This window comes from Nitratireductor aestuarii, assembly GCF_014641695.1.
In the GTDB taxonomy this organism is placed as follows: domain Bacteria; phylum Pseudomonadota; class Alphaproteobacteria; order Rhizobiales; family Rhizobiaceae; genus Chelativorans; species Chelativorans aestuarii.
Genome location: NZ_BMIF01000004.1, coordinates 57,448 through 113,812 on the forward strand (window position 1 = coordinate 57,448; position 56,365 = coordinate 113,812).

Here is a 56,365-nt window from a genome sequence, read left to right on the forward strand (position 1 = left end):
GAAGTCGGCCACTGACGTAATGCGCTGTGCATGACTGATCAGGATCAGCTTTCTCAGCAGAAACCACCAGCCGACGAAGACCAATGTCGGACCGATATATATCGCAGTGAATTCAAGGCCGCTGCGGGCAGCGGTCCCCACCGCACCGTAGAAGGTCCAGCTTGTGCAGTAGACTGCGATGGAAAGCGTGTAAACGACCGGCGAATGGAGGAAGCTTCCCTTGCTTCGGTGCGCGATGGCATCGGATGCGTAAGCAATCAGGAAGAGGAGGCCAATATATCCCACCGCTGTCAGGATGACGAAATCCAGGGAGAGCATCACGTCTCCTCTGTATCGACCGGACTGTTCTCAAGATCCGGTGTCTTTTCCACCGGATGGGTTATTTCCGGCAGTCGGCAGGACAGCCACATGGCGCCCAGGATCAGGAATATCCACACAGCGAAGAGATAAAGAAGGTCGAGCGGCAGGCCGGACACGCTGCTGCGCGTGAGAAACAGGTTCGCCACAATCGGGGCTAGCAGGATGATCCCGAAGATGGGCAGCAGTGCTGCAAGGTCTTCACGTTTGACCCTATCGTCCGACCCGGCCTGATTTCTACGCATGGCTGACGGCGAGCATCTTGCGAACTTCAGCGACCACGTCGCTGTTGGCGTAGGGCTTGGTGATGAAGCTGTTCGCCTTCAGGTCCATGGCGAGTTGCCGGTCGTGCTGCTGACCGCGAGCCGTCAGCACAACCACGGGCGTATCCTTGAATACGGAATGGGAGCGGATGCTTTTCAGCACCTCAAGCCCACCTTTCTTCGGCAGCATGATATCGAGCAGAACCATGCGGGGCTTGAGCTGCCAAATCGCCCGGAGTGCCGCCTCGCCATCTCGGGCAACCTCAACACTCCACCCACCCCTCGTGAGAATGAACTGCAGCGATTCCAGAATCGCAGGTTCATCCTCGACGATTAGAACATCCGTCATTCCGAGCGCCTCCCAACGCTGGCAGGTTTCTACTCCAGACTTCGGAGCCTCCTCAGAACCCCACCAGGTACCATCACACCCCAGATTGCTTCCGACCGCAAGACTGCAAAAGCAATGAACCGGCAAAGCGTGCAGTCGCCCTCTCCTGTGTCGCGGTAACGGCCTGCGATAAACGCCTGGGAACAACCTTTGCGATAATTGCTGTGACGCTTTACACGTAAATGGAATCGGACTATCGGTAAAGATAGCTGTATCATGCGCCGTATCGCCATGACTGTGCGGGCTACCGTTTAAGCCCCTCCGCTCCGAGTAAACTCCGTTACGGTATTCGTTTCCGTTTCTCGCAGCGTTTCTTCTCCGCGTCTGCTTCCGGTGCTTCCACACCCGCACCAGAGCTCCTCCGTCCGCGTCTCAGCTAATTCCACTCGTTCTGCGTCAGGTCCTCCAAGTCACACTGAAGCGCATCCGTCTGCCAACGCACGACCGGAATCGCTGGTCCTCGCTCAAGGAGTAGCCATGCTTTTCAACGACAGTTCATCCTGCTGGGCACTTGCATACCGAATTCAACGACAGCGTTCGGCTCAATCGATCCGGCCCAAGACGGTTTCCGCGGCGGAGAGCAGCAGCGCGCTACGTCTTCCGATGATTTCCGCCACCCTCGTCCCTACCCAGCTCCTGGCGGCATTTTTGGTCGGACTCCTACCGCTTGCAGCGCCAGCGGCCCAATTCACCGCCTCCAACGAGACGGAACTTCTCCAGGCAATCGACGATGCCAATGCCAGTGGCGATCCCAGCTCAACCATCACGCTGACCGACAGTTTCACGATCGCCGGAAGCGGTCTTTCCCAGATCGAAAAAGACCTCGTCATCGACATGGCCGGGCACAAGCTGACGTCGAATTTCAACACGACCTTCGACGTTGCGCAGGGTGCAACGCTGGTGCTTGATGGATCGCTGGAGGTAGTCGGGACGACGGGCTTCAACGGGAACATGATCAAGAAGGGCGAAGGCACGCTGCGCATCAAGGGCGGTCCGAGCGACATCTTCTGGCGTGTGAAAAACGAGGAAGGCCTGCTCGTCTTCGATGAGGGCTCGGTCTTCACCTTCGGTGACTACTTCGGCGACGTCACCAACACGATATCCCTATCGGACATGGCCGCCGGAGTTCGCATTACCGGCCCCGGGACGGTGGTCAGCAACCGCTTCACAACAGTGCTGCAGTCGGACACCGGCGCCAGCCTTGACGTGGAGAATGGCGCAACCTTCAACAGCCAGGGTCTGCGGCTTGGGGCAGTGCCGAACACAACCGGCACACTCAACATCGACAATGCCCACGTCAATATCGATGACACCTACGTTCAGGCTGGGACGGGTGAAATCAATGTGCGCAACGGCGGTCAGATGCATACCGTTACGACGGCCACCGGCGTTGTCATCAACAACCAGGGCATGGGCATACAGGATCGCGGCGGCACAGGTCATTTCGTCGTCACCGGCAACACGTCGCGCTGGGTGAATGACGGCTTCTTCATGATGGCCCGAGGTACGCTGAAGATCCTCGACGGCGGCACTCTGGAAACCGCAGCGCTGCGCGCCGGCTATTTCGACAATGAACTGGTGGCTGACGCCATAGCTGATGTTCTCGTGTCGGGCGAAGGTTCGACATTGAAGGTCACCGGACACGGCACGGATATGTTTGTCGTTGGCGGTGGCGTTGGCAACGTGGAAAGAAGCGCGTCGCTCACCATTGCGGACCGGGGCCTTGTCAACGCTGACAACGGACATGGAACCATCCGTGTCGCGACCCTGCCGAACAGCACAGGCGCCATCAACATCGGCGGCATGAAGGGTCAGGATGCCGAAGTCGCTGGCTTCCTCCACGCTGGAAGGGTCGAGTTCGGGCCTGGCAAAGGGGAGCTGAACTTCAATCACACGAACAACACCTACAATTTCGACATTCCCCTTATCGGCAATGGCGAAATCACCCACGCCGGACCCGGCCGCACGACGTTCACGTCCAACCAGACGCAGTTTACCGGAAACACCACCGTCACATCCGGAACACTTACCGTAAACGGCGTGCTGGGCGGGACCATCGATCTCAAAGGCGGCAGGCTGAACGGCAATGGTACGGTCGGTTCGCTGCAGCAGGAACAGGGCAGCATCATTGCTCCCGGCACCTCCATCGGGCACCTGACGATCGATGGCGACTACAGGGGCGATGGCGGCCTCATCCAGATCGAAACCGTGCTCGGCGGCGACAACTCCCAGACAGACAGGATGACGATCACCGGGGATAGTTCCGGCACGGCCAATGTCGCCGTCACCAATCTGAACGGAACCGGTGCGCCGACGGTCCAAGGCATCAAGATCATCGAAGTTGACGGCGCTTCCAACGCGGCTTTCTCCCTGCTGGGAGACTACCAGATCGACAACCAGTCTGCGGTCGTGGCTGGCGCTTACGCCTGTCGCCTCTACAAGAACGGCATCAACACTCCCATGGACGGGGACTGGTATCTCCGCTCAACGTCCACCCGTCCGCCCGGCGGGGATGACGATGATGACGACGACGATGATGATGATGGCGACGACGACGATGACGGCGGCGGTGGTGGCGGCGGCGGTGGGGGTGGTGGAAATGGAGGTGGCGGCAATGGCGGCGGGGGAAATGGGGGCGGCGGCAACGGTGGCGGTGGCGGGCCGAACCCGACGCCACTCTACCAGGCAGGCGTTCCGCTCTATCAGAACTATCTCGGCATCCTGCAGCAGCTGAATGGTCTGACGACGCTCCAGCAAAGAACCGGAAACCGTCACCCGAATTACGACTTCGAAGCCTACCCCGCGATTGATCCGGCAAGGATCGGCGAGCGGCCCACGGTCTGGAACAGGATCAACGCTGCCCACGCTCATGCAAGCCCGGCGAATTCGACAGCAAAGGGCACGGAATACTCGCTCAGCTCATGGCGTTACGACACGGGCATCGAAGGTCTGCTGGTCGAGAACGGCGGAAGGCTGATCGGCGGGGTCTCGGTCCACCATCTGCGATCAAGCGCAAACGTATCCTCACGCTACGGCAGCGGAACCGTGGACGTGACCGGAACCGGCCTTGGCGCGACAATGACATGGTATAGCGACAAGGGCTTCTATCTCGACGGCAGTGCGCAGGCTACCTGGTACAAGACGGATCTGCGCTCGACCACCGCATCACGCTCTCTCGCGCAGGACAACCGGGGCTTCGGCTACGCGCTCAGTGCGGAAACAGGTGTGCGGATCAACCTGAATGACCACTTCGCAGTGATCCCGCAGGCGCAGCTGTCCTATTCGTCGGTTACCTTTGATCCGTTCACCGACAGTTTCGGCGCCCGTGTTTCGCCGCGCGGGAGCGACAGCCTCACTGCCCGGTTCGGACTGGAAGCCAACTACGAGAACTTCTGGGAAGACGACAACGGCAGAGCCGGTGCGAACCTCTACTCGGTCATGAACCTCCACTACGCGCTACTGAACCGGAACGTGGTGAATGTGGCGGGCGTCAACTTCCACAGCGACGAAGCCAAGGCCCGCGCAAGCTTCGGAGTGGGAGGAAGCCTCAACTGGGGTGACGGCAAGTTCACCGCACATGCGGAACTCACCCACCAGTTCGCCCTTTCCGGCAACACCGGGAGAGACCACGTGACCAGAGGCCAACTCGGGTTCAAGATCCGCTTCTAGTCGTCCTCCAGTTGAAACTCATGGCGGGGCAAGTGCCCCGCCAATTCTTTAGCCGTGAACCTTCTTTGATCTCGTGCGTTCAGGGCCCATGAAAAATTGGCCATCTCTTCTCTTGTTCATCGTTGTGGTCCTCGGTATCGGCTGGGCTGTAGGTTATGTCACTGCCCCCAGCGAATGGTACGCGAACCTCAACAAACCGTTCTTCAATCCTCCCGGCTGGCTGTTTGCTCCGGTGTGGAGCATTCTTTACGTGCTCATCGCCATCGCCGGCTGGCGCGTGTGGAATGCCGGCGAGAGCACGCTGAAGCTGCTCTGGATCATCCAGATGGTGCTGAACTTCCTGTGGTCGCCCGCCTTCTTCGGCATCCAGATGCCTGCCCTGGCGCTCGTGATCATCCTCGTTCTGCTCGTCACCATCTATGCCTTCATCGCGAAGGCGTGGAACCGGGACCGTACGTCCGCCCTGCTCTTCCTGCCGTATGCCGCGTGGGTGACCTTCGCCACGCTGCTCAACGGCTCGATCGTCGTGCTGAACTGAATTCAGGCACATGAATTGCGTATCCGCAGCGGTAGACCTGATGTGCAATAGCCTCTATGAAATCGCCATAGAGGACTGTTGCAAGATTATGGGGGAGATCTACCCGGATGCGTTTTGAAGGCACGGCGTCGTATGTAGCAGACAAGGACCTGATGGTGGCCGTGAATGCGGCGATCGCCCTGGAGCGCCCGCTCCTGGTGAAGGGCGAGCCCGGCACCGGGAAGACCGAACTCGCGCGCCAGATCGCAACAGCCCTTGGGCTCGACATCATCGAGTGGAACATCAAGTCCACCACCAAGGCGCAGCAGGGTCTCTACGAATACGATGCCGTCTCCCGCCTGCGTGACAGCCAGCTGGGCGACAGCCGCTTCAACGACATTCACAACTACATCAAGCGCGGCAAGCTCTGGGACGCTTTCGCCGCCGGCAAGAAAGTCGTGCTGCTGATCGATGAGATCGACAAGGCGGACATCGAGTTCCCGAACGACCTGCTGCAGGAACTCGATCGCAACGAGTTCTTCGTCTACGAAACCGGCGAGACGATCCGAGCCGAAGTTCGGCCGATCGTCATCATCACCTCGAACAACGAGAAGGAGCTGCCGGATGCGTTCCTGCGCCGCTGCTTCTTCCACTACATCCGCTTCCCGGATCTGGACACGCTGAAGCAGATCGTCGACGTCCACTTCCCCGGCATCAAGCCCGACCTCCTGCGCGCTGCACTCACGACCTTCTTCGAAGTGCGCGAGACACCCGGCCTCAAGAAGAAGCCATCCACATCCGAGGTGCTCGACTGGATCCGTCTGCTGGTAGCCGAGGATGTCGATCCCGCCGATCTGCGCGGCGACGCCAAGAACGCGCTGCCGAAGCTTCATGGCGCGCTTCTGAAGAACGAGCAGGACGTGCATCTTTTCGAGCGGCTTGCCTTCATGGCTCGCCGTTAAAGATCTTGCGCGAGCAGTAAGACTGGCCGAGGTGAAAGGCGCAGCAGGTGTTCATTTCCTTCTTCCTTGAGCTCAAGGCGGCAAAGGTTCCGGTATCGCTCCGCGAATATCTGAGCCTTCTGGAAGCGCTGAAGGCCGACATCATCACCTATGATGTCGAGGGCTTCTACTATCTTTCCCGCGCGACGCTGGTGAAGGACGAGCGACACCTCGACCGTTTCGACCAGGTGTTTTCGCATGTCTTCAAGGGGCTGGAAGGGCTCGAAGGGGCTGACATTCTGAGCCCCGAGAACCTGCCGGAAGAGTGGCTGCGCAAGCTCGCCGAAAAGCACCTCACCGAGGAAGAAAAGAAGCTGATCCAGTCGCTCGGCGGTTTCGATAAGCTCATGGAAACGCTCAAGAAGCGGCTGGAGGAGCAGAAGGAGCGCCATCAGGGCGGCTCCAAGTGGATCGGCACCGCCGGCACCTCACCCTTCGGGGCCTATGGCTACAATCCGGAAGGCGTGCGGATCGGCCAGGACGGAAGCCGCAACCGTCGCGCCGTAAAGGTCTGGGACAAACGCGAATTCCGCAATTTCGACGACACGGTGGAGCTCGGCACGCGTAACATCAAGGTGGCGCTGAAACGGTTGCGCCGCTGGGTTCGCGATGGCGCGCAGGAAGAATTCGACCTGCCCGGCACGATCCAGTCCACCGCGGAACATGGCTATCTCGACGTGCGCACGCGGCCGGAGCGTCGCAATGCGGTGAAGCTGCTCATGTTCTTCGACGTGGGTGGCTCGATGGACGACCATATCCGCACAATCGAGGAACTGTTCTCGGCTGCACGGTCCGAGTTCAAGCACATGGAATATTTCTACTTCCACAATTGTCTTTACGAAGGCGTTTGGAAGGACAACCGACGACGCCGTGCGGAAGTCACGTCGACAATGGACCTGCTGCACAAGTATGGCTCCGACTACAAGGTGATCTTCGTCGGCGATGCATCGATGAGCCCCTACGAGATCCGCGAAGCAGGCGGTTCGGTCGAGCACTGGAACGCCGAGCCGGGGTGGGTCTGGCTGCGGCGGGCGCAGCAGCAGTGGCCTCACAGCATCTGGCTCAATCCGGTGCAGGAGGACGCCTGGAAATATACCGCTTCGATCGGAATGATCCGCCAGCTCTTCGACGGCCGCATGTACCCGCTGACGCTGCGCGGGCTGGAAGCCGCCACCCGGGAACTTTCGCGAAAGAGCTGAGACTCCGCAAAACACCAAATCCGCAATCGCGTTTACTTGACAAAGTCTCCGCAAGACTGAGCAATACAGGACATTGACTCAGAGATCTCGGGAGGGGAACTTGGACTCTGTCAGCGGAAAGGTGGCAATCGTCACCGGCTCAAGCAGCGGTATCGGTCTGGGAATTGCACGGGAACTGGCTAAGGCCGGGGCCATTGTCATTCTCGCAGCGCGGCGGGCCGACCGGCTTGCTGAAATCGCCGAAGAAATCGCGGCGGCGGGCGGACGGGCCCATGCGATTCCAACTGACGTGACCCAGGAGGAGGATGTGCTGGCCCTTTTCAGCGAGACGGAGCGGCTGGCGGGTACTCCTGACATTCTCGTCAACAATGCCGGCATTGCCGATGACAAGGCGATCGATGAGCTGTCGCTGGAACGCTGGCGCGAGGTGATGGACGCCAACCTGACATCCGCCTTCCTCTGCTCCCGCGAGGCGTTCCGGGTGATGAAGCAGAAAGGCGGCGGCCGGATCATCAACATCGGGTCGCTTTCCGCGAAGGTCCCGCGGGCCCACTCCATCGCCTACAACGCAAGCAAGTTTGCGATCGAAGGGCTTGCCCGCTCGCTTGCGCTGGACGGCCGGGATTTCAACGTCACCGCTACGACGCTGCATCCGGGATCAACGGTCAGTTCACTCGTGCCAGGCGTGACCGAGCATCTCAAAGAGAACGTGATCGATCCAGCCTATCTCGGACGCTATGTCGTGCTGATGGCGAGCCTGCCGCCGGAGATCGCCGTGCTCGACACGACGATCCTGCCGGTGAAGGTGCCCTTCCTCGGACGGGGGTAACCTTACCCCTCCTGCCCCATCTTGCCGGGATTCATGATGCCCAGGGGATCAAGCGCCTGCTTGATGCGCTTCATGACATCGACCGCATCGCCATGCTCCTTGCGCATGAACTTGAGCTTGCCGATGCCAATACCATGCTCGCCACTTGCCGTGCCGCCCACAGCCAGCGCGCGCTCCAGCATGCGGTCGGCCAGCCGCTCGGCTTCCGCATAATCTTCCGGCTTCTCGGGATCGATGAGATAAGCGGTGTGGAAGTTGCCGTCGCCCACATGGCCGATCACCTGACCTGTGAGGAAGGAAGCAGCGATATCCTCGCTCGCAGCGACGATGCTTTCGGCAAGGCGAGAAATCGGGACGCAGATATCGCCGCCATAAACTTCGCAACCCGGCTTCAGGGCTCTCGCAGCCCACAATGCGTCGTGGCGGGCCTGCCAGAGCTTCGTGCGCTCGTCCGCGTCGGTCGACCACTTGAAGCCAGTGCCGTTGTGGTTAGCGGAAATCTCCTCGGCGATCTGCGACTGCTCGGCCACCCAGGCCGGCGTGCCGTGGAACTCGAAGAAGAGCGTCGGTGCGACCTGAAGGTCGAGCTTTGAATAGGCATTCACGCCGCCGATGGCGACCTTATCGAGAAACTCCACTCGGGCGACAGGAATGCCGTACTGGACGCATTCGATCACCGTCTCCACCGCGCTCTGCACGTCCGGGAAGGCGCAGATGGCAGAGGAAACCATTTCCGGGATCGGATGCAGGCGCACGGTCAGCTCGGTGATGAAGCCGAGCGTGCCTTCGGAACCCACGTAAAGATGCGTCAGGTCGTAGCCAGTCGCCGACTTCTTGGCGCGCGACCCGGTATGGATCACCGTGCCATCGGGCGTGACGACGCGCAGCGCCAGGATGTTTTCGCGCATGGTGCCGTAGCGCACAGCGGTGGTGCCACTGCCGCGCGTGGAAGCCATGCCGCCGATCGTTGCATCCGCACCCGGATCAATCGGGAACATCAGGCCCGTCGCACGCAGCGCAGTGTTCAACTGCTTGCGCGTGACGCCCGGTTCCACCACCGCGAGCATATCCTCCGGCCGGATCTCGATGATCCGGTTCATGTCGCGGGTGCTGACGGTAACGCCGCCCTTCACCGGAATGATGTGGCCATCGAGCGACGAAACCGCGCCCACGGGGATGATCGGAACGAGGTTTTCGGCGCAGACGCGCACGATGCTGGCCACCTCTTCCTCGTTCTGCGGGAAGGCTACCGCATCCGGCAGCACGGCGGGAAACCGCGACAGGTCGCGACTATGGTGTTCGCGCACGGACTGGGACGTAACCAGCCTGTCGGCAAGGATTGTTTTCAGGCCTTCAAGCGCCTGCTCAGTTGTTCTTGTTGTTGTTGTGCTCATGTTAATTGCCCCTCAGCCGGTCAGGTGAAGCTATGGTATCGCGAGGCCGCAAGTTCCTTGCAGGTAATGAATTCCAGCAACACCGGAACCCCTCTTTGCGTCTGCTCGATACCACGTCTTATGGCTGGCACAATGTCTTCGGGCCGGGTTATCCTCTCCCCATAACCGCCCAGGGCTGCGGCAAACTGTGCATAGTTGCCGGAGATATCGGTCGCCCTGTACTTCTTCGTTGCCGCCTCCATGATGGGCAGTTCCATGGCCATGCTGAAGTTGTTTAGCAAAACGGAGAGGATCGGGATCCGCTCGCGCACGGCCGTCTCGAAATCCATGCCGGTAAAGCCGATCGCAGCGTCGCCCCACACGTTGATGCAGAGCTTTTCAGGATGGGCGAGCTTTGCGCCCATCGCGAGGCCCAGCCCGTAGCCCAGCTGCGTGGTCTTGCCCCAGCCAATGTATGTAAGCGGCTCTTTCGAGACCCAGAAGGGTGAGAGCTGGTCGCGCGGACTGCCCGCATCATGGGTGATGATCGTGTTCGCCACGTCCACCGTCTTCTGAAGGTCCCACAGGACACGGTAAGGCGAAAGCGGAGCTTCGTTCGAGGTGAGCTTCGGCATCCACTCCTTCAGCCATGCCGCCCGCACGCGGGCGATTTCGTCAGCCACATAGGTCCAGGACCTCGGGGAGGTTCCGCGCCTCTCCAGTTCCGCCAGCATCGCTTCAAGGATGAGGGCTGCATCGCCCACCAGAGCGACCTCCGCCTCGATGTCCTTGTTGATGTGATCGGCGGCGAGCGTGCCGTGGATCACGCGCTTGCCGCGCGGCATGGCGACGCCGAAGGACGTCTCGGTGAACGAACAGCCGATGCCGAAGATCACGTCTGACTGATCGAGGAACTGCCGGACGGCAAGCGGCACCGCCGCTCCACCGGCGCCGAGTGCCAGCGGGTGATCCTCGGGAAAGGCGCTCTTGCCTTCAAGGCTGGTGCAGACCGGGATAGCCAGCCGCTCCGCCAGCGCCCGCAGCTGGGGCCAGGCCTTGGCGTAGTGGATGCCCTGCCCCGCATAAAGAACGGGCTTTCTCGCCTCCAGAAGCAGGTCCACGGCAGCAACAACCGCTTTTGGATCCGGACCGCTGCGGGTGGTCACCACAGGCCGGTAGTTCAGCGGCCCAGGCACCTCTTCGTTCCAGATGTCGTTCGGAATTTCGACCAGCACCGGCGCCTTCACGCCATTGCGCAGACGCGAGAACGCGCGACGAAGGATGTTTGGTATGTCGGCTGGAACGTTGATCGGCTCGGCGGACTTGGTGACGTCCCGCATGGAAATCGACGCATTGTAGTTGGGCTCTATATGCGCGAGCCGCCGCGGATAACCGCCAGGCATCACCAGGACGGGGACGGACTCTCCATAGGCCTGCGCAATGCCGCCGTAGGAGTTTTCCGTGCCGGGCCCGAGCTGCATGACGAACACGCCGATCTTCTCGCCGGAACTCAGGCGCGAGATGGCATCGGCCATGTGGATGCCGGTGCGCTCCTGCCGCACGATGATCGGCCTCACGTCAGCTTCGGCGGCATGTTCGAGCAGATGATTGACCGGATAGCCAATCACCATCTCCACTCCCTCGCGCTTCAATATTTCAATGATGGCTTCCCCGACCTTCACCCGTTTCTCCTCCCATGGCGAATGTGGCATTGCAGTATGATCGCTTTAATGGGTGATTGTCCATCCGTGTATGCACGATCACTGTTTCACATCATTTCGAATGAACTACGCAACGAACCTTGCGGACAGGATTAACTCGCATCAAAACTAGGGAGTTGACCAATCTTTCCGGAGAGACTTGTGTATATCAGTATCCTGTGCTGATATTTGCGGGTGAAGACTTTCACAATAGGTTCGCGGGATGTGTGGAGGAATGCACTCGCGACGGGGAGGAAGAATGTATACACGAATTGTTTCTGCAATGGCACTTGCCCTTGCATCTGCGCATTCCGTGCATGCCGCTGAAGTCGAGCTTACACTTTCCCACTGGGTGCCCGGCACGCATCCACTTCAGGTGCTCGGCATGGAACCATGGGCCGAGTCCATCAAGGAAGCTTCTAACGGCCGCATCGAGATCACCATCTATCCGGCCATGCAGCTGGGTGCTGCCGCCGACCACTATGACATGGCGCGCGACGGCGTCGTCGACATCGGCTTCATCAATCCCGGCTACCAGCCTGGACGATTCCCGATCCTGGCGGCTGCGGAACTTCCCTTCCTGTTCGCCAATGCCAAGGCTGGTGTTGCGGCGCTGACGGAATGGTACAAGCCCTATTCCGAAAAGGAGATGGCCGACACCTATTTCTGCATGGCGCTGAGCCATGACCCGGGCACGTTCCACAGCACCTCGCAGATCCTGGTGCCGGAAGACGTGAAGGGCAAGAACGTGCGTCCGGCAAATGCCACGGAAGCGCGTTTCGTGAACCTGCTTGGCGGTGCTTCCGTCCAGGTCTCGGCAGCGGAAAGCCGCGAAGTGCTCGCCAAGGGTGCTGCGGAAATGACCCAGTCGCCGTGGGAATCCCTCTACATCTTCGGCGTGGATTCCATCGTCACCCACCACCTCGACATGCCGCTCTACGCCTCCATCAACGCGTTCATCTTCAACAAGGGCAAGCTCGACGGCATGTCCCCGGAGGATCGCAAGGTGATCGAAGATCACTGCACGCCGGAATGGGCGGAGAAGATGTCTTCGGGCTGGGCCGACGCGGAAGCAAAGGGCCGCGAGAAGATCGCCGCCGATCCGAAACACACGATGCACAAACCCGATGAAGCACAGGTGCAATTGTGGAAGGACGCGGCCGCACCGCTGACCGATGAGTGGAAAGCCACCATCAGCAAGACCGGGGCAGATCCGGAGCCGATGCTTGAAGGGCTGATTACTGCCCTGAAAGAGCGCAACTCCTACGCGGGCGAATAAGCCTACGGGCACTGCTTGCCCTTCACAGGAGCCCATCACCGCCTGTCACGGCATATGCCGTGGCAGGCACATCAGGATGTGTCTTCCGAGACAAGGGCAAGTATTCGCCACCCACAGTCTCGATTTCCCGACGAAGATTGCACTTCCGCGCTGGTGACACGGAGAAGAGCATGAAGAATATCCTGGAACGGTTCTGCACCAGCGTCGAGCTGGTTGCAGGCATTCTGCTGGGACTCTGCACACTGCTCATCGTAGCCTCAACTGCCGGACGATACCTTTTTTCCTGGGCCGTGCCGGACGCTTTCGACATTTCGCGCCTGCTGATCGGTGCCTGCATCATGTGGGGCTTTGCCTCCGTATGCTACCGGGGCGGGCAGATCGCAGTCGATATAGTCTGGGAGATGCTTCCGCGCGCCGGCAAGATTGCGCTCGATCTGTTCGCCTGGGCTAGCCTGTTCTTCTTCACGATACTGCTCACGGCCATGACCTATACGCGCGTCGTCAGCGCCTTCAGAAGCAACGAAAGCACATTTGACCTGCGCATCCCTGTCTGGCCCATGCTGGGGCTGCTCTGGCTCGGCTGCGCGGCGAGCGTGATCACGCTCATCTTCGCCTTCGCCCGCGTGCGCGCCGGGCGTGATATCCATCTACCTTCGGAGCCACACGAATGAGCACAGGTGACCTGACCGCGATCATCGGGTTTATCGCGATGTTCGTGCTGATGGCGCTGCGCGTGCCCATCGGCATTGCCATGGGACTGGTCGGCGTCTTCGGGTTTGCCTCCGTGCGCGGTCTGATGCCGGCGCTCAACCTGCTGACGACCTCGCCGCTGCGCGTCGTCACCGATTTCAATCTGACGCTCGTTCCCTTCTTCGTGCTGATGGGCGTGTTCGCCACCAATTCGGGCATGTCGCGCGAACTTTTCCGGACCGGCAACGCATGGCTCGGCTCGCTTCGCGGTGGATTGGCGCTCGCCACGATCTCCGCCTGCGCAGGCTTTGCCGCGATCTGCGGAAGCTCCGTCGCAACAGCCGCAACGATGACCCGCATCGCCCTGCCAGAAATGCGCGCTGCGGGTTACCATGACGGCACATCCACGGGCATCGTAGCGGCGGGCGGTACACTCGGCATCCTGATCCCGCCTTCGGTGGTCATGGTGATCTACGCCTATCTGACCGAAACCGACGTGGGACAACTCTTCATCGCCGGCATCATACCCGGGCTGATGGCGACGCTGATGTACATGGCAGCCGTGGTGCTCGCCCATGGGAAGGGCCTGCCTTCCGGCACCCGCTTCGACCTTCGCGAAGCCATCCATTCGCTCAAGGATGTCTGGGCCGTCATCCTGCTCTTCATCGCCGTCATCGGCGTGATCTACATGGGTATCGCGACGCCAACCGAAGCCGCCGCCGTCGGTGCGTTCACCACCATGATCATCGGAATCGCCCGCGGACGCCTCAACACGCGGAAGATCCTCGACAGCCTGGTAGAAGCGCTGCGGACCTCGGTGGTGCTCTATACGGTGCTGATCGGCGCGATGCTGTTTGGCTATTTCCTTGCCATCACGCAATCGCCCCAAAAGCTTACAAACCTGCTCGTGGCGCTCGATTTCGGACCCTATGGCACGCTGGCGCTCATCCTCATCGTCTTCCTGATCGCCGGGGCACTCATGGACGAGATGGCGATGATCGTCCTGCTCCTGCCGATCGTCTTCCCGGTCATCATGAAGCTCGGGTTCGACCCGGTATGGTTCGGTGTCATTCTTGTGACCTGCTGCCAGCTCGGCATGATCATGCCGCCAGTGGGTATCAATGTCTTCGTGATCAATTCCATAGCCAAGGACGTGAAGCTCACGACCATCTACCGTGGTGTCGGGCCGTTCATCATTACGGACATTCTCCGGCTGATCCTGCTCGTGATGTTCCCGGCCATCGTCCTCTGGCTGCCCATGACGATGCGGTGAGACCATGAACCCACCAGCTTTAAGACCGCTCTGCCAGATCCGCGCCGATCTCGGCACTCCCATGGAGCGAGGAAGCGGCAAGGGCGCGCGCTGGCGCACCATCCCGATCATCGGCGGGACAGTCGAGGGCGAGCGGCTTTCCGGGACTGTGATGAATCTCGGCGCCGACTGGCAGACGGTGCACGAGGACGGCTACGCCGAACTCGATACGCGCTACGCGATCGAAACGCATGACGGCGCGATCGTGGACGTGCGCAACTTCGGCATCCGGCACGGACCGGAAGAGGTGCTGGCGCGCATAGCGGCGGGCGAAACGGTCGATCCTGCGCTCTACTACATGCGCACCCACCCGCGACTGCACAGCGGCGACCCGCGCTATCAGTGGCTCAACCGCACCATCTTCATCGGCACCGGTCAGCGCCTGGCCAACAGCGTGCTGATCGAGATTTTCGAAGTGCTGTGAGGGCGGCGGCATTTCCGCCGCCTCACCAATTTACCTACGCCAGGTGGATCGTCTTGGTCTCGATGTAGTTCTCGAGGCCCTCGGGTCCGCCTTCCCGGCCCATGCCCGACTGCTTGTAGCCGCCGAAGGGATGCTTCGGGTCAACGATCATTGCGTTAACCGTCACGCTGCCGGTCCGCATGCGGCGCGCCACACGATAGCCGCGCTCCACGTCCGCGCTGAAGACTGCGCCACTCAGGCCGTATACCGTGTCATTCGCCTTGCGGACGGCGTCATCCTCATCCTTGTAGGTGATGACGGACACGACCGGCCCGAAGATCTCCTCCTGGAAGATCTTCATGTGCGGTTCGACATCGGTGAAGACCGTCGGTTCGATGAAATAGCCCCGGTCGATGCCCGCCGGACGGCCGCCGCCGCAGGCGATCCTGGCGCCTTCCTGACGGCCTGCCTGGATATAGCCTTCCACGCGGCGCAGCTGGCGCTCCATCGTAAGCGGGCCCATCTGCGTCTCGGGGCTGAACGGGTCGCCAACCTTGATCTGCGAGACCGCGCCCAGGAACATGTCGAGGAATTCCTGTTTACGCCTTTCGGGCACGAGGATGCGCGTCAGCGAGAAGCAAACCTGCCCGGTGATTGGCATCGAGTAAATCATCAGCCACGGCAGTGCTTTGGCGAAATCCGCATCGTCCAGCAGGACCGCGGCAGACTTTCCGCCAAGCTCCAGACTGACGCGCGCAAGCCGTTCCGAGCAGACGGCAGCGATGTGCTTACCGGCAGCCGTACTGCCCGTGAAGGCCACCTTGTCGATGCCCTTGTGGCGGACAAGATAGTCGCCGCTTTCGCGACCGGCCGGGACGAGGTTGAAGACGCCCTTCGGAATGCCGGCCTTCTCGATGCATTCGGCGAGGATGTAGGCTTCCAGCGGCGTCTCGGGCGAAGGCTTTGCCACCATGGTGCAGCCCGCGGCCAGCGCGGCCGAGACCTTGTAGGAAAGCAGCACGAGCGGCGCGTTCCATGGCGTGATCGCCGCGCAGACGCCGACCGGCTCCTTGACCACGCGCACCTTGCCGCCATCATCGCGGCTGCGCTCATCGACGAACGGGTAGGTTTCGGCGAGATCGGCATAGTAGTTGAAGAGCGTGGGGTTCTGCCCGACGAGCTTCTTCGTCAGCATGATGGGTGCGCCGACCTGCAGCGTCCAGGCGCCGGCGATATCATCCAACCGCTCCTCCAGAAGCGACGCAACCTTGCGGAGATAGCCTGCGCGTTCAGCCGAGCTCATGCGGGGCCACGGACCATTGTCGAAGGCTTCGCGGGCGGCGGCGACCGCGGCTTCCATGTCCGCCTCACTTGCCTCCGGGTAGCTGAAGAGCAGCTCTTCCGTGACCGGAGAGACCACGTCGAGGGTCTTGCCCGATTTCGGGGCGACCCATTCCCCATTGATGAAGAACCTGTCCGGCGCCTTCGGCGCGACGTCCCTGGCAACCACGTTCATGTCCGTCCTCCTCCAAAAGACTTTTTGCCGTCGATAGCGACGGCCAGTGTCATACGGCTCAGGCTGCCCGGCTCCTCCTCCGGTTGCGCAGCCCAGCCCCCTCAACACCCTAAGTTACAAGCGCCAGCCCAGGCAACTGCTTCATCAGGCTGCTGTCTTCCTTCAGCGCGTGCTCAAGATTGCTGCGCGTCAGGTTTGCATGGTCGCGCGCCAGTGCCTCCGCCCGCGTTCCTTCCCGCTTCGCTATGGCTTGGACGATGGCCCGGTGGTGTTCATGCGCCATACGCAGCGAATGATGCAGGAAGTCCGCCCGCTCCTGCAGGAAGGCTGACGGCGAGGCGAACGGCAGGCGCGCCGTGCGCTCCACCTCGCGCTTCACCATAGGACTGCCGCAGAGGCCGGCGAGCGCTTCATGAAAGGCTGCATTCAGTTCGCGGTAGCGGTCGAAATCAACATCGTTCCAGCCGGGACCGAAACAGGCGTCAAGCTGCTCAACGAGCGACTGGATGTGCGCCATGTCCGCCGGTGCAACGCCACGTTCAGCGGCAAGGCGAGCCGCCGTGCCCTCCATGACCCCCCGCAGCTCGATCGCATCCACCACATCGGCAAAGCTGAAGGTGCGCACCACGAAGCCGCCGCTGTTGACACGCTCCAACAGACCCTCTTCCGACAGGCGCAGAAGCGCCTCGCGCACAGGCGTACGCGAGATGTTGAGCATCTCCGTCAGCGGAACCTCGAACAGCCGCATGCCGGCAGCCAGTTCGCCGCTCAGGATCTTTTTCCTCAGCTCCGTCAAGGCGCGCATGGCGTGCGTTTTGCCGGTGTTCTGTTCCATGGATCAACTGCCCTTCTACGATGCTCCAAGTATACACTCAGCAGCCGGGGAAGCAATTTCATTTCGGCGACTTGATCCGCAACACCAACAGCAATTTCAACTAATTATAAGCGGTCAGTCCGTTGATACTTGTCGGAGAAGCAACTTCCTGTGAGGACGAGCTGTACACATGGAGGCTAATTCAGCGTCTTTGCTTCGACGGCACCCGCAAATGCTGTAACCTCGCAGATGAATCAGACGCGTTGGTGAGGAGTGACGATGCCCCTGTTCCCCGGCTTCAGCGAAGTGGATATCGAAACCGAGGGCGTGCGGGTTCACGCCCGTGTCGGCGGCAGCGGCGAGCCGCTGCTGTTGCTGCACGGTTATCCTCAGACCCATGCGATGTGGCATCCGATCGCCGCAGAACTCGCCCGAACCTACACCGTTGTGGCCGCTGACCTGCGCGGTTATGGCGAATCCGTCGCGCATGAGAAGGACTTTACCTTCCGCGCCATGGCCCGAGACCAGGTGCGGCTAATGGAGCAACTGGGGCACAAGCAATTCCATGTCGTCTCGCATGACCGGGGTGCGCGGACTGCGCACAGGATGGTGCTCGACCATCCCGCGAGCGTTAAGTCCCTCGTTCTGCTCGACATCCTGCCAACGGTGGAAGTCTGGCGGCTGATGGATGCCTGGCTCGCACGGAAATACTACCACTGGACCTTCCTGGCGCATCCAAGCGACATGCCCCAAAGGCTGCTCAACAGCGAACCGCTGACATATCTGCGCGCCACACTTGCAGGACTTGGCGGGCTCAACATCTTTGCGCCGGAAGCAATGGCCGAATACGAGCGGGCAGCGCAGAAGCCCAGTGTCGTCGAGGCCTGGTGCGGCGACTATCTGGCCGGCGCGACAACCGATCTCGATCATGATCGCGCCGACGTTGGCAGCATCAGCGATATTCCCTGCCTCGTACTCTGGGGAGACAAGGGCGTCGTGGGAAAGCAGGTCAATCCTCTGGAAACCTGGCGGCAATGGTTCGCAAATGTGAGCGGCCATGCGCTCGACACCGGGCATTTTCTGGTGGAAGAGAAGCCGGAAGAGGTTTTGGAAGCCGTGCGGCAGCACCTTGCGGCTGCAACAGCAGGCTGACCGGCAGAAGCGGAGCTCCCTACACGAAAGCCGCAGAGACCCGCCAGACGAACTCTAGTCTGTTAGGACGATGCTCCAAAACCCCTCCCGAGTGAAGCTTTTGAAAGCCCGGTTCCCAATGGGAACGTGCGAAAACAAGAGACACCAGGATAGGCCAACAGGTCTTATCGGGAGGGAAAAAGGATGGGAAAGAAACTTTTCGCAACCACCGCACTTGCTCTGCTGACGCTGGCTGCACCCGCGCTTGCAGCTGACGGCGTGATCAAGATCGGCGTGCTGAACGACCAGAGCACGTCTTTCTCGGCGCTCGGCGGTTCCGAGGTCGTGACTGCAACCGAGCTCGCCGTGAAGGATTACGGTGGCGAGGCGCTCGGCAAGAAGATCGAGATCATCTCCGCCGACCACCAGAACAAGCCGGAAGTCGGTCTCTCCATTGCGCGCCAGTGGATCGAGCAGGAGAACGTCGACGCCATCGTCGACATGGCGAACTCCGCGATCGCGCTCGGCGTCAACACGCTGATCGGCGAGAACAAGCGCGTTGGCCTCTTCGTTTCTCCGCTGACCGATCGTCCTACCGAAGCTGACTGCAACGGCTACGTCACCAGCTGGGCCTACGACGCCTACTCCACCTTCACCAGCCCGGTTAAGGCACTGTCGGCTGACGGCGTGAAGAAGTTCTTCATCCTGTCGCCGGACTACGAAGCCGGCAAGGTTCAGGAAGCCACCGTCGAGGACGCGATCAACGCTTCTGGCGGTGAGGTCATGGGCAAGGTTCGCGCTCCGCTCGGCACCACCGACTTCTCGTCCTACCTCCTTCAGGCGCAGTCCTCCGGCGCTGAGGCTCTCATCCTCAACGTCAACGGCCCGGAACTGGTCAACGCCATGAAGCAGGCGCAGGAATTCGGCCTCAAGGATCAGGGCATCCGTCTCGCTGCAGGCATCCTGCACCAGTCCGACGTTCGCGCGATCGGCGTTGAGGCACTGCAGGGCGTGCAGGTTGCTGTTCCGTGGTTCTGGAACCTCGACGACAACTCCCGCAAGTTCGGCGAAGACATGAAGGCGATCACCGGCAAGATGCCCGGCTGGGTTGCCGCAGGCGCCTACTCTGCCGTCTCGACCTACCTGAAGGCTGTAGACCAGGCTGGCACCGACGATGCCGACAAGGTTCTTGAAGCCATCCGCGGCATGGAGATCAACGACATGTTCGCGCACAACGCGAAGCTGTTCCCGAACGGCCGTCTGATCCACGACATGTTCCTCGCCGAGGTCAAGGCTCCGGCTGATGTCAAGGAAGGCGAGGACTACTTCAACCTCGTCGCGACTGTTCCGGCCACGGAAGCCTTCAAGCCGCTGTCCGAGACCGCATGCCCGCTGGTCAACAAGAGCTAAGGGCAAGCCCGTTTAGTCAATAATGCAGAGGCAGCGCCAGGCCACACGGCTTCGGCGCTGCCTCCGCCCATCCTCACAGATCGGTGCAAACCAGGTCGGGGCGAGCCATGCGCGGTTATATGATTTTTGAGATTGAGATCACGGATCAGGACGCCTGGGAAGAATACCGCAGGAAGGCTGGCCCGATGATGGCCGCCGCGGGCGGGAAGTTCCTGTTTGCGAGCCAGACGATCGAGCCTCTGGAGGGCGGCTGGAACCCTCCATCGATCTCCGTGGTGGAGTTTCCAAGCTTTGAGGCGGCACACGAATTCTACCATTCCGAAGCCTACAAGGAGATGATCGCCCTGCGCCAACGTGCAAGCCGCGGCCGAGGCATCCTCGTGGGCAGCAATCCACTTCCGGAGCCAACTACATCATGAACACGGTGCCCGAAGACTACATCATCGAAGCCCAAGGGCTATCCAAGCACTTCCACGGATTTGCCGCGGTACAGGACGTCAATCTCAAGATCCGCCGGCATTCCATCCACGCTCTGATCGGGCCGAACGGCGCCGGAAAGACCACTGTCTTCAACCTGCTGACCAAGTTTCTCCAGCCGACTGCCGGAACGATCCGCTTCAATGGCAGGGATATCACGAACGTGAAGCCCGCCGAGATCGCCCGGCAGGGGCTCGTCCGCTCATTCCAGATTTCGGCCGTCTTTCCGCGCATGACCGTGCGCGAGAACGTACGCATCGCGCTGCAGCGCAAGCTCGGCACGGCCTATCATTTCTGGAAAAGCGTGAGCACGCTCTCCGTACTGGACGACCGCGTCGACGAGTTGCTCGACTCCGTCGGCCTCCGTTCCTTCGCCGACTATAGCGCAGCCGAGCTCCCCTATGGCCGCAAGCGCGTGCTGGAGCTGGCCACGACGCTGGCGCTCGAACCCGAAATGCTGCTGCTCGACGAGCCCACCTCCGGCCTCGGCCATGAAGACGTGGACCGCGTGGCCGCACTCATCCGCAAGGTTTCCGCCAACCGCACCGTGCTGATGGTGGAACACAATCTCTCGGTCGTCTCGTCGCTTTCCGATCGGATCACGGTGCTCGCCGCCGGCCGCATCCTCGCCGAAGGCAATTACGAGACCGTTTCGCGCGATCCGCGCGTGATCGAGGCATATATCGGGGGTACCGATGACGAATAACAATACTCCCCTGCTGGAACTGAAGGATCTCCACGCCTGGTACGGGGAAAGCAAGGCTCTGCACGGCGTGAACTTCGGCATCCGCGAGGGTGAGGTTCTGACGCTGCTCGGACGCAACGGCGCGGGCAAGACGACGACGCTCCGCTGCATCATGGGTCTTCTGCGCCGCAAGACCGGTCAGATTCTGCTCAGCGGCGAGGACGTCACCAACCAGAATCCGGAAGGAATTGCCCAGCGCGGCATCGCCTATTGCCCGGAGGAGCGCGGCATCTTCTCCAGCCTCAACGTGGCCGAGAACTTCTACCTGCCACCGGTCATTGCACCGGGCGGCATGAAGGACGAAGAAATCTTCGAGCTCTTCCCCAACATCAAGCGTCGCTGGACCAGCCAGGGCACCAAGCTTTCAGGCGGTGAGCAGCAGATGCTGGCGATTGGCCGCATCCTGCGCACCGGCGCCAAGGTGCTGCTGCTGGATGAACCGACCGAAGGCCTTGCACCGGTGATCATCAAGCAGATCGCCACGGTCATCAGGGCGCTCAAGGCACGTGGCTTCACCATCATCCTGGTGGAACAGAACTTCCGGTTCGCCTCCAAGCTTGCCGACCGCTACTGCATCGTGGAGCACGGGCGCGTGGTGGAGACCTTCAGCCATGGTGAACTGGCTGACAATACCAAGAAAATTGAGGCCTACCTGGGAGTTTGATGCATCATGATGGAGCTTATCGGTGTTCCACCCGCCCTCTTGATGGGACAACTTCTTATCGGTCTCATCAACGGGTCTTTCTACGCAATGCTGAGCCTTGGCGTCGCCATCATCTTTGGCATGCTGCGGATCGGTAACTTCGTTCACGGCGCCCAGTACATGATGGGCGCCTTCGGCGCATGGTATCTGGTCAACCTGCCTGACCTGTTCCCGAGCCTCGGCCTGCCATCTCTCGGCTACTTCTGGGCGCTGATCCTTGTGCCGCTTGCAGTCGGTGCCATCGGCGCGCTGATGGAGTGGATCTTCATCCGCCGCGTCTATCACCTCGAACATGCCTACGGCCTTCTTCTGACGGTTGGTCTTGCGATGGTCATCGAGGGCCTGTTCAACGTGCGCTACGGCGCTGCCGGCCAGCAATACGGCGTGCCGGAGTTCTTCAAGGGCGGCACCAACCTCGGCTTCATGTTCTTGCCCTACTACCGCGCGTGGGTGATCGTGGTGGCCATTGCCGTCTGCTTTGGAACCTGGTTCCTGATCGAGCGCACGAAGCTGGGCGCCTATCTGCGCGCCGCCACCGAAAACCCTGATCTCGTCCGCGCGTTCGGCATCAATGTGCCGCGCATGCTGATGCTGACCTACGCTTTCGGCGTTGGCCTTGCGGGCTTTGCCGGGGTGATGGCCGCACCGATCTATCAGGTGGGTCCGCAAATGGGCCAGAACATCATCATCATCATTTTCGCGGTGGTGGTGATCGGCGGCATAGGCTCCATCTTCGGCGCGATCATCTCGGGCCTTATGCTCGGCGTGATCGAAGGTCTGACCAAGGTATTCTGGCCGGAAGCTTCCTCAACCGTGATCTTCGTGATCATGGCGATCGTGCTGGTGTTCCGCCCGGCCGGCCTGTTCGGCAAGGAAACCACTGCTCATGCGGTGACGGACCTCTCGTCCGGACGCAGCGGAAGTTTCCTTGAAAACGGCCGCATCTGGTTCTTCATTCTCGCTGCCATCGGCGTCGTGCTGCCCTTCACGGTCTACCCGATCTTCGCGATGAAGATCCTGTGCCTGGCGCTCTTCGCGCTCGCCTATAACCTGGTGTTCGGTTACGTCGGCCTGCTCGCCTTTGGTCACGCGGCCTTCTACGGTACGTCGGCCTATGTCACGGCTCATGCCGCTGCTGTCTGGGGTCTGCCGCCGGAGCTCTGCCTGCTGCTTGGCGTCGTGGCAGCCACGGCAATCGGTGCGCTGTTCGGTGCACTCGCCATCCGCCGTCAGGGTCTCTACTTCGCGATGATTACGCTGGCGCTTGCACAGATCGTCTACTTCTACGTGATCCAGGCGCCCTGGACGCACGGTGAAGACGGCATCCAGAACGTGCCGCGCGGCATGCTGTTCGGCCTCATCGACCTGCGCAACTCGATGAACATGTACTTCGTGACGCTCGTCGTGTTCCTCGCAGGCTTTGCCTTCGTCTACCGCATCATCAACTCGCCCTTCGGTCAGACGCTGAAGTCGGTCCGCGAGAACGAGCCGCGCGCCATTTCGCTCGGCTACTCGACGAACCAGTTCAAGCTGATCGCCTTCACCCTCTCGGCCATGCTGTCGGGTGTTGCGGGCGGCGTGAAGGCAATTGTCTTCCAGATCGCATCCATCTCGGACGTGTTCTTCATGACCTCTGCGGATGCGCTGCTGATGACGCTGATCGGTGGCGTCGGTACGCTGCTCGGCCCGGTCGTCGGCGCGGCGATCGTGGTGACGCTGCAGAACAAGCTCGCCTACTTCGGCGCCTGGGTAGTGGTGATGCAGGGCGCGATCTTCGTCCTCTGCGTGCTCTTCCTGCGCAAGGGCGTGGTCGGCACGCTGCAGGAATTCCTCGCCAATCGCGAGGCGCGCAAGCGTGTTGCGACTGAGGCTCCCGCCAAGGCTGAAACGAAGGTGGCGCAATGAGCAAGCCCTGCACGGTCGTCGTGGGAATGGGTCCCGGCCTTGGCCGGGCCCTCGTCAAGAAGTTCGCAGAGGAAGGCCACGCCGTGGCCTTCGTCGGACGGCGCGAGGCTGAAATCCGTCGCCATGAAGCGGAGCTCCGGGCCGAAGGGCTGGATGTTACCGGCTTTCCGGGCGATGCAGGTTCGCAGGAAAGCATGGCCAAGGTGTTCGACCAGATCCATGCCACCTACGGTTCACCCGAAGTGCTTATCTACAATGCCGCGCTGATCGAGCCCTCGCGCTTCGTGACTCCCTCCGGCAAGGCTGAAGTGAAGTATGGCACCGCCGATGGCTGGAACTCGCTCGGCGAGCCGGTCAGCGTCGATTACCTGAAGCACGCATTCAGCGTGAACGTGGCTGGCGCGCTTGACGCCGCGAAGAAAGTTGTGCCCGCAATGCTGGAGCGCGGACGCGGCACGATCCTGCTTACCGGCGGCGTTCTCGCGTTCGAGCCCTGGATCGAATGGGGCGTGACCTCGCTCAGCAAGGCGGCTCTCAGAAGCCTTGGACGCAGCCTCTACAAGGAGCTGAACGACAAGGGCATCCATGTCAGCACCATCGCCATCCACGGCACGATGCAGGCTGGTACGCCCTACGATCACGACCTCGTCGCGGCCGCCTACTGGGCGCTTCACCAGCAGCCGGCGGACAAATGGGAGGCGGAGTATCATTTCCGCGCCGACGAGGCGGACGGAAGCGATCCGGACGTTTGAGAAAGCATCGATATAAATTCTGAGGAGAAGCCATGCAGCAGATCAGGTTTGACGGAAAGCGCGCGCTGGTAACTGGCGGCGCGAGCGGCATCGGCGAAACCACGGCGAAGCTGCTGGCCGATCTCGGCGCCCGCGTGGTGCTGGCCGACATCAATGCCGATGGCCTGAAAGCTGCCATGCAGCGCACCGGAGCCGTAGGCGTGACCTCGGGCGATGTCGCCAACGAACAGGATGCCGAGCACATGGTCGACGATGCAGCCCGCATCCTCGGCGGGCTCGACCTGTTGTTCAACTCCGCCGGAATTGGCGATGATCTGGTCCCCGTCCACCAGCAGCCGGTGGATCGCTGGCAGCGCGTGCTCGATGTGAACCTCAAGGGCACCTATCTCATGTGCCGCAACGCCGGACGCATCATGGTGCCGCAGAAGCGCGGCGCGATTGTCAATGTAGCCTCGATCGTCGGCCTTGGCGCGTTCCCCGGCCGCTCGGCCTATGGAACGGCGAAGGCGGGCATCATGCACCTGACGGCGACGCTTGGCTGCGAGTGGGGTGCCGACGGCGTGCGCGTCAACGCGATTGCTCCTGCCTACACCAAAACGCCAATGGTGCGCGATCTGCTTGATCGCAAGATCTTCGATCCTACCAAGATAGAACGCCGCACGCCGCTTGGGCGCATGGGTCTGCCGGAGGAAATGGCCAAGGCCACCGCCTTCCTGCTTTCCGACTGGGCATCCTACATCACGGGCGTGACGCTGCCTGTCGATGGCGGCTGGAGCGCATTCGGTGGCGCAGGCGATGTTGCGCGTAACTTCGAACCGCAGGGGAAGTAAGCTCACCTGATCCGGTGAAGGGTGGCCCCGAGTGGTTCACCCTCCGACAAGCTCAGGAAGCTTCAAATGAGGGGATGGAGATCGACCAACTACCACAGCGTTCTCCACCTCAAGATAGCCGCAACGCATGCAGACTGCGACGCAACCTGCACAAACACCCTCATGGTGAGCTTGTCGAACCACGAGGGGTCCAGAGGGCTCATGTAGGTACTCACCTGGTCTTGACGCGGCTTTTAATCAAATATATACGGAGCCGATTTTTTAGATGTCCAGGAGAAAGCAATTCCGAGGAATTTGCCACGACGTACTTGGATCATTTGTCAGCCGCAACAATGATTTCAAAGGTTATTGGGCTTTAGGCCACTACGTTTCAATTCTCGAAAGCCTTGGCGAATGGTCCCTTCAACTCAGGCTGCAGCACGAGACTGAGACTTCTGATCATCGCGCTCTTGACGTATTGAAGCATTACTATCGAAGCGCAGTTTTGCGAACGATGGCGGCGAATACGATGCCTCAAGAGTGGCTTGCGGATGCTGCTATAAAGGTTTCCATCGTGGCTCCGGCCCAAATGATATGTGAAATCGAAATTGTCTCCGATCTCGGTAGGACTTACCGAAGCGAGCGCACAATAGCTGTTCGGCCCCATGACCCAGGCGTTGAGCTCCGGAGAGCCGATAGGTTCGGTCCTTCAAACCAAAAAGGCTGTTAGTCTAAAGCCGAAGGAAGTGCCATCTCTCCTTGGGGGCATTTCGGGCGCATCATACCTCTACGAGATGCGGTGGCCGTTATGTCCTTTGCACGCGCATGCTCCCGACAAGCGTTAAAACGGTTGGCGGCGGGAGCTAGGCTCCCACCGCCTCACCTCGGTACTGGTCGATCGTGCCTTCCTTGAGTGCTTTCACCAGGTCGCGCTTACGGATCTTGGCGGCTTCCACGGGCATGCGGTCGATGAAGTGGACAGCGCGCGGGGCCTTGTAGGCCGCCAGATTCTCACGGCAGTATTGAATGATCTCGGCCTCGGTCGTGGCGTCGTCCTTGTTCTTGACGATCACGGCCACCGGGATCTCACCCTTGCTTTCGTCCGGTGCGCCGACGACAGCGCACATGGCAACAGCCGGATGCTTGTAAAGCAGCGTTTCGATTTCCAGCGGGTAGACGTTATGGCCGCCAGCGATGATCAGATCCTTCTTGCGGTCAACGATGAAGAGGTAGCCATCCTCATCTAGATAGCCGATGTCGCCGGACTTCCAGCCAAGTTCGGTGAAGGTTTCGCGCGTCGCTTCCTCGTCGCCCCAGTAGCCCGAAGCGATGCAGTCGCCACCGATGACAACCTCGCCCAGCTCGCCAGCGGGCATCTCATTGCCATCGTCATCGATGATGTAGATGCGGGTGCTGCCGACAGGCAGGCCGGCCGAGCCGCGCTTGCGCGGGCCGATGGTCGGTTCCATCACCGACTGGCCGCAGCTTTCGGTGGAGCCATAAACCTGCGTGACGCGGGCGCCGCTCAGCTCCTCGAACTTCTGGATGACAGGCTGCGGCACCGGCGAGCCGCCCGTCGTGCAGATGCGCAGCGACGAGAGGTCGTGCCTGGCCTGATCATATTCGTTGACGATGTAGACATACATCGTCGGCGTGCCGCCGAAGTAGGTGGCCTTGTATTTCTTGATATCTTCCAGAACACGCTGGGTATCCCAGCGCTCATGCAGCACGATCGTGCCGCCGCCATAGAGGCAGAGATTTAGCGTGACCGTCAGGCCGAAGTTGGTGAACAGAGGCACCGCGCAGACGTAAGTCTCGCTCGCATAGCGGTTGCGGTGAGAGACGAACATGTCGCGCAGGGTCGAGGTGATGCTGAACTGCGTCTGCGCAATGCCCTTCGGAACGCCGGTCGTACCGGACGAAAAGAACATGGCAGCAAGATCAGTCATCTCGCAGGGCACGTCCTCGAAGGTAGAGGGTGCAGCCGCCATCAGCGTGTCGAGGTCGTCCGCATCGCCCGAGCCAGAGACAAGGCAGGCTTCGAGGAAGGTGAACTCATCCCGGATCTGTGAGAAATAGGGCCAGGTGGATTCGTCCGCGATCATCGCCTTCATGGAGGTCTGCGCGATCACCTTGCGCAGTTCCGCGTGGCGCAGCATGGCGCTTACGGGCGCGGGAATTGCACCCAGCCGCTGGCAGGCCCAGTAGCCAATCGCCATCAGGGCGTTGCTTGGAAGATAAAGCCCGACGCGGTCGCCCTTCCCCACACCCCTGGCAGCAAGCACATGGGCGAGACGGGCTGTCTGTTCGGCGAACTCGGCGTAGGTCAGCGTGACCTTGTCCGTAATGATAAATGGTCTGGATCCGATGGCGCGAACATTTCGCGCGAGCATTTGCGCAAGCGTTTCCATATGACCTCCTTCTTGTCCGCGCGAAACTATTCCGATCATGATGGGCGGCATCGTCTGCAAAGACTATTTCGCGATTGTTCGAAGAACTTCACCTCGTCGCGTCTGCTCGGGAATAGTCCTTTCAGCCTATGTCGCGCGGGCGGGTCGGGACTACTCTTTCCTCAGAAGTGCAACATTCTACGCATGATCAGGGAAGCCCCATGACAAAGAGACTGGAAGGAAAAATCTGCTTCATCACGGGGGCTACGCGCGGAATTGGCGAGGTCGCATCAAGGCATTTCGCTTCGCATGGGGCCAAGGTGGCATTGGCCGGACGCGGAACGGAGGCAGGCGAAGCTATCGCGGAGTCGATTCGGGATGCGGGCGGCGAGGCCTTCTTCGTTCAGGTGGATGTCACCGATCCGGAGAGCGTGGAGAAGGGCATCGCCGCCACCGTCGAGAAATTCGGCGGGCTGCATGTGATCTATAACAATGCCGGTGGTTCGTCAGCGAAGGACGGGCTAGTGACCGAGACGCCGCTCGACGTGTTCTGGGACACGATGAAACTCGAGCTCTTCGGCACATGGCTCTGCTGCCGCTACGGCATTCCCGAGCTTATCAAGAGCGGCGGCGGGTCCATCATCAACTCGGCCTCGATCATGGGCGCTATGGGTGTACCGAAGCGTGACGCCTATTCGGCGGCGAAGGGCGGCATCATCGCGCTTACCCGCTCGATGGCAGTTGAGTATGCCCAGCATAAGGTGCGAGCAAACGTGCTGGTACCGGGAGCGGTGGCTACGGATCGGGTGCTGAAATTCTTCGCCTCCGAACCGCATCTGGAGGACCAGAAGAAAGCCTACCTGCTCGGCATGAGTGAGCCGATCGACGTGGCCAATGCTGCGCTCTACCTCGCTTCAGACGAGTCCTGCCGGATGACAGGGCATATGCTGCCAGTCGACAGCGGCATCCTCATCTCCTGACCCTGTCCTTCACAAGTTCAACCAATCTGCAAAGAGCGCCCCGGCGCTCTTTTTTATTTTCTGCCAAATACTTAGGTCCGGGAACGTTATTCACATGGCAAGATCCAAACTAGTCCCAACAGACGATGTTGCTACCCCTTACCCATGGCACTTGATGGGCTGTCGGGCTCCGTAAGGCTCGATTGAGGGAGATGAAATGAAAGCCGTCGTTTGCCGCGCCTTCGGTCCGCTGACCGACCTGAAACTCGAAGACATTGCATCCCCCGCCGTCGAGCCGGGGAAGGTGCTGGTGGACGTCAGGGCCTGCGGTCTGAATTTTTACGATGGCCTCGCTGTCGAAGGTAAGTACCAGACGAAGCCTCCCTTCCCTTTCTCTCCGGGCGGTGAGGTTGCGGGCATCGTGGCCGCCGTTGGCGAAGGCGTGACGAATGTTTCCGTTGGCCAGCGCGTCCTCGCCTTCACCGGTTTCGGCGGCTACGCCGAGCAGGTTGCGGCGGACGCCACGCGCGTCGTGCCGATCCCGGACAGCATGGATTATGCAGTCGCCGCAGGCTTCCTGATCGCCTATGCCACCTCCTGGCATGCGCTCAAGGATCGCGCGGCCATCCGCCCCGGCGAAACGCTGCTGGTCCTCGGTGCTGCAGGCGGTGTGGGTCTTGCTGCTGTGGAACAGGGCAAGGCGCTCGGCGCGCGCGTCATTGCAGCTGCCTCGACGGATGAAAAGCTTGCGCTCTGCCGTGAGCATGGCGCAGACGAAACCATCAACTATTCAACCGGCGACCTGCGCGAGCAGGTGAAGGCGCTCACGGGCGGCAAGGGCGCCGACGTGGTCTACGATCCGGTCGGCGGCAAGATTGGCGAGACCGCCGTGAAGTGCCTGTCGCTGCTCGGCCGTTACCTCGTGATTGGCTTTGCCTCGGGCGACATTCCGCAGCTCGCGTTCAACCAGCTGCTGCTAAAGCAGATCGCCGTCATCGGTGTGCTCTGGGGGGGATGGGCGAAGGCCAATCCGGCGCTGGATGCGGCAAACCTCGCCGAACTTCTCGAGCTGCATGCGAAGGGGCAGATCCGCCCGCACATCAGCGAAACCTATCCATTGGATGAATATCTCACGGCGCTCAACCGCGTCATGCAGGGGCAGGCGAAGGGCAAGGTCGTCCTTCTTACCGGCACCGCTTCCTAACAATCGCATTACGGCTCGCCAGAGCGGAGGTCACGTCTTGAACCAGATCCAAAATGAAGCTGTTCGTCTCACTGTCGAGCGCAACGTCCTGATCGCGACAATCGACAATCCCCCGGTCAATGCGCTGTCGCACAGCGTGCGCGCGGGACTGGTTGCCGCCATCGACCGGCTGGAACAGGACGACAAGCTCGTTGCAATGGTCATCACCGCCAATGGCAAGCAGTTCTGCAGCGGAGCCGACGTCAAGGAATTCGGCAAGCCGATGGTGGCCCCGCTGCTTGGCGAGGTCATCAAGCGCCTGGATGCCGCGAAGAAGCCCATCGTGGCAGCGATGCAGGGTGCAGCCCTGGGCGGCGGTCTCGAAGTTCCACTCGCCTGTAACATCCGCGTTGCTGCCCCTTCCGTGAAGATGGGCCTGCCAGAAGTGAAGCTCGGCATACTGCCAGGTTCGGGCGGCATTCTGCGCCTGCCGCGCCTTATCGGGATTGATGCGGCTCTCTCGCTCATCACCGAAGGCAAGCAGATCAGCGCGGCTGAAGCCCTGAAGCTCGGCGTCATCGATGCGGTGATCGAGGGCAATCTGGTGGCTGGCGCTGTCGAGAAGGCAGAAGCAGCTGCCGCTGCCGGTGAACTGCGCCGCACAAGCGACCTGCCCTTTCCTGCATTCAGCGAAGAGGCACAGGCCGAGGCCCGCGCCGCCATGGCGAAGAAGCATCGTGGCCGCGAGGCTCCGCTGAAGGCCGTCGAGCTGTTCGCGATGGCCGCAACCACGCCGTTCGCAGAAGCTGTCGAACTTGAATATGCCGCATGCAAAGAGCTGCTAGGCACTTCCCAGTCGCGCGCCCTGCGCCATATCTTTGCCGCCGAGCGCGAAGCTGCCAAGGTGCCGGACGTTGCCGCCGACACCAAGCCGCGCAAGATCGAGACCGTTGGCGTCGTCGGTCCCGGAACGATGGGCCGTGGCATTGCTGCCGCACTGCTCGACAAGGGCTTCCCGGTCGTGCTCGTCGGTCTGTCGGATGAGTCCATGGCCAAGGCCACTGCCGCGATCCAGAAGATTTTCGACGGTTCCGTAAAGCGTGGCCTGATCAACGAGGCGCAGGCAGCCGAGCGCATGGCGCGGCTGACGACCAGCACCGAGCATGCGGCGCTCAAGGACGTCGACATGGTCATCGAGTCCGTGGACGAAGACCTCGACACCAAGCGCGCGCTGATCGCGGCACTCGACAACGTGCTGCGCGAGGATGCGATCGTTGCGACCAACACCTCGTTCCTCGATATCGAGAAGCTGGCAGCAGCCACGAAGCGGCCGGAAAACTTTGCTGGCATGCACTTCTTCAACCCGGCCAACATCATGAAGCTGGTTGAGAATGTCCGCACCAGCCGCACGGCTCCGGACGTAACCGTCACCATCATGGATCTGGCCAAAAAGCTGGGCAAGAGCCCGGTCCTGGCAGGCGCCTGCGACGGCTTCATTGCCAACCGCATGCTTTCGAAGCGCACCCGCGAAGCGCTGTTCCTGGTGCAGGATGGCGCAACACCTTCGCAGGTTGACCGCGTGCTGGCCAAGTTCTTCCCGCTCGGACCGTTCGCGCTGGCTGACCTGGCCGGTCTCGACGTGATGAGCGCCACGCGCAGGTCGCGCATGGCTTCCATGTCGGAGCGCGAGCGCAACGCCGATATTGCGGAAACGATGGTTGCTGCCGGCCGCCTCGGCCGCAAGACCAACGCCGGATACTACGCCTATGGCGAGGATGGCAAGCCGACGCCGGACCCGGTCGCCGAAGAGATCATTGCGGAACACCGCAAGGCACGTGGCATCCCTCCGCGCGAGATCACCGATGAGGAGGTCATGGAGCGCTGCATCCTGGCGCTCGTCAACGAAGGCGCGAAGCTGATTGACGAAGGCGTCGTTTCGCGGGCCGGCGACATCGATGTCGCCTGGGTACGCGGCCTTGGCTTCCCCGAACATCTGGGCGGCCCGATGTTCTGGGCTTCCGAAATGGGCCTGCCGCGCGTCCGCGATGCGCTGCGCAAATATTCCGAGCTGGTCGGGCCAGAATACTTCACGCCCGCGAAGATCATCGAAGACCTGGCGGAGAAGAACGAACGTTTCTCCTGACGCCAACCAATTCACCCTTCCCTGAACTAACGAACCGGACCGATAGATATGAACAAGGAAATGTCCCTCGGCGCTGTCGTCAACGAGCTGCGAGACGGCATGACGATTGGTTTCGGAGGCTGGGGCCCGCGGCGCAAGCCAATGGCTCTGGTACGCGAAATCCTGCGCTCCGACCTGAAAGACCTCACCGTGGTTGCCTATGGCGGCCCCGAGATCGGCATGCTCTGCGCTGCCGGTAAGGTGAAGCGCGCGATCTACGGCTTCGTGTCGCTGGATTTCATTCCGATCGAGCCGTTCTTCAAGAAGACCCGCCAGGAAGGCGTGGTTGAAGTGAACGAGCTGGACGAAGGACTGCTGCTGCTCGGCCTGCAGGCTGCAGGACACCGCATTCCGTTCATCCCGACCCGTGTGGGTCTCGGTTCGGACGTCATGTCCTACAACCCGAACTTCAAGACCGTGAAGTCGCCCTATGAGGACGGTGAGACGCTGCTGGCGATGCCCGCCATCAAGCTCGACGTCGCGCTCATCCACGTGAGCCAGGCTGACCGCCTCGGCAACACGCTGACGGATGGTCCGGACCCGCTCTTCGACGGCCTGATGGCGCGCGCAGCCGACCGCTGCTTCGTCTCCACCGAGAAGCTGGTCGACCGCCTTGAGTACACCGACCGCAACCAGGCCAAAAACAACTTGTTTGAGCGCAGCCTGGTGAAGGGCGTGGTTCACGCTCCGCTCGGCGCACATCCGACGGCAACCCACTACGACTACGGCTGGGATGCCGAACACCTCAAGGAATACGGCACCTTCGCTGCCGAGGAAAACGGCTGGCAGAAGTACTTCGACAAATATGTCGCTGGTTCGGAAGACGGCTACATCGAGCGCGTTGGCGGAGCCGACCGCGTCCGTTCGCTGCCGCATCCGGTGCTCTAAGCCAGGGAGATCTGAGATATCATGACGACTGCAACTGAATTCACCCTCGCCGAGCTGCTCGTGGTCGCCTGTGCGGAAGCCTGGCGCGACAGCGAGGAATGGCTGGTTACCGGTATCGGACCTCTCCCGCGCCTTGCTGCGGGCCTCGCCAAGCTGACTTTCGCACCGCAGATCCTGATGACGGACGGCGAGTGCATGCTGATCGAGGAACCGATCCCGCTCGGACCGCGCGGCGACTATCAGCCGAAGTTCTCCGGCTGGATGCCCTACAGCCGCGTGTTCGACACTGTCTGGAGCGGCAAGCGCCATGCGATGGTCACGCCCGTGCAGGTTGACCGCTATGCGCAGGGCAACATTGCAGCGCTCGGCGGCGATTTCAGGAAGCCGAAGACGCAGCTTCTCGGCGTACGCGGCTTCCCTGGCAACAGCATCTCGCACCGGAACTCGATGTTCCTGCCGTCGCACACCAAGCGCACCTTCATCGAGGGCGAAGTGGATGTCGTGGCATCGGTCGGCTTCAACGAGAAGCGCTGGCCGGAGGGCACCAAGCCGATCATGCCGGACATCGGCATCGTCGTCACAAACCTCTGCGTCATGGATTTCAAGGGCCCGAACAATTCGGCCCGCGTGATCTCGCTCCATCCGGGCGTGACCTTCGAGGAAGTGCAGGCGGAGACGGGCTTCCCGCTCATCGCCATCGACAACCTCAGCACCACGCCGGCACCGACGGAAGAGCAGCTGGCGATCATCCGCAAGCTCGACCCGCACAACATCCGTGCAACGATCCTCAAGGGCAACCCGCCCGGCGTTCGCGCATAAGGAGTGCTGACGCATGGATTTCGAGCATAGCGCAAGAACCAAGGAGCTCCTTGAACGCCTTCAGGCGTTCATGGACACCTATGTGTACCCCAACGAGAAGCGGTACCACGAGGAAGTGGCCGCCAATCGCTGGGTCACCCCACCTATCATCGACGAGCTCAAAGAAAAAGCTAAGGAAGCGGGTCTGTGGAACCTCTTCCTGCCCGAGAGCGAGCACGGTGCGGGCCTTACCAACGTGGAATACGCCCCGCTCTGCGAAGTGATGGGACGCGTCCACTTCTCGTCCGAGATCTTCAACTGCTCCGCGCCGGACACCGGCAACATGGAGACGCTGATCCGCTACGGCACCGAGGAGCAGAAGGCTCAGTGGCTGCCGCAGCTGCTCAACGGCGAGATCCGTTCAGCCTTCGCCATGACCGAGCCGGACGTGGCGTCGAGCGACGCGACAAACATCGAAAGCTCCATCGTCCGTGATGGCGACGACTACGTTCTGAACGGCCGCAAGTGGTGGATCTCCGGTGTTGCCAATGAGCGCTGCAAGGTGTTCATCTTCCTCGGCCTGTCCAACCCGGATGCGCCGAAGTATCAGCGTCATTCGATGATCCTCGTGCCGCGCGACACTCCCGGTATCGAGATCATCCGTCCGATGACAGTGTTCGGCTACGACGACCTGCCGCACGGTCACATGGAGATCGTGTTCAAGGACGTGCGCGTTCCTGCCACCAGCATGCTGCTCGGCGAAGGACGCGGTTTCGAGATCGCCCAGGGTCGTCTCGGACCAGGCCGCATCCATCACTGCATGCGCCTGATCGGCCTTGCAGAACGTTGCCTTGAACTGATGTGCCGCCGCGTGAAGAAGCGCGTCGCCTTCGGCAAGTCAATCGGTGAACAGGGCGTCACGCTCGAGCGCATCGCGGAATCGCGCATGATGATCGATCAGGCCCGGCTGCTGACGCTCAAGGCCGCCTACATGATGGACACGGTCGGCAACAAGGTGGCGAAGAAAGAGATCGCCATGATCAAGGTGATCGCGCCCAACATGGCCTGCAAGGTGATCGACTGGGCAATCCAGGCACACGGTGCAGCCGGCGTATCGCAGGACTTCGTGCTGGCGAACTACTACGCCCACGCGCGCAAGCTGCGCTTCGCTGACGGCCCTGACGAGGTGCATCGTCACCAGATCGGTCGCCTGGAACTCGCACGCTACACGGACTAACTCGGGGAATTCAGATGGAAGCAGACCGCCTCGCGGGAACAGAGCCGCTTGCCGAAGGCGGCAGGATCGATCGTCAGCGCCTTGCAAGTTTTCTCAGGGACAACGTGTCCGGCTGCAGCGGCGAGATGACCATCGAGCGTTTTCGCGGGGGCCAGTCCAACCCGACCATGCTCATCTCGTTCGAGAATGGCCGGAAACTGGTGCTGCGCAAGAAGCCGGACGGTACCCTGCTTCCTTCTGCCCACGCCGTGGATCGTGAATTCCGCGTCATCAAGGCGCTTGCGGAGACGGACGTTCCGGTTCCGCAGGCGCATGTTCTCTGCGACGACGAAAGCATCGTCGGCGCCATGTTCTACGTGATGGATTTCGCCCAGGGCCGCTCGTTCTGGGATCCATCCCTCCCCGACCTCACGCAAGCTGAACGCACCGCCATCTTCGACGAAATGAACCGCACGATCGCGAAGCTGCATTCGGTCGACTATTTGGCGATCGGCCTTGAGACGTTCGGCAAGCCCGGCAACTATATCGGACGCCAGGTGGGCCGCTGGTCGAAACAGTACCGCGCATCCGAGACCGAGACCATCGAGGCAATGGACCGTCTGATCGAGTGGCTGCCGGAAAACCTGCCTGCCGACCGTCCGCCCGCGCTGCTGCACGGCGACTACCGGCTGGACAACATGATCATCCACCCGACCGAGCCGAGGGTCATTGCCCTGTTAGACTGGGAACTGTCGACGCTCGGCGATCCAGTGGCCGATTTCGCCTATCACATGCTCACCTGGCATCTGCCGAAGAAGCCCTATCGCGGACTCGCCGACCACGATCTGGAGGCGCTCGGTATCCCGGGTATCGAGCAGTACCGCTCCACCTATTTCAAGCGCATGGGCCTTGAGGACATCGGCCCGCGCGAGTGGAACACCTATCTCGCCTACAGTTTCTTCCGGGTCGCAGCAATCCGCCAGGGCATCATGAAGCGTGTGGTGGACGGCACTGCCTCCAGCCATTTCGCGCAGGAAGCCGGCAAGCTTGCCCGCCCGACCGCCGAACTCGCCCTTCAATTTGCTGAACGCGCAGACAGAGCGCGCTAGGAGTAACCCATGACCTCACCAACCCTTTTCCCATCCACTGGCGCTGCGATCGTGATCGGCGGTAGCGGCGGCGTGGGCGCCGAGATCTGCCGCGTACTCGCGCGTGAGGGTTGTGATGTAGCGCTCACCTATTTCGGCAATGAAGAGCGCGCCAAGATGGCTGCCGGCCTTGTGGAGGGTGAAGGCCGCAAGGCTGCAATCCAGAAGCTCAACATCGAGAATTTCGGGCCAGTGAAGGAGTTCATCGACAGTACGGCGGAAACCTTCGGGGGCATTCATACGATTGTTTACGCAGCCGGTCCGCTGGTGCCGCTGATCCACCTCAGCACCGTCGAGCCCGAACAGATGAAGAAGCACCTGATGCAGGATACATTTGGCTTCTTCAACGTCTTCAAGGCCGCCGTGCCGCATCTGCGCCAGTCGCGCGGTTCTATCGTCGCGTGCCAGACGGCAGCGCATTTCCGTTACGCATCGGCGGATGGGCTCTCCGTCGTGCCCAAGGCAGGCGTCAACGCGCTCATGCGGGGTATCGCCAAGGAGGAAGGCCGCTACGGCATCCGCGCCAACGGCGTCGCGCTCGGCCTCATCGAAATCGGCCAGCACGACGAGCTTACCAAGCTCGGCTACATCAACCAAGCCTATATGGAAGCTGCCGCAAAGGCCACGCCGCTGAAGCGCAACGGCAAGGCCATCGATATTGCAGAGGCCGTGGCGTTCCTCGCTTCCTCACGCGCCGGTTTCGTTACCGGTCAGGTAATCTGCGTCGACGGCGGTTATCACCTGTAGGTTCCAACCGGTCAGCGCCTATCTCCTTCATCGTGAGCTTGTCGAACCACGAAGGGAAGGAACCGGGCAAACTGGAACCCTCGCCCTTCGACAAGCTCAGGATGAGGGTGTTGATGGTTCCGGAGACCTCCATCTTATTTCCTCAAGCGCTAGTCCTAGCGGACGATGTTCCGAGCCTCGTGCAGGGCTAACTCTCAGACAAAATGAAGGGAGTTTACCTTGCGCGAAGCTGTAATTGTATCCGTCGCCCGGACTCCGATCGGTAAGGCCTTTCGTGGGGCTTTCAACGATACGGAGGCTCCGGCAATCTCTGGTCACGCCGTTCGTCACGCCGTCGAGCGGGCCAATATCGATCCGGCAGAAGTAGAAGACGTCATCCTGGGCTGCTCCGCGCAGCAGGGAACGCAGGGCTACAACATCGGCCGCCTTACCGCCGCCACGGCTGGTCTACCCATCACCACTTCTGGCATGACCATCGACCGTATGTGCTCGTCCGGCCTGATGGCGGTTGCAACCGCTGCCAAGCAGATCATGCATGACGGCATGGACATCATCGTCGCCGGCGGCGTGGAGTCCATCAGCCTCACCCAGAACAAGCACAAGAATACCTACCGCTCACGTTCCGAAGCGGTGGTCTCGGCATGGCCGCACATGTACATGACCATGATCGAGACCGCTGAAATCGTCGCAGAGAAGTACGGTATCAGCCGTGAGGCGCAGGACGAGTTCTCGCTGCAGAGCCAACTGCGCACGGCCAGGGCCTATGCCGAAGGCCGCTATGCCGACGAAGTTGTGCCGATGCCAACCCGCAAAATCGTTGTCGACAAGGCCACCGGCGAGACCCGCTACGAGGACACTCTGCTGACGCAGGACGAAGGCTTCCGTGCCGATACGACGATTGAGGGCCTTAACAAGCTGCAGCCCGTGTTCAAGGACGGTGAGGTGATCGCCGAGGGCAAGCACGTCACTGCAGGCAACGCCTCGCAGCTTTCCGACGGTGCGGCAGCGCTCGTACTGATGGATGCGACGCTTGCCGAGAAGCGTGGCCTCAAGCCACTCGGCGCCTATCGCGGCATGGCGGTGGCTGGCGTTGCACCGGAAGAGATGGGCATTGGTCCGGTCTATGCCGTGCCGAAGCTCTTGAAGCAGCATGGCCTGACCGTTGATGACATCGGCATCTGGGAGCTGAACGAAGCCTTCGCCTCGCAGGCGATCTACTGCCGCGATCAGCTCGGCATCGATCCGGACAAGGTCAACGTCAACGGCGGCGCGATCGCCATCGGACACCCATTCGGCATGACCGGCGCCCGCATGACCGGCCACGTTCTGCTTGAAGGCCGCCGCCGTGGCGTAAAGTACGGCGTGGTGACCATGTGCGTCGGCGCCGGCATGGGCGCCGCCGGTCTCTTCGAAATCTATCCGTGAGAAAATCATGAACAGCACGCTTTCGCCAATTCTGGGTCCCGCAACACAGCTCGGGTTCGTCGTGCGCGACCTGGAAGCGGCGATGCGGCACTGGATCGACGTCTATGGCGTCGGTCCCTTCATCTGCATGGAAAAGGGTACGTCCCAGCCTGCCCCCACAACCTACATGCGTGGCAAGCCTGTCGTGGTGGAGACGAAACTCGCCTTCGGCTTCATGGGCGACGTGCAGATCGAACTGATCGAGCAGCGCAACGACGCGCCCTCGCCCTATACCGATTTTCTGGCCGCCGGACGCGAGGGCCTGCAGCACTTCGGTTTCTGGGTCTATGACCATGCGACAGCAGCTGCCCGCGTGGAAGCTGCCGGATACGAGCGGGTCTATGAAATCGGCCTGCCTGGCCAGGATGATCCGATCATCTACTACAATTCCCCATCGCTCTACGGGCCGATGCTGGAAATCGTCCCGATCAAGTGGAGGCGTTCGCGTGAGGCCGTCCGCGCTGCCTGCGACGAATGGAAGCGCGGAGATCCGATCATCCGGTACGAAACCTACAGCGCATTTCTGCAGGACAAGAACGTCACGTTCGATTGAGATCGGTAAGGGCGTTGAAGTTCGTTTGAACTTCAACGCTCAAACAGGCTGCTCAAAACAGCATCTTTTCGAGATCATCGATCTGTCCGCGAAGCGACTGGATCGTCGCGCGGGCCGAGGCAATGTCGTTGGTCGGCGCGCGCAGACCCTGGATCGCGATATCCGCGATGATCTCACCGATCTGCTCCGGCGTCATGGGTCCGTTGGGCGAATACCAGCGCGACGTCCAGTTCGCCATACCGATGACGGCGAAAGCCGCAACCTTGGGCTCGACCTCGCGGAAATCGCCTGCAGCAATACCGTCACGAATACAGCGGACGTAGAAGTCGTAGATCTGGCGGCGGCTGCGGTTGTACAAGCTTCCGAGCTGATCCGGGATCTGCGTCTCCAGTCGCGAGAAAAGCAGGAAGCGCGAGCCCGACGACAGTCGTCGCACGATGCCGTCGATCAGTCCGCGCCGCAGCTTTTCGGTCGGCGACAGCGTCTCGTCGTCGATGATTTCCTGCAGATGCAGCGAAGGCTTCAGGGCTTCCGCCTCGACCAGTGCAGCAAGAATCTCTTCCTTGCTGCTGAAGTAATGATAGACCGCCGAACGCCCCAGGCCGATCTCGCGGGCGATATCAGCCATGCCGGTTTGCGTGTAGCCCTTGCTGTCGAACATCCGGGCAGCAATGTCGATCAGCTGCTCGCGCACCAGCTCCTTGCGTGGGTTGGTCGGCAGGCGTTGACCACGCGCTTCGGCGGAAGCCGAGGCCGGACCTGTTTGCATCAACGCATTTTTCGCAGTCGCCATAATGTAAGCCCGTGGTTCAGCCTGTCGTGACCGGGTCTAGTTGTTCCCCCGGCTTGTAAATCGCGTTGTGCCGTACAGCAACTTCGGACATGGCAATTTCTTCTGGAAATAGCTCGAACGCTAATTCTTCTGCTGGAAAGTGAGACCAAGTTTGCACTGTTTCTGGGAAAGACTTTCCCGGAATGCCTGTTCCACTGTCTCCGGCGTCCATTCTCCTTCCAGCACAGGATGCGCAATCATCGGATGTGTCACGAGGGAAAGCTGGTTGCCAGCGATACGAATGACCTGGCCGTTGATGCCGATCGAAGCATCGGAAATCAGGAACGAGACGACCGGCGCGTTGCCTGCCGGATCGGGAAGCGTCGTGTAGACCACCTCACGATTGGCCGACTGCTGGGCGAGGAAGCCCATGTTCGACTCCGCCATGGCCGTATAGGCCAGAGGCGAGATCGCGTTGACGCGGACGTTGGTTTCTTTGAGCTCCATTGCCCATGAATAGGTGAAGCCTGCGACTGCCGCCTTTGAAGCGGCGTAACCGCCGAGCGCAATGTCACCCGCCTGCGAGCCAGAAGCCACGTTGATGATCGAAGCGGGCGTTCCCTGTTTCAGCATGGCGCGGATGGCGGGCGTGGCGCAGGCGGCCGTGCCGATCGTGTTGATCTCCAGCATCCGGCGCAGATCCGCCTCGGTCATCTCGGTGATCTTGCCGTGACGAAGAATGCCCGCATTGTTCACCAGTGCGTCGATCTTGCCGAAGCTATCAATGCAGGTCTGGATCAGCTTCTCAGCGAAATCCCAGGACGAGACATCACCGACACAAGCTACAGCTTTGCCGCCGGCATTGGTGATTTCAGCAACAACGGTCGCGGCGTTTTCCGCATTGACGTCATTTATCACCACCTGGGCACCAAGCGAGGCAGCTTCACGCGCGTAAGCTGCGCCGAGGCCAGAGCCTGAACCGGTGATGACGACAGCTTTTCCTTCGAGCATTGGCATGGGCGGTGATCCTTTTTTCGATTTCAGGATGCGGCAGCCGGTCGCTCCTCACATCATCCGTTCAGACGATGCGGCGCATCACCCACGCAGAAGTTCGCGGGCAACGGCATTGCCGTTGAGCAGGCTGTTTGTGCGGGATTTAACCTTCCAACCCTCTGCGGTGCGGGCAAGTTCCCAGCGGTTTGCACCCGTGCGGTCCGCGCGCCAGCCGGTATCGTCCTTCACGAAAACCTGAGAGTAATTGACCGCAATGGCCGTATCACCCTCGATGGTGATGCGCGGAGAACTCAGGACATGGGCTGATCCCGCTGAAACGTAAGCGCGGTGGCTGTCCAGTTCGATCAGTCGCGCCACATTCTCCCGACCCTTCAGCGGGTCGCCTATGCCGAAGTCGTAGCTCCCATCCTCCGTCCACATTTCGAGGAGCGCTTCACCGTCGAGCCCATCCACTGCGGGACCATAGGACGCGATGAGCTTCTGGATCGCGAGCGTGTCTTCCAGCTCGCGCACACGGTTTTCGAGCGCTTCAAGGCGTTGCAGCAAGTTATCCATGTCGCTCATCCTATGTTCTGTGCGCCGTCGACAACGAGCACGCTGCCGGTGACATAACGCGCGTCGTCGGAGGCGAGATAGGCGATGGAGGCTGCCAGGTCTTCCGGCGTGCCACCCTCGGTGCGGCCAGCGAGTTTCGGCTGGCGAACGATCAGCGCTGGGTCCTGCCCTTCAAGGGCCGCAACAGCTGCGCCCATGCCGGTGTTGACCTTGCCGGGACAGATGGCGTTGAAGCGAATGCCGCTGCCGGAATATTCCACCGCGAGCGACTTGATGAGCGCGATGATAGCCGCCTTGGCCGACGCATAGTGTGCCGCATAGGCGATGCCGTGAATGGCAGAAGTGGACGAAGTTGCGACCACGTTGCCCTTGGTCTTGCGCAGATGCGGGATCGTTGCCTGCATGATACGCACGGCACTGAAGAGGTTTACCGAATAGAGGAAGGACCAGTCGGCGGCAGAGATTTCGGTGAAGTGATTGCGGCGATAGATGCCGGCGTTGCAGACCACCACGTCGAGCTTGCCGAACAAGCTGGCCGCCTGTTCCGCCATGGCGGCGGAAGCATCGCCATCGGCAGCGTCATAGATGAGATGCTTCGCCGTGCCGCCCGCTGCGGAAATCGCCTCGCAGACCTTCGCCAAGCCGTCGGCATTCACGTCAGCCAGGATAACGGACGCGCCCTCCTCTGCCAGACGGACAGCCGTTGCACGGCCGATGCCGCTTGCCGCGCCCGTGACGAGTGCAGCCTTTCCTTCAAAGCGTCTGGCAGTCATTGTCCCTCCCGAACTCCATGGACACCGCGCCTATTCGCATTGGATATCTGTGGGCGTTCGCCAGCATCCCTAATTCGGACGATGCCCCGCGCCCCTCCCCAAGGCATTGATAGAGCAGAAGAGATGCCAGGCTGGAAGAATGGACCTGAATTTTTCGGAAGACCAACGATCGCTTCGTGATGAGGTGCGGCGCCTGCTCAACGACCAGGCCAGCTCCGCCGCGATGCGCGAAGCAGCGGAAAAGAACGGCGGCTTTGATGCGTCGCTGTGGGATATGGCTGCAGCAGAGCTCGGTTTCTGCGCGACCAATGTGCCGGAAGCCTTTGACGGGCTAGGGCTTGGGGCAATGGAACTGGCGCTGCTGCTGGAAGAATGCGGCCGCAGGCTTGCCTGCATTCCGGCCTGGTCCACCATTGCGGTGGGAACACCACTGATCGTTTCACTCGGCAGCGAAGGGGCAAAATCCCGCCTGCTGCCGGAAATTGCTGCGGGAAGCTATCGTATCGCGGTGGCGCTTCCCATCGACAATCCTCAGGTTGCCGTTCGCGCCCAGCAGTCAGCCGATGGATACGTGCTCGACGGAGCTGTCAGCTTGGTAGCCGACCTGCCTTCCGCAACGCTGGTGCTGGTCCCTGCCCGGTTTGAAGACGGCAAGCTCGGGCTGTTCGCCGTCGCGCCGGACGATGGTCTCAAGATAGGTTCTGTGCAGACGATCGACCTTACGCGACCTTTCGGTGCGCTTAAGTTTGAAGGCGTTCGCGTCGGTGCGGATGCAAGGCTCGATGATGCTGGTTTTTCCGAAGAGGCACTAGCTCAGGCGCTGCTTCCGGGACGGCTGGGGCTTGCCGCCGAGCAGATCGGTGCGGCGCAGGGCTGCCTCGACCTCACGCTCGAATATATTTCCGGACGCGTGCAATTCGGCCGAACCATTGCCTCGTTCCAGGCAATCAAGCACCGCTGCGCTGCCATGGTCGTCGATCTCGCCGAAGCGCGGTCGCTGCTCTATGGCGCGGCGGCCAACCTGAATATCGGCGCTTCCGAAATCGAGATGGAAATCGATGCCCTTGGCGTGCTGGCTGCGGACGTTCTCTGGAAGGTGGCCGAAGAGTCCATCCAGCTGCACGGCGGCGTCGGCAACACGTGGGAATACGATCCGCACTTCTACTTCCGCAAGGCGCAGGCCACGGCCTTCATGATGGGTTCCTCCGATGAGCGGCTCGCGCGCATCGCGGCACAGGTGATCGACGGGGCAGCGGCATGAGCGCAGTACAGTCACTGGAAGAGTTTCGCCGGCAAGTCGCGGCATGGATGGCAGAGCACCTGACGGGGCGTTTTGCCGAACTCAAGCATCGCGGCCATGCCGGTGACGGCGATGCCCTGCCGGACCTGCGCCGCGAATGGGAACAGGAGCTTGCCGCGGGCCGTTGGACCTGCCCCGGCTGGCCGCAGGAATATGGCTGTCGCGGACTGTCGGTCGCCGAACAGGTGGTGTTCCAGGAGGAATATGCACGTGCTGGCGGTCCCGGACGACTTGGGCATATCGGCGAAGGTCTCGTTGGGCCGACGCTGATAGCATTCGGCACCGAGGAGCAGAAGAAGCGCTTCCTGCCTGGCATCCGCGAGGGTCGCGAGTTCTGGGCGCAGGGCTACTCCGAACCGGATGCGGGTTCCGACCTCGGTAACATCAAGACGCGCGCGCGGCTCGATCCCGAAACCGGTGACTGGATCGTCACCGGCCAGAAAGTGTGGACCTCGCTCGCGCATCTCTCGGACTGGATTTTCGTGCTCGCCCGCTGCGAGGAAGGTTCTGTCGGTCCCAAGGGTCTGATCTTCCTCCTGATGCCGCTGAAGCAGCCAGGCATAGAGATCCATCCGATCCGGCAGATCGGCGGTGGTGCGGAGTTCAACTCCGTGTTCTTCGATGGTGCGCGCGCGTCAGCCGATTGCGTGGTCGGCCAGCCGGGCGACGGCTGGAAGATTGCCATGACGCTGCTTTCCTTCGAGCGCGGCATCTCCACGCTCGGTCAGCAGTTGGGCTTCACGCAGGAGCTGGCAACTATCGTGGAGATTGCGCGCGAGAACGGCGCAGCGCAGAACCCGGCCATCCGCGCACGGCTGGCACGGGCATGGGCAGGCCTGCGCGCCATGCGCTACATGGCTATCCGCTCGCTGGAGGGCGGCACGTCGGCCGAGGAAGAGCTTGAGCGGCTTGGCTACAAGTATCACTGGTCAAACTGGCACCGGGACCTCGGCAAGCTCGGCATGGACGTGATGGGTTTCGACGGCGTGATCATCAACGATGATCACCGCCGCGAACAGCTGCGGCAGATGTTCTTCTTCACCCGCTCCGACACTGTCTATGGCGGCACCAACGAGATCCAGCTCAACATCATCGCTGAGCGCGGTCTTGGCATGCCCAAGGAACCGAGAGGCAAGGCCTGATGGGATTTCGCGAGCTAGGCATGAATGAACTTGCGGCGCGGGAGTGCCTGCGCCAGCTGGTCAACACCTATTCGCGGGCATGCGACCGGCGTGATTTCGCCCTGCTCCGCTCGCTCTATCATGACGACGCGCTGGAAGAGCACGGCGACATGTTCACCGGTTCTGCGGACGAATATGTCGTCTGGGTCGAGGGCGCGCTCGCCAACTGGTCGGCCTCCGCGCACTACGTCACCAACATGGTCTTCGAGATTCAAGGCGATTATGCCGAGGGTGAGACCTACAAGCTCAACTATCACCGCACGCTCGACGGCCGCCATGAAATCATCACCGGCAGCCGAAGCCTCGACCGCTTCGCCAAGCGCAACGGCGAGTGGCGGTTCCTCGGACGCTGCGTGACGCTCGATTGGGCGCACCAGCGGGAGGCAAGCACCGAGGCCTATGAAAGCTTCGCCGCCGCCAGCCCGCACGGCAAGCCGGGGCCGGAAGACCTTTCCTATGAGCGCCTGACGCTTTTGGGACGCTTCATCGCCTGAACAAACAGCATCTGAACAACCGGGAGGAATGCATGACGGAACGACAATTCAGCGGCAAGGTGGCGGTGGTCACCGGCGGCGCAAACGGGATCGGCCGGGCCATTGCGCTTGGCTTTGCACAGGAAGGCGCCAACGTCGCGATCATGGATCGCGAGCCTGACGCCCTTGCCGAGGCAGCCGAACTGGCGCGCGCCCATGGCGTGAAAGTTCTGCCGCTGGTTGGCGACATGACTGACCGCGAGCAGGTGGAAGCCTTGTTCGCACAGGTGAGGACCGATCTCGGACCGGTCGACATGCTCACCAACAACGTCGGCCAGACGGCGCGTGAGAACTATTCCGAGTTCTATCTGGCGAAGCCGGAAACGCTTCAGTTCGTGGTCAATGTATCGCTGATGTCCACCCTGCTGTGCTCGCGCCAGGTGGTGAATGACATGCGCGACCGCAAGAGCGGCAAGATCGTTTCGATCTCGTCGGACTCTTCGATGAACGGCGATATCGGCACCGTGGATTATGCTGCGGCGAAGTCTGGCGTGCTCGGTTTCACCCGTGCGCTGGCACGTGAACTTGGACCGTTCAAGGTGAACGTCAACGCCGTCTGCCCGGGACCAACCAACACCCGCGCGATGCAGCGCATCCCGAAGGATGCGTATGAGCGCGCGAAGAACGCCATCCCACTCGGCGAGCTTTCAGAGCCGGAGGACATCGCCAATGCCGTGGTGTTCCTATCGAGCGACAAGGCCCGTTTCATCACCGGCCAGACACTGATGGTGAACGGCGGACGCGTCTTCTACTAAGCTTCTTCAAGGCGTCGGGATGAAACACCCGGCGCCTCTTTTCTATCGTCTGTCAGCAAACCTTTGTGTGTTAGTGCATTCGGACGATGCCCCCTCGCCCCAACAGGCACAGTGAAAGAACAACAAGAAAGCATTTTCATAGGGTGCAGCATGGCTTCCAATCTACATACCGTCCTCTGCGACCGACTCGGATCGCGTTATCCCATCGTACAGACCGCCATGGGGTGGGTTGCGGACGAGAAGCTGACGGCGGCAACCTGTAACGCCGGAGGCTTTGGCTTCCTGGCCGGCGCCACGATCGAGCCCGGCAAGGTTGATGCAACGCTGAACCGCCTCAAGGAGCTTACGGACCGCCCGTTTGGCGTGAACTTCCACATGTTCCAGCCCAATGCTGAGGAGCTGATCGAAGCCGTCATCCGCCACAAGGTGCGCGCGGTCTCCTACGGTCGCGGACCGGACGCCAAGACAATCAAGCGCCTGAAGGATGCCGACATCATCTGCATGCCCACGGTCGGCGCGCTTAAGCACGCAGTCAAGGCGGTGGAGCTCGGCGCTGACATCATCACCATCCAGGGCGGTGAAGGCGGCGGCCATACTGGTTCCGTGCCCACAAGCATCCTGCTGCCGCAGGTTCTGGACGCGGTGAACGTGCCTGTCGTCGCAGCCGGTGGCTTCTCCGATGGCCGCGGCCTTGCTGCAGCGCTGGCATGGGGTGCAGCAGGCATCGCCATGGGCACCCGCTTCCTGATGACGACGGACTCGCCCGTCCCGGCAAGTGCGCTCAACCGCTACCTGGCAACTCGCGAGCCCACCCAGATCCGCATCACCACGGCTGTCGACGGCATGTCACAGCGCTTCATCGAAAACAACGAGATCAAGCGGCTTGAGTCCATGAACCTCGCCGCCCGTCTCAAGATGAGTATGGAACACGCTCGCGCCCAGGCGAAGCGCAACAATCTCGGCCCGGTCGGCATCCTGCAGACGGCGCTGAAGCTTGCGCGCTCCGACGACAGCAGCTTTGCTCAGACCGTCATGGCAGGCAACCTGCCAGAGCTGGTGCAGCGCGGCGTCGTGGCTGGCGATCCGGACAACGGCCTGCTGCCCAGCGGACAGGTAGCCGCAACGATCAACAAGCTGGAAAGCTGCCAGGACATTATCGCACGCATCGTGCAGGAAGCCGAAGCCCGTATCGACGCGCTCGCTGCCCTGCGTTCCGTGCCGGCAAACTAACGAGGTAATTATGAGCGATCAATTCTGGACCAAGACCGAAGCCGGCATTGCCGAGGTCGTCATCGAGAACCCGCCCGTCAACGCGCTGAATTCCAAGGGCTGGCGCGCGCTTTCGCAGACGATCGACCGGCTCAATGCCGATGATGCCGTTCGCGTCATCATCATCCGCGCCGAGGGCCGCGGCTTCTGCGCCGGCGTCGATATCAAGGAGCTGCAGGAGCATCCGGAACTCATTCTGGAAGTGAACGCGGGCAACTACGAAACCTTCCGCGCGATCCACAAGGGCCTGAAGCCGGTCATCGCGGCGCCGCACGGCTATGTGCTCGGTGGCGGCATCGGCATCTGCGGCTCGGCCGACATCATCATCGCCTCGCCGGATGCCAAGTTCGGCGTGCCGGAGGTGGACCGCGGCGCGCTCGGTGCAGGCGCCCACCTGCAGCGCATGTTCCCGCTGCAGAAGGTTCGCCAGATGTATTTCACTGGCGAGATGATCGACGCTGAGGAAGCCTACCGGCTCAACGCGATCGAGCGCATCGTTCCACGCGAGCAGCTGCGTGATGCGGCCTTCGAGCTGGCGCAGAAGATCGCCGCCAAGAGCCCGACCATGATCAGCCTGGCCAAGGAAGCCCTGAACGGCGTCGAGCATAGCGATGTCGACCGGCACTACCGCTGGGAACAGGGCTTCACCGCGCAAGCCTATCTCACCGCTGAAAGCCAGGAAGCCCGCGATGCCTTCGTGCAGAAGCGCGACGCCGACTTTGCTGCCGCGAACAAGAAATAAGGACCGACAATGAGCGACACTTTCCCCGTTACCGAACCCGTCTACGTTCACGGCCATGGCCTTCTCAAGGGCCGCAGCGTCCTGATCACGGCAGCTGCCGGTGTGGGCATCGGCTTCGCCGCCGCAACACGCGCGGTGGAGGAGGGCTGCCGGGCAATCTTCATTTCCGACATTCATGAGCGCCGACTGGGCGAAGCTGCAGAGAAGCTGCGCGCGATCTCTCCGGATGTCGAAGTCTATTCCCAGATCTGCAACGTCACCAAGGAAGATGAGGTTCAGGCTCTCGTCGATGCGGCTGAAGAGAAGCTGGGCGGCATCGACGTGCTGATCAACAATGCCGGTCTCGGCGGCCTCCGCAATGTTGTTGACATGCCGGACGACGAGTGGGACCGCGTGATCGACGTAACACTCACCAGCGTGATGCGCATGACCCGCGCGACGCTCAAGAAGATGATGCCGCGCCGCAAGGGCGTGATCGTCAACAACGCTTCCGTGCTCGGCTGGCGCGCCCAGAAGGGTCAGTCGCACTATGCCGCCGCCAAGGCCGGCGTGATGGCGTTCACCCGCTGCAGCGCGCTCGAGGCTGCAGAATACGGGATCCGCATCAACGCGGTATCGCCCTCCATCGCAATGCACGAGTTCCTCAAGAAGGCCTCTACGCCGGAAGAGCTCGCCCGTCTCGCAGCAGGTGAAGCCTTCGGCCGCGCCGCAGAGGTTTGGGAAATCGCCAATGTCATGATGTTCCTCGCGAGCGACTATGCCGGCTACATGGTCGGCGAAGTGGTATCGGTCTCCAGCCAGAGGGCATAGCCATGAAACTCGTCTTCTCCTCGCCGCAGGATGTGATCGACAATATCGGGAAGAAACTCGGGCCGACCGAGTGGCTTGAGATCGATCAGGACCGGATCGACATGTTCGCCAAGGCCACTGGCGACTTCCAGTGGATCCACGTGGACCCGGAGAAGGCGAAGGACGGCCCCTTCGGCCGCACCATCGCCCATGGCTATCTCACCATGTCGCTGATCAACATGTTCCTTCCGGACATGTTCGAGGCACAGGGCGCCAAGATGGGCGTGAACTACGGCAGCGACCGGACGCGGTTCCCCGCCCCGGTCCCTGTCGGTTCGCGTGTCCGTGGGGTTGCCGAACTGGTCAACGGCGAGATCATCGGCGACGGCGCTGTCCAGACCACAGTACGCGTGAGCATCGAGGTGGAAGGTTCGTCCAAGCCCGGCTGCGTCTCTGACGTCATCGGCCGCTACTATTTCTGAGGTGGCCATGTCGGACGAACTTGCCCTGCTGACGGAAATTCGTGACCGGCTCGAGCAACTGGAATCACGCGACGAAATCCGCCAGCTCATCTCGAAATATTCCATCGCGCTCGACATGCGCGACATGGATGCGATGGCCAACCTGTTCGAACCGGATGTGAAGGTCGGCAAGAATGCGCGCGGCCGGCAGGCACTTCGCGACTGGCTAGACGACACGATGCGCAAGCAGTTCGACGGCACGTCGCATCATGTCGGCACGACCGTGATCGAGTTCATCGACCGCGACAACGCCGTGGGCATCGTCTACTCCAAGAACGAGCACGAAACCGGCCCGGAGTGGGTCATCATGCAGATGATGTACTACGATCACTACGTGCGGATCGACGGACGCTGGTGCTTCCGCCGACGCCAGCCACTCTACTGGTATGCAACGGACCTCAACAAGCCGCCCATCGGCTCGCGAAAGATGCGCTGGCCGGGCCGCGAGCCCTATGAAGGCTCGTTCCATGAGCTCTTCCCATCGTGGAAGGAATTCTGGGCGCGCAGCGGCGCATCCGAGACGCCCATCGCCGAACCCGCACCGCTGGAACAGTTCATCGAAACCATGCGCCGGGGAAATGAGGTGGCTGGGAACAGGGTGCGGTAGCCCAATAATTCCGGAATTCAAAATGGGCGGTCCAATGGGCCGCCCATTCTTTTTACGCCAAGATAAAAAAAGGCGGCGATCCGAATGGAGCGCCGCCAATTTGCTGGGAGGAGTCTTTTAAGGGTTACGCTACCTGGCGGGGAGAGCCGAGCATAGCGGCGCTGTTCAGCACAAGGCGGACAAGCTCCGTCTGGCGGGTGATGCCGCTCTTGGAGAAGATCGAGCGGAGGTGGGCGCGTGCGGTGTTGCGCGAGATGGCAAGCGAGGCAGCCGCATCTTCCAGTGACAGGCCGGAGGCGAGACGGCGGGCAAGCGAGGCTTCCGCAGGCGTCAGATCGAAGAGCTGGCGGACCAGATCGTTCTCCACTTCAGCATTTGCTTCGGGATCGCGGATGTAGATGGCGACCACTGCCGTGCTGCCGATTGAACCCTGCTGTCGGCGGATGGGCTGGATCACAAGGCCTAGATTGCGCTGGCCGGAATTGCGGGAGATGGAGACGCCGCGCGTAATGTTCTCTCCAGAGTTCGCTGCCGCAATCGCATCGCGCAATGCGTCCTGAAGTTCGCGATCCTCGTTGGCGTAGATGGCGCGGAGGCGGCCAAGCTGGTTCTGCAGACCATCACGGGAAGCAAGATGAGCGGCTGCCATGCTGGAAGTCTTGACGACGTTGCGGTTGGCGTCGACCAGGATCACGCCAACGGACAGACGGTCCATGACGGAGGAATAGAGGACTCGTTCAACTTCGCTGGTGCCCAACTGCGCGGAAAGCTCGAGGCCGCGGCGAAGCTGGGTGACCAGGATCTCGCACAGCGAAGCCTGTTCGGCGTCGAAGGCGCTGTCCGCGCGGTCGCGATAGATCTTGAGCGTGTAGCGGGTGCCCTGCGTTTCGTTAACGGCCACGGCGCTCAGCTGCTGGCATTCCTCCTGCAGCGCAGCGAGGCGCTCCATGCACAGCTCTGAACAGAGCGAGGCATCCTGCGTGTCGTCGTCCGACTCGACGATAACGACAACCGGACAACCCTGCGAAAGACGGTCTTCAACCTGAATTGAAACGGCAGATGCGGAAAACTGGCGGCGAATGAGTGCAGCCGACTGCGACAGCGGCTTTCCAGACAGCAGGCTCTCCGAAACCTGGCTGAAGAAAAGTCCAAACTCTACAACGGAACGCGAATGAAAAGTCACGGTATCCTCCCGCTAGAACGTCCCCTAGTTCCAACTTACATTGACATTGTTGTCATTAATTCGACGCTTTGTCAAATGTATCTGACGACGCGTTGAAAATTCGCCATTTGTGTCGAAAAATCGGAGTTTTCATTTTTTGTCAGCTACTTAGCTGATCCTTTGCCGGTGGATAAGTCGCGCTTCACATCCGGCATCTGCGACCGATCGCGATTATATTTTCATCGCACTGGTCGAATTATCGGCAATGATGTCCTCAAAATTGACGCCGCGTCAAATCAAAATAAAAGGGCGGGTTCCTCGCTACGCAGGACCCCGCCCTTCTTGATGAACAATCGTTGAAATATACGTCTTCAGACGGTCGCTCCTCTGCGCAAAGTCCCGCCTTTGGGATGATCTACTTGCCGGGTCGCGGCGTGTAGCCATCCGCCACGATGATCGGCAGGTGGGTGAAGCCACCCTCTGGCAGGCGCATCCACGCGCCAGCAGCGAGTGCTCCGCCGTCAACGACGATCGACTGGCCGCTCACCCAACCCGACAGCCGGTCGGATGCGAGGTAGAGCGCGGCACCAGCCGAGTCTGGGCCCTCGCCGAAGCGTCCGATGGGGAACCAGCGGGAGATGTAGTCACGGTTTTCCGGCGGGACGCGCGGGGTGGCCGTGATCTGGGCGGTGTTGGTCGTTTCGGGCGCAACGGCGTTGACGCGGATGCCGTATTGGCCAAGCTCAACGGCAAGGCTCTGGGTGAAGCCCGTCACGCCTGCCTTGAAGGCCGCATAGGCAACCGTCAACGGAATGCCGCGGAAGGCTTCCACGGTCGAGACGTTGATGATGCTGCCGCCTTCGCCGCTTCTGCGCATCAACGGAATTGCTGCGCGAGTAACCAGGAACATGTGGCGCAGGTTGATGTGATAGAGTTGGTCCCACTGCTCTTCTGTCGAATCCTCGAACATATCCTTGTAGCCGAGGAAATCACCGACGTTGTTGACGAGCACATCGAGGCGGCCATGGCGTTCATCAACCGCCGCGACAACAGATTTGACGTCTGCTGCCTTGCAGACATCAGCCTGCAGGACCAGATGCTCGCCACCGATCTTCTCAAGTGCGGCCCTTGTGTCTTCCACGCGCGTAGCGTCAATCTCAGCGACGACCACCTTCATCCCGGCCGTTGCGAACAGTTCGGCAGTGGCGCGGCCAATACCGGCTCCGCCACCGGTGATCAGCGCAACCTTGCCTTCAAGCCCTAAAATCGAGCGATCTTCACTCATCTGCCTTATCCTCCCTTGGCGCCAAGTGCCGGCTTTCAACCGAAAATGTATGGGTAGCGTCGAGCTGCAGCTTCCGCTCCGCCAGCAGCCATCCACCGTCCGTGCGCACGAATTGATCGGCGTAGCGGATGGTCATTTCGTAACAGAGCGGCCTGCCTGAACTGTCGCGCATGAAGTGGCGGGCAATGCCGTAGGTTTCGGCACGGGCCGTGTCACCCTTGATGACAGGCACCAGATTGAACACCGCATGCCAGGTTCTGGCGTAGCGTTCAGCGACCCTGCGGGGAACCTCGGAAAGCGCCTTGCGCCCCACGATGTTGCCCAAGGGAGCGACCAGTACACCGTCTTCGATGAACTGGGCGGCAAAGCGCTCGCCATCAACCTGATCCACGGCGAACGCATAGTTTTCGGCGGTGCGGCGCATAGCCAACGTCGCCAGAAGCTCCTCCCCCAGCGCCGTCATTTTGCTGGCGGCGTCTGGTCGACCATGGCGACAACCTCCGCAATGGTGCGGTCGATGTCATTGCGGGTGTAGCCGAGCCTGCGGGTTTCCTCCGGGTCCGGCTCATAGGCCAGGATGTTGCCGCGCCCGGGAACGATGAACGCGTCAGGCAGGATCGGATGTTCTTCGTCGCGTTCCTCAAGCACGCGGCCTGCACCAACCGCGTCAAAGATCTTCTGGAAGAAATCGCGGAAGGTAAGGTTCTCGTCGCCGATCAGATAAGCCTTGCCGGACTCGGCGTTCTGGAGTGCGCCCCAGATCGCTTCGCAGAGGGAGCGGACCGACATGTAGTTGGTGCCGCCTGCCGGCGCGTAGTCCGGGATTTCGGGACGCTCGCCCCTGCCCCAGGCCACCAGCGATGCGTAGCGCTTGGCCGAGACACCGGGGAATGCGCCGACGATGGACGGCGGGTTCAGCGTAGAAACGTTGAAATCCGGCGTAGCGAGCGCACGCGCGCCCTCGTCGGCCAGCTTGCGGCCACGCACATAAGCGTTGGTGTCGGCCAGATGCGGCATGACGTGGTGGTAGTAGCTGCCTAGCTGGACCAGCCGCTTGACGCCAGCGCGCTTGGCCAACGCCACGAAATTCGGCACCCCCTCGATCTGCATCTTCTGCCAGAAGGCGTTCTCATCCGTGTCGCGGGAAAGATGGCGGATGTCGTTGCCTGCCGCAAAGACAATAGCCTCGAAGGGAGCAAGGTCCGCCTCGGTAAACGTGCCCTCGGCATAGTCGCCAAGGATGACGGGGAAGCCCGCGATGGGCGACGGTCCTGTCACGGGCTTGCGCGCGGCCAGCGTTACGTCATTTCCCTTTTCCTTAAGGAACAGCGCGGCATGCGCTCCGATCATGCCAGTGCCGCCAACGATCAGAATTTTCACGGGCGTCCTCCTCAATCTTTTCGTTAACTTAGCTCGCTACCGGATAGTCGATGTAACCAGCTGGGCCGGGTGTGTAGGTCTTGGCCACATCGTAGCCGGACAGCGGAATGCCCCTGCGCAGGCGGCTCGGCAGATCCGGATTGCCGATGAACGGACGGCCAAACGAAACAGCATCCGCATCGCCGCTACGGATGGCTTCAGCAGCCATTTCGCCGGTCAGCTCGTTGTTCAGGATGAAGTTGCCGCGCCAGCGCTCCTTGACGAGAGCGTAGTTATCTACCTTCGGGAAGGTACGGCGGACGAGATGGAGGTAAGCCAGGCCGAGCTTCGACGCCTCGTCGAAGAGGAGGCCGTAAGTCTCGACCGGGTTCTCGTCGTGGATGTCGTTGTACTCGAAGCCGGGGCAGACGCGCAGGCCAACGCGCTCGAAGCCGATCGCTTCGCCCATCGCCTCAAGAACTTCCATGACGAAGCGGATGCGGTTGCGAGCGCTGCCGCCATACCGGTCAGTGCGCTGGTTCGTGTTGGACGACAGGAACTGCATGGGCAGGTAGCCGCTGGAACAGTGCAGCTCAACGCCATCCATGCCCGCCTCGCGCGCGTTCAAGGCAGCCTGCCGGAACTCGTTGACAACGCCAGGGATCTCGTCTGTGTCCAGGGCCCGAGGCTCATCCATGTCCATAAGGCCGAAGGTATCGGTGAAGATCTTCTGGTTACAGCGAATGGCCGACGGAGCGACGATCTCGGAGTCGTCGTCCTTGTTGCTCCGCGAGGCAACACGGCCGCAATGCATGATCTGCAGCACGATCTGGCTGCCTTCCCTGTGGACGGCATCGGCTACCCTGCGCCAGCCCTCGATCTGCGCACGCGAATAGATGCCCGGCGTGCGGCAATAGCCTTTGCCGGCGGGGCTCGGCTGGACACCTTCCGTAACGATCAGGCCGGCCCCGGCACGCTGGCGGTAGTATTCGACGTGCAGGTCGGTCGGTGTATCACCCTCGCCCGCACGGCTGCGGGTCATCGCGGACATGACGATGCGATTGCGAAGCTCCAGCGCGCCAAGGCGCATCGGGGTAAACAGTTCTTCCATTACAACCTCAGGGTCTTGCATCAGGCGGACTTGGGCTCGTCACCCGTGTTCAGTTCGCCAAGGACTGCACCTTCAGAGGTGCGCACGTGCAGGCGGGTGAGCCTGCGGTAGCAGAAGCGCCAGCCTTCCGGCGTCTTGCGGTATTTCTCATGATAGTGGCCGAAGCCGTGCAGCCAGTGATCCTCGTCACCCTGCTTCCAGAAGAGCATGTCTTCCATGGCCCAGATGCCTTCCGCCGTATCTGGCGAGGTGATGGTGATTTCTGGCTGGTGCGCGTGGTGGACGGAGGTGATGTGGGCCAGCACCTTCTTCAGTCGCTCAACGTTTTCCTTAGCGCCCACCGCAGGCTCGCCGCCGCCGTAGGTTTCGGAAACGTGGTCCGGGGTGTGAAGGGACTCGTATTCGTCCCAGCGCTTCTCATCCATAGCGCGAATGCGCTGACCCTTTAGCTTCTTGATTTCCTCAATGGCAATGAGGCGTTCCAGATCCGACAGCATTGTCCCTCCACTTCCTGAGCAAGCAATGCCAGCGCACGGGCGCTGGTGCTTCGTTATCAGGCAGTTTGAGGGTGCCGCCCGGATGCGGCATCGTCTGGATAAACTAGGCGAGGAAGGGAGTGCCGTTTACCCCTGTTGAGGCGAGTAGCGCTGGACGAGATCAAGGAAGTGAGGCTTTTCACCGCCACCGTGGATCTGGAGCGTTGCGCCGGAAACGAATTCGGCGAGCGGGCTTGCCAGGAACAGCACGCCATTTGCAATATCATGTCCGTTGCCCATGCGCTTCATGGGGGTGGCTTCGGCAATGGCTTCCTGCGCCTCGACCGAGCCGTAGGTAAGCTCGGCGCTTTCCGTTTCGATCAAGCCAACGATGATGGCGTTGACGCGCACCAGCGGGCCCCATTCCTGCGCAAGGCTGGTGGTGAGGCTGAGCAGACCAGCCTTGGCCGCGCCATAGGCGGCTGTGCCCGGAGAAGGACGGGTTGCGGCAACGCTGGCGATGTTGACGATGGAGCCACGCTCCGGCTGCTTGTGCATGACCTGGTAGGCGGCCTGCGACATGTGCAGGGGCGCGATGAGGTTGAGCGTAATGATCGCTTCCGAGAAGCGTGGCGAGACGGTAGCGGCATCAACACCGGGCGAGCCGCCAGCGTTGTTGACCAGCAGATCCAGCCTGCCGTGGCGCGCCACAACAGTATCCACAAGCTCCTTGCAGGCGGCAGCCTGACGCACGTCACAGGCGATGAACTCCGCCTTCCTGCCTTCCACCTCGGGAACGCTTTCCGGCTCGTTGCGGCCGCAGACGACAACCTTCGCGCCAGCTTCCAACAGCCTTGTCGCGATGATACGGCCGATGCCCTTTGTGCCGCCGGTGACCAGAGCCACCTTGCCCGCCATGGAAAGACTGTCGTTCGCGTCGATCATCTGCCTGCCATCCTGATACTGAAATTCGCCAAAGCATCTATAGTGCCGTCGGCTTAGCGGTCATTCGTCTTTTTGGACGATGCCTGTTCTTTCCGGGAGCGTACAGTCCACGCTCGAAAACTTGCGTATCCCGCAGTTCCCAGATGGCGAAGACAGAGCATCGCATGACAATCCACGATTCCGGTTGGCAATTTTCAACACTGCCTGCGCTGGTGGCGCGGGCCGCCGAAGTTTATGGCAATGATCCAGCGATCGAGGACGGCGGCACAAAGCTGAGCTTCGTCGAATTCGATCAGTTGCGCCGGAAGATCGCCAAGGCCTTCATGGCATCCGGCATCGAGAAGGGCGACCGGGTGATGATCTGGTCACCCAACACGTGGAAGTGGTTTGCGGCTGCCATGGGTCTCGTCAGCGCGGGCGGCGTGCTGATCCCGACTAGCACGCGC

Annotated in this window: 56 protein-coding genes and 1 pseudogene (2 of these 57 running past the window's edge); 38 read left to right on the plus strand and 19 right to left on the minus strand. The window is 61.1% G+C overall.

Annotated elements, in window-relative coordinates:
- The 3 genes in view from IEX27_RS08100 to IEX27_RS08110 are tightly spaced (each overlapping or abutting the next) and all read right to left on the minus strand, a layout consistent with a single transcriptional unit that may run on beyond the window.
- Positions 1–318 carry the start of a sensor histidine kinase gene (locus IEX27_RS08100; protein ID WP_188720501.1) on the minus strand. The gene continues 2,418 nt to the left of window position 1, outside the view, so only the first 318 of its 2,736 coding nucleotides appear in the window; it begins with the start codon at positions 316–318; its stop codon lies off the left edge, out of view.
- A complete protein-coding gene (locus IEX27_RS08105) occupies positions 318–602 on the minus strand; it encodes a hypothetical protein (protein WP_188720503.1) in 285 nt (94 codons plus the stop codon). The genes IEX27_RS08100 and IEX27_RS08105 overlap by 1 nt, the downstream gene beginning before the upstream one ends.
- Complete coding sequence (locus IEX27_RS08110; RefSeq protein ID WP_188720504.1) at positions 595–969, minus strand: response regulator transcription factor; 375 nt, start codon at positions 967–969, stop codon at positions 595–597. The genes IEX27_RS08105 and IEX27_RS08110 overlap by 8 nt, the downstream gene beginning before the upstream one ends.
- A gap of 687 nt (positions 970–1,656) precedes the next feature.
- Here IEX27_RS08110 and IEX27_RS08115 point away from each other — a divergent pair.
- From IEX27_RS08115 to IEX27_RS08135, 5 genes are all read left to right on the plus strand, one after another.
- Complete coding sequence (locus IEX27_RS08115; protein ID WP_188720506.1) at positions 1,657–4,677, plus strand: autotransporter family protein; 3,021 nt, start codon at positions 1,657–1,659, stop codon at positions 4,675–4,677.
- 88 nt (positions 4,678–4,765) lie between these two features.
- Positions 4,766–5,215: a TspO/MBR family protein gene (locus IEX27_RS08120; RefSeq protein ID WP_188720508.1), complete on the plus strand. Its 450-nt coding sequence runs from the start codon at positions 4,766–4,768 to the stop codon at positions 5,213–5,215.
- A 107-nt stretch (positions 5,216–5,322) separates the two neighbouring features.
- The gene (locus IEX27_RS08125; protein WP_188720509.1) at positions 5,323–6,156 is read left to right on the plus strand and encodes an AAA family ATPase; all 834 of its coding nucleotides are present in this window, start codon (positions 5,323–5,325) and stop codon (positions 6,154–6,156) included.
- Positions 6,157–6,203: 47 nt separating this feature from the next.
- Positions 6,204–7,394, plus strand: coding sequence for a vWA domain-containing protein (locus IEX27_RS08130; RefSeq protein ID WP_188720511.1), 1,191 nt, complete (start codon positions 6,204–6,206; stop codon positions 7,392–7,394).
- A 100-nt stretch (positions 7,395–7,494) separates the two neighbouring features.
- Positions 7,495–8,223, plus strand: coding sequence for an SDR family oxidoreductase (locus IEX27_RS08135; RefSeq protein WP_188720513.1), 729 nt, complete (start codon positions 7,495–7,497; stop codon positions 8,221–8,223).
- Between the two features lie 2 nt (positions 8,224–8,225).
- Here IEX27_RS08135 and IEX27_RS08140 read toward each other — a convergent pair whose 3' ends face one another.
- Complete coding sequence (locus tag IEX27_RS08140) at positions 8,226–9,617, minus strand: FAD-binding oxidoreductase (RefSeq protein ID WP_188720515.1); 1,392 nt, start codon at positions 9,615–9,617, stop codon at positions 8,226–8,228.
- 20 nt (positions 9,618–9,637) lie between these two features.
- Complete coding sequence (locus tag IEX27_RS08145; RefSeq protein ID WP_188720516.1) at positions 9,638–11,308, minus strand: thiamine pyrophosphate-requiring protein; 1,671 nt, start codon at positions 11,306–11,308, stop codon at positions 9,638–9,640.
- Between the two features lie 247 nt (positions 11,309–11,555).
- Here IEX27_RS08145 and IEX27_RS08150 point away from each other — a divergent pair, with 247 nt between their 5' ends.
- The 4 genes from IEX27_RS08150 to IEX27_RS08165 all read left to right on the plus strand — a co-directional run bounded on the left by IEX27_RS08150 (position 11,556) and on the right by IEX27_RS08165 (position 15,001).
- Complete coding sequence (locus IEX27_RS08150; RefSeq protein WP_188720518.1) at positions 11,556–12,575, plus strand: TRAP transporter substrate-binding protein; 1,020 nt, start codon at positions 11,556–11,558, stop codon at positions 12,573–12,575.
- Between the two features lie 170 nt (positions 12,576–12,745).
- Positions 12,746–13,246, plus strand: a complete 501-nt coding sequence (locus tag IEX27_RS08155; protein WP_188720520.1) for a TRAP transporter small permease — start codon at positions 12,746–12,748, stop codon at positions 13,244–13,246.
- On the plus strand, positions 13,243–14,538 hold the full coding sequence (locus tag IEX27_RS08160) for a TRAP transporter large permease (RefSeq protein ID WP_188720522.1): 1,296 nt from the start codon (positions 13,243–13,245) through the stop codon (positions 14,536–14,538). The genes IEX27_RS08155 and IEX27_RS08160 overlap by 4 nt, the downstream gene beginning before the upstream one ends.
- A 4-nt stretch (positions 14,539–14,542) precedes the next feature.
- Positions 14,543–15,001, plus strand: coding sequence for a DUF3237 domain-containing protein (locus tag IEX27_RS08165; protein ID WP_188720524.1), 459 nt, complete (start codon positions 14,543–14,545; stop codon positions 14,999–15,001).
- A gap of 34 nt (positions 15,002–15,035) precedes the next feature.
- Here the strand turns inward: IEX27_RS08165 and IEX27_RS08170 are convergent, their stop codons facing one another.
- Positions 15,036–16,496, minus strand: coding sequence for an aldehyde dehydrogenase (locus IEX27_RS08170; protein WP_188720526.1), 1,461 nt, complete (start codon positions 16,494–16,496; stop codon positions 15,036–15,038).
- A 109-nt stretch (positions 16,497–16,605) separates the two neighbouring features.
- Positions 16,606–17,331 carry a GntR family transcriptional regulator gene (locus IEX27_RS08175; protein WP_188720528.1) on the minus strand — a complete coding sequence of 242 codons (726 nt, stop codon included), beginning with the start codon at positions 17,329–17,331 and terminating at the stop codon, positions 16,606–16,608.
- A 258-nt stretch (positions 17,332–17,589) separates the two neighbouring features.
- Here IEX27_RS08175 and IEX27_RS08180 point away from each other — a divergent pair, with 258 nt between their 5' ends.
- The 9 genes and pseudogenes from IEX27_RS08180 (at position 17,590) to IEX27_RS08215 (ending at position 25,263) form a co-directional block, all read left to right on the plus strand.
- Entirely contained in the window at positions 17,590–18,462 is an 873-nt protein-coding gene (locus tag IEX27_RS08180; protein ID WP_188720529.1) for an alpha/beta fold hydrolase, read from the plus strand.
- Between the two features lie 183 nt (positions 18,463–18,645).
- A complete protein-coding gene (locus IEX27_RS08185; protein WP_188720531.1) occupies positions 18,646–19,851 on the plus strand; it encodes an ABC transporter substrate-binding protein in 1,206 nt (401 codons plus the stop codon).
- Between the two features lie 107 nt (positions 19,852–19,958).
- Positions 19,959–20,270, plus strand: a complete 312-nt coding sequence (locus tag IEX27_RS08190; protein ID WP_188720533.1) for a DUF1330 domain-containing protein — start codon at positions 19,959–19,961, stop codon at positions 20,268–20,270.
- Positions 20,267–21,034 (plus strand): ABC transporter ATP-binding protein, encoded by a 768-nt coding sequence (locus tag IEX27_RS08195; RefSeq protein WP_210315513.1) that lies wholly within the window; start codon positions 20,267–20,269, stop codon positions 21,032–21,034. The genes IEX27_RS08190 and IEX27_RS08195 overlap by 4 nt, the downstream gene beginning before the upstream one ends.
- Positions 21,024–21,737, plus strand: a complete 714-nt coding sequence (locus IEX27_RS08200) for an ABC transporter ATP-binding protein (RefSeq protein ID WP_188720535.1) — start codon at positions 21,024–21,026, stop codon at positions 21,735–21,737. Before IEX27_RS08195 ends, IEX27_RS08200 begins: the two co-directional genes overlap by 11 nt.
- A 6-nt stretch (positions 21,738–21,743) precedes the next feature.
- Positions 21,744–22,652, plus strand: a pseudogene (locus tag IEX27_RS21340) (branched-chain amino acid ABC transporter permease); the annotation flags it as partial.
- Between the two features lie 132 nt (positions 22,653–22,784).
- On the plus strand, positions 22,785–23,681 hold the full coding sequence (locus IEX27_RS21345) for a branched-chain amino acid ABC transporter permease (protein ID WP_244630304.1): 897 nt from the start codon (positions 22,785–22,787) through the stop codon (positions 23,679–23,681).
- Positions 23,678–24,433, plus strand: coding sequence for an SDR family NAD(P)-dependent oxidoreductase (locus IEX27_RS08210; RefSeq protein ID WP_244630287.1), 756 nt, complete (start codon positions 23,678–23,680; stop codon positions 24,431–24,433). Before IEX27_RS21345 ends, IEX27_RS08210 begins: the two co-directional genes overlap by 4 nt.
- Positions 24,434–24,465: 32 nt before the next feature.
- Positions 24,466–25,263: an SDR family NAD(P)-dependent oxidoreductase gene (locus tag IEX27_RS08215; RefSeq protein WP_188720538.1), complete on the plus strand. Its 798-nt coding sequence runs from the start codon at positions 24,466–24,468 to the stop codon at positions 25,261–25,263.
- 842 nt (positions 25,264–26,105) lie between these two features.
- On the opposite strand, the gene IEX27_RS08220 is transcribed toward IEX27_RS08215, so the two are convergent.
- On the minus strand, positions 26,106–27,653 hold the full coding sequence (locus IEX27_RS08220) for a class I adenylate-forming enzyme family protein (RefSeq protein ID WP_188720540.1): 1,548 nt from the start codon (positions 27,651–27,653) through the stop codon (positions 26,106–26,108).
- A 200-nt stretch (positions 27,654–27,853) separates the two neighbouring features.
- Between IEX27_RS08220 and IEX27_RS08225 the strand changes: the two genes are divergently transcribed.
- From IEX27_RS08225 to IEX27_RS08270, 10 genes are all read left to right on the plus strand, one after another.
- Positions 27,854–28,612 (plus strand): SDR family NAD(P)-dependent oxidoreductase, encoded by a 759-nt coding sequence (locus IEX27_RS08225; protein ID WP_188720542.1) that lies wholly within the window; start codon positions 27,854–27,856, stop codon positions 28,610–28,612.
- Between the two features lie 196 nt (positions 28,613–28,808).
- Positions 28,809–29,795 (plus strand): NADPH:quinone oxidoreductase family protein, encoded by a 987-nt coding sequence (locus IEX27_RS08230; protein WP_188720544.1) that lies wholly within the window; start codon positions 28,809–28,811, stop codon positions 29,793–29,795.
- A 37-nt stretch (positions 29,796–29,832) separates the two neighbouring features.
- Positions 29,833–31,917 carry a 3-hydroxyacyl-CoA dehydrogenase NAD-binding domain-containing protein gene (locus IEX27_RS08235; RefSeq protein ID WP_244630288.1) on the plus strand — a complete coding sequence of 695 codons (2,085 nt, stop codon included), beginning with the start codon at positions 29,833–29,835 and terminating at the stop codon, positions 31,915–31,917.
- Between the two features lie 48 nt (positions 31,918–31,965).
- Positions 31,966–32,844, plus strand: coding sequence for a CoA transferase subunit A (locus IEX27_RS08240; RefSeq protein ID WP_188720548.1), 879 nt, complete (start codon positions 31,966–31,968; stop codon positions 32,842–32,844).
- 21 nt (positions 32,845–32,865) lie between these two features.
- Positions 32,866–33,663 carry a CoA-transferase subunit beta gene (locus IEX27_RS08245; protein ID WP_188720549.1) on the plus strand — a complete coding sequence of 266 codons (798 nt, stop codon included), beginning with the start codon at positions 32,866–32,868 and terminating at the stop codon, positions 33,661–33,663.
- Positions 33,664–33,676: 13 nt separating this feature from the next.
- Positions 33,677–34,879: an acyl-CoA dehydrogenase family protein gene (locus tag IEX27_RS08250; protein WP_188720551.1), complete on the plus strand. Its 1,203-nt coding sequence runs from the start codon at positions 33,677–33,679 to the stop codon at positions 34,877–34,879.
- Positions 34,880–34,893: 14 nt separating this feature from the next.
- Entirely contained in the window at positions 34,894–35,967 is a 1,074-nt protein-coding gene (locus tag IEX27_RS08255) for a phosphotransferase family protein (RefSeq protein ID WP_188720552.1), read from the plus strand.
- A gap of 9 nt (positions 35,968–35,976) precedes the next feature.
- Positions 35,977–36,753: an SDR family NAD(P)-dependent oxidoreductase gene (locus IEX27_RS08260; protein WP_188720553.1), complete on the plus strand. Its 777-nt coding sequence runs from the start codon at positions 35,977–35,979 to the stop codon at positions 36,751–36,753.
- Positions 36,754–36,972: 219 nt separating this feature from the next.
- A complete protein-coding gene (locus tag IEX27_RS08265) occupies positions 36,973–38,178 on the plus strand; it encodes an acetyl-CoA C-acyltransferase (protein ID WP_188720554.1) in 1,206 nt (401 codons plus the stop codon).
- A gap of 7 nt (positions 38,179–38,185) precedes the next feature.
- Positions 38,186–38,770 (plus strand): VOC family protein, encoded by a 585-nt coding sequence (locus IEX27_RS08270; RefSeq protein ID WP_188720556.1) that lies wholly within the window; start codon positions 38,186–38,188, stop codon positions 38,768–38,770.
- Positions 38,771–38,822: 52 nt separating this feature from the next.
- Here the strand turns inward: IEX27_RS08270 and IEX27_RS08275 are convergent, their stop codons facing one another.
- The 4 genes from IEX27_RS08275 to IEX27_RS08290 all read right to left on the minus strand — a co-directional run bounded on the left by IEX27_RS08275 (position 38,823) and on the right by IEX27_RS08290 (position 41,884).
- Positions 38,823–39,539 carry a TetR/AcrR family transcriptional regulator gene (locus IEX27_RS08275; RefSeq protein ID WP_244630289.1) on the minus strand — a complete coding sequence of 239 codons (717 nt, stop codon included), beginning with the start codon at positions 39,537–39,539 and terminating at the stop codon, positions 38,823–38,825.
- A gap of 144 nt (positions 39,540–39,683) precedes the next feature.
- Positions 39,684–40,559: an SDR family NAD(P)-dependent oxidoreductase gene (locus tag IEX27_RS08280; protein ID WP_188720560.1), complete on the minus strand. Its 876-nt coding sequence runs from the start codon at positions 40,557–40,559 to the stop codon at positions 39,684–39,686.
- Positions 40,560–40,637: 78 nt separating this feature from the next.
- Complete coding sequence (locus tag IEX27_RS08285; RefSeq protein ID WP_188720561.1) at positions 40,638–41,111, minus strand: nuclear transport factor 2 family protein; 474 nt, start codon at positions 41,109–41,111, stop codon at positions 40,638–40,640.
- Between the two features lie 5 nt (positions 41,112–41,116).
- Positions 41,117–41,884 (minus strand): SDR family NAD(P)-dependent oxidoreductase, encoded by a 768-nt coding sequence (locus IEX27_RS08290; protein WP_188720563.1) that lies wholly within the window; start codon positions 41,882–41,884, stop codon positions 41,117–41,119.
- Positions 41,885–42,023: 139 nt separating this feature from the next.
- Between IEX27_RS08290 and IEX27_RS08295 the strand changes: the two genes are divergently transcribed.
- The 9 genes from IEX27_RS08295 (at position 42,024) to IEX27_RS08335 (ending at position 49,581) form a co-directional block, all read left to right on the plus strand.
- On the plus strand, positions 42,024–43,145 hold the full coding sequence (locus IEX27_RS08295) for an acyl-CoA dehydrogenase family protein (protein WP_188720565.1): 1,122 nt from the start codon (positions 42,024–42,026) through the stop codon (positions 43,143–43,145).
- Complete coding sequence (locus IEX27_RS08300) at positions 43,142–44,326, plus strand: acyl-CoA dehydrogenase family protein (protein ID WP_188720566.1); 1,185 nt, start codon at positions 43,142–43,144, stop codon at positions 44,324–44,326. Before IEX27_RS08295 ends, IEX27_RS08300 begins: the two co-directional genes overlap by 4 nt.
- A gap of 20 nt (positions 44,327–44,346) precedes the next feature.
- On the plus strand, positions 44,347–44,859 hold the full coding sequence (locus IEX27_RS08305; protein WP_244630290.1) for a nuclear transport factor 2 family protein: 513 nt from the start codon (positions 44,347–44,349) through the stop codon (positions 44,857–44,859).
- 32 nt (positions 44,860–44,891) lie between these two features.
- Positions 44,892–45,653 carry an SDR family NAD(P)-dependent oxidoreductase gene (locus IEX27_RS08310; protein WP_188720571.1) on the plus strand — a complete coding sequence of 254 codons (762 nt, stop codon included), beginning with the start codon at positions 44,892–44,894 and terminating at the stop codon, positions 45,651–45,653.
- Positions 45,654–45,803: 150 nt separating this feature from the next.
- On the plus strand, positions 45,804–46,883 hold the full coding sequence (locus tag IEX27_RS08315) for an NAD(P)H-dependent flavin oxidoreductase (RefSeq protein ID WP_188720572.1): 1,080 nt from the start codon (positions 45,804–45,806) through the stop codon (positions 46,881–46,883).
- A 10-nt stretch (positions 46,884–46,893) separates the two neighbouring features.
- Positions 46,894–47,664: an enoyl-CoA hydratase family protein gene (locus IEX27_RS08320; RefSeq protein WP_188720574.1), complete on the plus strand. Its 771-nt coding sequence runs from the start codon at positions 46,894–46,896 to the stop codon at positions 47,662–47,664.
- Positions 47,665–47,673: 9 nt separating this feature from the next.
- The gene (locus tag IEX27_RS08325; RefSeq protein ID WP_188720576.1) at positions 47,674–48,474 is read left to right on the plus strand and encodes an SDR family oxidoreductase; all 801 of its coding nucleotides are present in this window, start codon (positions 47,674–47,676) and stop codon (positions 48,472–48,474) included.
- Between the two features lie 2 nt (positions 48,475–48,476).
- Complete coding sequence (locus tag IEX27_RS08330) at positions 48,477–48,935, plus strand: MaoC family dehydratase (protein WP_188720577.1); 459 nt, start codon at positions 48,477–48,479, stop codon at positions 48,933–48,935.
- 7 nt (positions 48,936–48,942) lie between these two features.
- Entirely contained in the window at positions 48,943–49,581 is a 639-nt protein-coding gene (locus tag IEX27_RS08335; RefSeq protein ID WP_188720579.1) for a nuclear transport factor 2 family protein, read from the plus strand.
- A gap of 124 nt (positions 49,582–49,705) precedes the next feature.
- On the opposite strand, the gene IEX27_RS08340 is transcribed toward IEX27_RS08335, so the two are convergent.
- The 7 genes from IEX27_RS08340 to IEX27_RS08370 all read right to left on the minus strand — a co-directional run bounded on the left by IEX27_RS08340 (position 49,706) and on the right by IEX27_RS08370 (position 55,919).
- A complete protein-coding gene (locus tag IEX27_RS08340; protein WP_188720580.1) occupies positions 49,706–50,764 on the minus strand; it encodes a helix-turn-helix transcriptional regulator in 1,059 nt (352 codons plus the stop codon).
- Between the two features lie 394 nt (positions 50,765–51,158).
- Positions 51,159–52,028 (minus strand): SDR family NAD(P)-dependent oxidoreductase, encoded by an 870-nt coding sequence (locus tag IEX27_RS08345; protein WP_188720582.1) that lies wholly within the window; start codon positions 52,026–52,028, stop codon positions 51,159–51,161.
- Positions 52,021–52,491, minus strand: coding sequence for a nuclear transport factor 2 family protein (locus tag IEX27_RS08350; RefSeq protein ID WP_188720583.1), 471 nt, complete (start codon positions 52,489–52,491; stop codon positions 52,021–52,023). The genes IEX27_RS08345 and IEX27_RS08350 overlap by 8 nt, the downstream gene beginning before the upstream one ends.
- Positions 52,488–53,408: an NAD-dependent epimerase/dehydratase family protein gene (locus IEX27_RS08355; RefSeq protein WP_188720584.1), complete on the minus strand. Its 921-nt coding sequence runs from the start codon at positions 53,406–53,408 to the stop codon at positions 52,488–52,490. Before IEX27_RS08355 ends, IEX27_RS08350 begins: the two co-directional genes overlap by 4 nt.
- 28 nt (positions 53,409–53,436) lie before the next feature.
- On the minus strand, positions 53,437–54,498 hold the full coding sequence (locus tag IEX27_RS08360; protein WP_188720585.1) for an alkene reductase: 1,062 nt from the start codon (positions 54,496–54,498) through the stop codon (positions 53,437–53,439).
- Positions 54,499–54,518: 20 nt separating this feature from the next.
- Positions 54,519–54,995, minus strand: coding sequence for a nuclear transport factor 2 family protein (locus IEX27_RS08365; RefSeq protein ID WP_188720586.1), 477 nt, complete (start codon positions 54,993–54,995; stop codon positions 54,519–54,521).
- 126 nt (positions 54,996–55,121) lie between these two features.
- Positions 55,122–55,919 carry an SDR family oxidoreductase gene (locus IEX27_RS08370; protein ID WP_188720587.1) on the minus strand — a complete coding sequence of 266 codons (798 nt, stop codon included), beginning with the start codon at positions 55,917–55,919 and terminating at the stop codon, positions 55,122–55,124.
- A gap of 164 nt (positions 55,920–56,083) precedes the next feature.
- Between IEX27_RS08370 and IEX27_RS08375 the strand changes: the two genes are divergently transcribed.
- Positions 56,084–56,365, plus strand: the 5' end (the start) of a protein-coding gene (locus IEX27_RS08375; RefSeq protein WP_188720588.1) for a FadD3 family acyl-CoA ligase. The gene runs 1,296 nt beyond the window's last position; only the first 282 of its 1,578 coding nucleotides appear in the window; it begins with the start codon at positions 56,084–56,086; the stop codon falls past the right edge of the window.

Excerpts from the sequence above, each read along its gene's own strand:
- IEX27_RS08190 (WP_188720533.1), top strand. The coding sequence starts at position 19,959 with ATGCGCGGTTATATGATTTTTGAGATTGAGATCACGGATCAGGACGCC.
- IEX27_RS08240 (WP_188720548.1), top strand. The coding sequence starts at position 31,966 with ATGAACAAGGAAATGTCCCTCGGCGCTGTCGTCAACGAGCTGCGAGAC.
- IEX27_RS08180 (WP_188720529.1), top strand. The coding sequence starts at position 17,590 with ATGCCCCTGTTCCCCGGCTTCAGCGAAGTGGATATCGAAACCGAGGGC.
- IEX27_RS08300 (WP_188720566.1), top strand. The coding sequence starts at position 43,142 with ATGAGCGCAGTACAGTCACTGGAAGAGTTTCGCCGGCAAGTCGCGGCA.
- IEX27_RS08230 (WP_188720544.1), top strand. The coding sequence starts at position 28,809 with ATGAAAGCCGTCGTTTGCCGCGCCTTCGGTCCGCTGACCGACCTGAAA.
- IEX27_RS08195 (WP_210315513.1), top strand. The coding sequence starts at position 20,267 with ATGAACACGGTGCCCGAAGACTACATCATCGAAGCCCAAGGGCTATCC.
- IEX27_RS08215 (WP_188720538.1), top strand. The coding sequence starts at position 24,466 with ATGCAGCAGATCAGGTTTGACGGAAAGCGCGCGCTGGTAACTGGCGGC.
- IEX27_RS08360 (WP_188720585.1), bottom strand. The coding sequence starts at position 54,498 with ATGGAAGAACTGTTTACCCCGATGCGCCTTGGCGCGCTGGAGCTTCGC.
- IEX27_RS08270 (WP_188720556.1), top strand. The coding sequence starts at position 38,186 with ATGAACAGCACGCTTTCGCCAATTCTGGGTCCCGCAACACAGCTCGGG.
- IEX27_RS08280 (WP_188720560.1), bottom strand. The coding sequence starts at position 40,559 with ATGCCAATGCTCGAAGGAAAAGCTGTCGTCATCACCGGTTCAGGCTCT.
- IEX27_RS08290 (WP_188720563.1), bottom strand. The coding sequence starts at position 41,884 with ATGACTGCCAGACGCTTTGAAGGAAAGGCTGCACTCGTCACGGGCGCG.
- IEX27_RS08305 (WP_244630290.1), top strand. The coding sequence starts at position 44,347 with ATGAATGAACTTGCGGCGCGGGAGTGCCTGCGCCAGCTGGTCAACACC.
- IEX27_RS08250 (WP_188720551.1), top strand. The coding sequence starts at position 33,677 with ATGGATTTCGAGCATAGCGCAAGAACCAAGGAGCTCCTTGAACGCCTT.
- IEX27_RS08175 (WP_188720528.1), bottom strand. The coding sequence starts at position 17,331 with ATGGAACAGAACACCGGCAAAACGCACGCCATGCGCGCCTTGACGGAG.
- IEX27_RS08160 (WP_188720522.1), top strand. The coding sequence starts at position 13,243 with ATGAGCACAGGTGACCTGACCGCGATCATCGGGTTTATCGCGATGTTC.
- IEX27_RS08335 (WP_188720579.1), top strand. The coding sequence starts at position 48,943 with ATGTCGGACGAACTTGCCCTGCTGACGGAAATTCGTGACCGGCTCGAG.
- IEX27_RS08200 (WP_188720535.1), top strand. The coding sequence starts at position 21,024 with ATGACGAATAACAATACTCCCCTGCTGGAACTGAAGGATCTCCACGCC.
- IEX27_RS08150 (WP_188720518.1), top strand. The coding sequence starts at position 11,556 with ATGTATACACGAATTGTTTCTGCAATGGCACTTGCCCTTGCATCTGCG.
- IEX27_RS08330 (WP_188720577.1), top strand. The coding sequence starts at position 48,477 with ATGAAACTCGTCTTCTCCTCGCCGCAGGATGTGATCGACAATATCGGG.
- IEX27_RS08110 (WP_188720504.1), bottom strand. The coding sequence starts at position 969 with ATGACGGATGTTCTAATCGTCGAGGATGAACCTGCGATTCTGGAATCG.
- IEX27_RS08125 (WP_188720509.1), top strand. The coding sequence starts at position 5,323 with ATGCGTTTTGAAGGCACGGCGTCGTATGTAGCAGACAAGGACCTGATG.
- IEX27_RS08225 (WP_188720542.1), top strand. The coding sequence starts at position 27,854 with ATGACAAAGAGACTGGAAGGAAAAATCTGCTTCATCACGGGGGCTACG.
- IEX27_RS08210 (WP_244630287.1), top strand. The coding sequence starts at position 23,678 with ATGAGCAAGCCCTGCACGGTCGTCGTGGGAATGGGTCCCGGCCTTGGC.
- IEX27_RS08275 (WP_244630289.1), bottom strand. The coding sequence starts at position 39,539 with ATGCAAACAGGTCCGGCCTCGGCTTCCGCCGAAGCGCGTGGTCAACGC.
- IEX27_RS08365 (WP_188720586.1), bottom strand. The coding sequence starts at position 54,995 with ATGCTGTCGGATCTGGAACGCCTCATTGCCATTGAGGAAATCAAGAAG.
- IEX27_RS08315 (WP_188720572.1), top strand. The coding sequence starts at position 45,804 with ATGGCTTCCAATCTACATACCGTCCTCTGCGACCGACTCGGATCGCGT.
- IEX27_RS08350 (WP_188720583.1), bottom strand. The coding sequence starts at position 52,491 with ATGACGGCGCTGGGGGAGGAGCTTCTGGCGACGTTGGCTATGCGCCGC.
- IEX27_RS08145 (WP_188720516.1), bottom strand. The coding sequence starts at position 11,308 with ATGCCACATTCGCCATGGGAGGAGAAACGGGTGAAGGTCGGGGAAGCC.
- IEX27_RS21345 (WP_244630304.1), top strand. The coding sequence starts at position 22,785 with ATGAAGATCCTGTGCCTGGCGCTCTTCGCGCTCGCCTATAACCTGGTG.
- IEX27_RS08245 (WP_188720549.1), top strand. The coding sequence starts at position 32,866 with ATGACGACTGCAACTGAATTCACCCTCGCCGAGCTGCTCGTGGTCGCC.
- IEX27_RS08285 (WP_188720561.1), bottom strand. The coding sequence starts at position 41,111 with ATGGATAACTTGCTGCAACGCCTTGAAGCGCTCGAAAACCGTGTGCGC.
- IEX27_RS08185 (WP_188720531.1), top strand. The coding sequence starts at position 18,646 with ATGGGAAAGAAACTTTTCGCAACCACCGCACTTGCTCTGCTGACGCTG.
- IEX27_RS08345 (WP_188720582.1), bottom strand. The coding sequence starts at position 52,028 with ATGAGTGAAGATCGCTCGATTTTAGGGCTTGAAGGCAAGGTTGCGCTG.
- IEX27_RS08170 (WP_188720526.1), bottom strand. The coding sequence starts at position 16,496 with ATGAACGTGGTTGCCAGGGACGTCGCGCCGAAGGCGCCGGACAGGTTC.
- IEX27_RS08295 (WP_188720565.1), top strand. The coding sequence starts at position 42,024 with ATGGACCTGAATTTTTCGGAAGACCAACGATCGCTTCGTGATGAGGTG.
- IEX27_RS08325 (WP_188720576.1), top strand. The coding sequence starts at position 47,674 with ATGAGCGACACTTTCCCCGTTACCGAACCCGTCTACGTTCACGGCCAT.
- IEX27_RS08120 (WP_188720508.1), top strand. The coding sequence starts at position 4,766 with ATGAAAAATTGGCCATCTCTTCTCTTGTTCATCGTTGTGGTCCTCGGT.
- IEX27_RS08155 (WP_188720520.1), top strand. The coding sequence starts at position 12,746 with ATGAAGAATATCCTGGAACGGTTCTGCACCAGCGTCGAGCTGGTTGCA.
- IEX27_RS08165 (WP_188720524.1), top strand. The coding sequence starts at position 14,543 with ATGAACCCACCAGCTTTAAGACCGCTCTGCCAGATCCGCGCCGATCTC.
- IEX27_RS08105 (WP_188720503.1), bottom strand. The coding sequence starts at position 602 with ATGCGTAGAAATCAGGCCGGGTCGGACGATAGGGTCAAACGTGAAGAC.
- IEX27_RS08260 (WP_188720553.1), top strand. The coding sequence starts at position 35,977 with ATGACCTCACCAACCCTTTTCCCATCCACTGGCGCTGCGATCGTGATC.
- IEX27_RS08310 (WP_188720571.1), top strand. The coding sequence starts at position 44,892 with ATGACGGAACGACAATTCAGCGGCAAGGTGGCGGTGGTCACCGGCGGC.
- IEX27_RS08255 (WP_188720552.1), top strand. The coding sequence starts at position 34,894 with ATGGAAGCAGACCGCCTCGCGGGAACAGAGCCGCTTGCCGAAGGCGGC.
- IEX27_RS08140 (WP_188720515.1), bottom strand. The coding sequence starts at position 9,617 with ATGAGCACAACAACAACAAGAACAACTGAGCAGGCGCTTGAAGGCCTG.
- IEX27_RS08370 (WP_188720587.1), bottom strand. The coding sequence starts at position 55,919 with ATGATCGACGCGAACGACAGTCTTTCCATGGCGGGCAAGGTGGCTCTG.
- IEX27_RS08320 (WP_188720574.1), top strand. The coding sequence starts at position 46,894 with ATGAGCGATCAATTCTGGACCAAGACCGAAGCCGGCATTGCCGAGGTC.
- IEX27_RS08220 (WP_188720540.1), bottom strand. The coding sequence starts at position 27,653 with ATGGAAACGCTTGCGCAAATGCTCGCGCGAAATGTTCGCGCCATCGGA.